At 63.3% G+C, this 57,046-nt stretch carries 53 protein-coding genes and 1 riboswitch (1 of these 54 cut by a window edge); of the genes, 34 read left to right on the top strand and 19 right to left on the bottom strand.

Annotated elements, in window-relative coordinates:
• The 6 genes from ACK59Z_RS17095 to accC form a co-directional block, all read left to right on the top strand.
• Positions 1-963: the 3' portion of a diguanylate cyclase gene (locus ACK59Z_RS17095; RefSeq protein WP_003255323.1), read on the top strand. 393 nt of this gene lie to the left of the window's left edge; only the last 963 of its 1,356 coding nucleotides appear in the window; the start codon falls outside the window, past its left edge; the stop codon is at positions 961-963.
• A gap of 143 nt (positions 964-1,106) precedes the next feature.
• The gene (locus tag ACK59Z_RS17090; protein WP_409293506.1) at positions 1,107-3,068 is read left to right on the top strand and encodes a methyl-accepting chemotaxis protein; all 1,962 of its coding nucleotides are present in this window, start codon (positions 1,107-1,109) and stop codon (positions 3,066-3,068) included.
• Positions 3,069-3,254: 186 nt separating this feature from the next.
• Complete coding sequence (locus ACK59Z_RS17085) at positions 3,255-5,027, top strand: protein-disulfide reductase DsbD (RefSeq protein ID WP_409293505.1); 1,773 nt, start codon at positions 3,255-3,257, stop codon at positions 5,025-5,027.
• Between the two features lie 179 nt (positions 5,028-5,206).
• Positions 5,207-5,662, top strand: a complete 456-nt coding sequence (gene aroQ, locus ACK59Z_RS17080) for a type II 3-dehydroquinate dehydratase (RefSeq protein WP_003255330.1) — start codon at positions 5,207-5,209, stop codon at positions 5,660-5,662.
• A 100-nt stretch (positions 5,663-5,762) separates the two neighbouring features.
• A complete protein-coding gene (gene accB, locus ACK59Z_RS17075; RefSeq protein ID WP_003255332.1) occupies positions 5,763-6,224 on the top strand; it encodes an acetyl-CoA carboxylase biotin carboxyl carrier protein in 462 nt (153 codons plus the stop codon).
• A 17-nt stretch (positions 6,225-6,241) separates the two neighbouring features.
• Positions 6,242-7,597, top strand: a complete 1,356-nt coding sequence (accC, locus tag ACK59Z_RS17070; RefSeq protein WP_003255333.1) for an acetyl-CoA carboxylase biotin carboxylase subunit — start codon at positions 6,242-6,244, stop codon at positions 7,595-7,597.
• A 321-nt stretch (positions 7,598-7,918) separates the two neighbouring features.
• Here the strand turns inward: accC and ACK59Z_RS17065 are convergent, their stop codons facing one another.
• Positions 7,919-9,772: a sigma-54-dependent Fis family transcriptional regulator gene (locus ACK59Z_RS17065; RefSeq protein WP_003255335.1), complete on the bottom strand. Its 1,854-nt coding sequence runs from the start codon at positions 9,770-9,772 to the stop codon at positions 7,919-7,921.
• Between the two features lie 283 nt (positions 9,773-10,055).
• On the opposite strand from ACK59Z_RS17065, the gene ACK59Z_RS17060 reads away from it, so the two are divergent.
• From ACK59Z_RS17060 to ACK59Z_RS17030, 7 genes are all read left to right on the top strand, one after another.
• Positions 10,056-11,111, top strand: coding sequence for an ATP-NAD kinase family protein (locus tag ACK59Z_RS17060; RefSeq protein ID WP_108191695.1), 1,056 nt, complete (start codon positions 10,056-10,058; stop codon positions 11,109-11,111).
• Positions 11,112-11,133: 22 nt separating this feature from the next.
• Positions 11,134-12,111, top strand: coding sequence for a thiamine pyrophosphate-dependent dehydrogenase E1 component subunit alpha (locus tag ACK59Z_RS17055; protein ID WP_003255338.1), 978 nt, complete (start codon positions 11,134-11,136; stop codon positions 12,109-12,111).
• 33 nt (positions 12,112-12,144) lie between these two features.
• Positions 12,145-13,167: an alpha-ketoacid dehydrogenase subunit beta gene (locus ACK59Z_RS17050; RefSeq protein ID WP_003255340.1), complete on the top strand. Its 1,023-nt coding sequence runs from the start codon at positions 12,145-12,147 to the stop codon at positions 13,165-13,167.
• On the top strand, positions 13,164-14,270 hold the full coding sequence (locus ACK59Z_RS17045) for an acetoin dehydrogenase dihydrolipoyllysine-residue acetyltransferase subunit (RefSeq protein ID WP_054889223.1): 1,107 nt from the start codon (positions 13,164-13,166) through the stop codon (positions 14,268-14,270). The genes ACK59Z_RS17050 and ACK59Z_RS17045 overlap by 4 nt, the downstream gene beginning before the upstream one ends.
• A 52-nt stretch (positions 14,271-14,322) precedes the next feature.
• On the top strand, positions 14,323-15,387 hold the full coding sequence (locus ACK59Z_RS17040) for a 2,3-butanediol dehydrogenase (RefSeq protein WP_223279163.1): 1,065 nt from the start codon (positions 14,323-14,325) through the stop codon (positions 15,385-15,387).
• A 213-nt stretch (positions 15,388-15,600) separates the two neighbouring features.
• Positions 15,601-17,334, top strand: coding sequence for a C13 family peptidase (locus tag ACK59Z_RS17035; protein ID WP_409293504.1), 1,734 nt, complete (start codon positions 15,601-15,603; stop codon positions 17,332-17,334).
• Positions 17,335-17,361: 27 nt separating this feature from the next.
• Entirely contained in the window at positions 17,362-18,006 is a 645-nt protein-coding gene (locus ACK59Z_RS17030) for an oxidoreductase (RefSeq protein ID WP_003255346.1), read from the top strand.
• 106 nt (positions 18,007-18,112) lie between these two features.
• Here ACK59Z_RS17030 and ACK59Z_RS17025 read toward each other — a convergent pair whose 3' ends face one another.
• From ACK59Z_RS17025 to ACK59Z_RS17010, 4 genes are all read right to left on the bottom strand, one after another.
• On the bottom strand, positions 18,113-18,400 hold the full coding sequence (locus ACK59Z_RS17025) for a YceK/YidQ family lipoprotein (RefSeq protein WP_003255347.1): 288 nt from the start codon (positions 18,398-18,400) through the stop codon (positions 18,113-18,115).
• Complete coding sequence (ubiX, locus tag ACK59Z_RS17020; protein WP_003255348.1) at positions 18,397-19,026, bottom strand: flavin prenyltransferase UbiX; 630 nt, start codon at positions 19,024-19,026, stop codon at positions 18,397-18,399. The genes ACK59Z_RS17025 and ubiX overlap by 4 nt, the downstream gene beginning before the upstream one ends.
• Positions 19,023-20,372 carry a UDP-N-acetylmuramate:L-alanyl-gamma-D-glutamyl-meso-diaminopimelate ligase gene (mpl, locus tag ACK59Z_RS17015; protein WP_108191693.1) on the bottom strand — a complete coding sequence of 450 codons (1,350 nt, stop codon included), beginning with the start codon at positions 20,370-20,372 and terminating at the stop codon, positions 19,023-19,025. Before mpl ends, ubiX begins: the two co-directional genes overlap by 4 nt.
• 66 nt (positions 20,373-20,438) lie before the next feature.
• Positions 20,439-22,454, bottom strand: coding sequence for a sigma-54-dependent Fis family transcriptional regulator (locus ACK59Z_RS17010; protein WP_108191692.1), 2,016 nt, complete (start codon positions 22,452-22,454; stop codon positions 20,439-20,441).
• Positions 22,455-22,708: 254 nt separating this feature from the next.
• On the opposite strand from ACK59Z_RS17010, the gene ACK59Z_RS17005 reads away from it, so the two are divergent.
• The 10 genes from ACK59Z_RS17005 (at position 22,709) to ACK59Z_RS16960 (ending at position 32,980) form a co-directional block, all read left to right on the top strand.
• Entirely contained in the window at positions 22,709-24,229 is a 1,521-nt protein-coding gene (locus tag ACK59Z_RS17005; protein ID WP_004577014.1) for an aldehyde dehydrogenase family protein, read from the top strand.
• 225 nt (positions 24,230-24,454) lie between these two features.
• On the top strand, positions 24,455-25,903 hold the full coding sequence (eat, locus tag ACK59Z_RS17000; RefSeq protein ID WP_003255355.1) for an ethanolamine permease: 1,449 nt from the start codon (positions 24,455-24,457) through the stop codon (positions 25,901-25,903).
• A 46-nt stretch (positions 25,904-25,949) separates the two neighbouring features.
• Positions 25,950-27,344: an ethanolamine ammonia-lyase subunit EutB gene (locus ACK59Z_RS16995; protein WP_108191691.1), complete on the top strand. Its 1,395-nt coding sequence runs from the start codon at positions 25,950-25,952 to the stop codon at positions 27,342-27,344.
• An 8-nt stretch (positions 27,345-27,352) separates the two neighbouring features.
• Entirely contained in the window at positions 27,353-28,171 is an 819-nt protein-coding gene (gene eutC, locus ACK59Z_RS16990) for an ethanolamine ammonia-lyase subunit EutC (RefSeq protein WP_003255358.1), read from the top strand.
• Between the two features lie 107 nt (positions 28,172-28,278).
• Complete coding sequence (locus ACK59Z_RS16985; protein ID WP_003255360.1) at positions 28,279-28,737, top strand: GNAT family N-acetyltransferase; 459 nt, start codon at positions 28,279-28,281, stop codon at positions 28,735-28,737.
• Between the two features lie 217 nt (positions 28,738-28,954).
• Complete coding sequence (locus ACK59Z_RS16980) at positions 28,955-29,602, top strand: DedA family protein (RefSeq protein ID WP_003255361.1); 648 nt, start codon at positions 28,955-28,957, stop codon at positions 29,600-29,602.
• Between the two features lie 20 nt (positions 29,603-29,622).
• The gene (locus ACK59Z_RS16975) at positions 29,623-30,438 is read left to right on the top strand and encodes a zinc-dependent peptidase (RefSeq protein ID WP_012051074.1); all 816 of its coding nucleotides are present in this window, start codon (positions 29,623-29,625) and stop codon (positions 30,436-30,438) included.
• 92 nt (positions 30,439-30,530) lie between these two features.
• Entirely contained in the window at positions 30,531-31,058 is a 528-nt protein-coding gene (gene ppa / locus ACK59Z_RS16970) for an inorganic diphosphatase (RefSeq protein ID WP_003255365.1), read from the top strand.
• Positions 31,059-31,244: 186 nt separating this feature from the next.
• Entirely contained in the window at positions 31,245-31,946 is a 702-nt protein-coding gene (locus ACK59Z_RS16965; RefSeq protein ID WP_108191690.1) for an XRE family transcriptional regulator, read from the top strand.
• 569 nt (positions 31,947-32,515) lie between these two features.
• The gene (locus ACK59Z_RS16960; protein WP_060539119.1) at positions 32,516-32,980 is read left to right on the top strand and encodes a hemerythrin domain-containing protein; all 465 of its coding nucleotides are present in this window, start codon (positions 32,516-32,518) and stop codon (positions 32,978-32,980) included.
• A 176-nt stretch (positions 32,981-33,156) separates the two neighbouring features.
• Here ACK59Z_RS16960 and ACK59Z_RS16955 read toward each other — a convergent pair whose 3' ends face one another.
• Entirely contained in the window at positions 33,157-35,331 is a 2,175-nt protein-coding gene (locus ACK59Z_RS16955) for a TonB-dependent siderophore receptor (RefSeq protein WP_409293503.1), read from the bottom strand.
• Positions 35,332-35,512: 181 nt separating this feature from the next.
• Here ACK59Z_RS16955 and ACK59Z_RS16950 point away from each other — a divergent pair, with 181 nt between their 5' ends.
• The 3 genes from ACK59Z_RS16950 to ACK59Z_RS16940 all read left to right on the top strand — a co-directional run bounded on the left by ACK59Z_RS16950 (position 35,513) and on the right by ACK59Z_RS16940 (position 38,527).
• On the top strand, positions 35,513-36,205 hold the full coding sequence (locus ACK59Z_RS16950; protein ID WP_108191688.1) for a response regulator transcription factor: 693 nt from the start codon (positions 35,513-35,515) through the stop codon (positions 36,203-36,205).
• Entirely contained in the window at positions 36,205-37,533 is a 1,329-nt protein-coding gene (locus tag ACK59Z_RS16945) for a histidine kinase sensor domain-containing protein (RefSeq protein ID WP_409293502.1), read from the top strand. The genes ACK59Z_RS16950 and ACK59Z_RS16945 overlap by 1 nt, the downstream gene beginning before the upstream one ends.
• A gap of 100 nt (positions 37,534-37,633) precedes the next feature.
• On the top strand, positions 37,634-38,527 hold the full coding sequence (locus tag ACK59Z_RS16940; protein WP_108191686.1) for an alpha/beta hydrolase: 894 nt from the start codon (positions 37,634-37,636) through the stop codon (positions 38,525-38,527).
• Between the two features lie 21 nt (positions 38,528-38,548).
• On the opposite strand, the gene ACK59Z_RS16935 is transcribed toward ACK59Z_RS16940, so the two are convergent.
• A complete protein-coding gene (locus tag ACK59Z_RS16935) occupies positions 38,549-39,529 on the bottom strand; it encodes a zeta toxin family protein (RefSeq protein ID WP_409293501.1) in 981 nt (326 codons plus the stop codon).
• A 149-nt stretch (positions 39,530-39,678) separates the two neighbouring features.
• Positions 39,679-39,820, top strand: a riboswitch (FMN riboswitch).
• Positions 39,821-39,900: 80 nt separating this feature from the next.
• Between ACK59Z_RS16935 and ribB the strand changes: the two genes are divergently transcribed.
• The 5 genes from ribB to ACK59Z_RS16910 all read left to right on the top strand — a co-directional run bounded on the left by ribB (position 39,901) and on the right by ACK59Z_RS16910 (position 46,134).
• The gene (ribB, locus tag ACK59Z_RS16930) at positions 39,901-40,551 is read left to right on the top strand and encodes a 3,4-dihydroxy-2-butanone-4-phosphate synthase (protein WP_003255379.1); all 651 of its coding nucleotides are present in this window, start codon (positions 39,901-39,903) and stop codon (positions 40,549-40,551) included.
• Between the two features lie 165 nt (positions 40,552-40,716).
• Positions 40,717-40,959 carry an exodeoxyribonuclease VII small subunit gene (locus tag ACK59Z_RS16925; RefSeq protein ID WP_003255380.1) on the top strand — a complete coding sequence of 81 codons (243 nt, stop codon included), beginning with the start codon at positions 40,717-40,719 and terminating at the stop codon, positions 40,957-40,959.
• On the top strand, positions 40,956-41,843 hold the full coding sequence (gene ispA / locus ACK59Z_RS16920) for a (2E,6E)-farnesyl diphosphate synthase (RefSeq protein WP_004577210.1): 888 nt from the start codon (positions 40,956-40,958) through the stop codon (positions 41,841-41,843). Before ACK59Z_RS16925 ends, ispA begins: the two co-directional genes overlap by 4 nt.
• A gap of 176 nt (positions 41,844-42,019) precedes the next feature.
• Positions 42,020-43,915: a 1-deoxy-D-xylulose-5-phosphate synthase gene (gene dxs / locus ACK59Z_RS16915; protein ID WP_003255384.1), complete on the top strand. Its 1,896-nt coding sequence runs from the start codon at positions 42,020-42,022 to the stop codon at positions 43,913-43,915.
• Between the two features lie 347 nt (positions 43,916-44,262).
• Positions 44,263-46,134 (top strand): TonB-dependent receptor domain-containing protein, encoded by a 1,872-nt coding sequence (locus ACK59Z_RS16910; protein ID WP_409293500.1) that lies wholly within the window; start codon positions 44,263-44,265, stop codon positions 46,132-46,134.
• Here ACK59Z_RS16910 and ACK59Z_RS16905 read toward each other — a convergent pair.
• The 12 genes from ACK59Z_RS16905 to nrdR form a co-directional block, all read right to left on the bottom strand.
• Positions 46,112-46,924: a cobalamin-binding protein gene (locus ACK59Z_RS16905; protein WP_047605327.1), complete on the bottom strand. Its 813-nt coding sequence runs from the start codon at positions 46,922-46,924 to the stop codon at positions 46,112-46,114. The two genes, ACK59Z_RS16910 and ACK59Z_RS16905, sit on opposite strands and share 23 nt — an antisense overlap.
• Positions 46,924-47,343 (bottom strand): MFS transporter, encoded by a 420-nt coding sequence (locus ACK59Z_RS16900; RefSeq protein WP_108191682.1) that lies wholly within the window; start codon positions 47,341-47,343, stop codon positions 46,924-46,926. Before ACK59Z_RS16900 ends, ACK59Z_RS16905 begins: the two co-directional genes overlap by 1 nt.
• The gene (gene ribA / locus ACK59Z_RS16895) at positions 47,340-47,957 is read right to left on the bottom strand and encodes a GTP cyclohydrolase II (RefSeq protein WP_003255389.1); all 618 of its coding nucleotides are present in this window, start codon (positions 47,955-47,957) and stop codon (positions 47,340-47,342) included. Before ribA ends, ACK59Z_RS16900 begins: the two co-directional genes overlap by 4 nt.
• A 181-nt stretch (positions 47,958-48,138) precedes the next feature.
• Positions 48,139-48,882 (bottom strand): ABC transporter substrate-binding protein, encoded by a 744-nt coding sequence (locus ACK59Z_RS16890; protein ID WP_003255390.1) that lies wholly within the window; start codon positions 48,880-48,882, stop codon positions 48,139-48,141.
• Between the two features lie 16 nt (positions 48,883-48,898).
• The gene (locus ACK59Z_RS16885; RefSeq protein ID WP_003255391.1) at positions 48,899-49,402 is read right to left on the bottom strand and encodes a phosphatidylglycerophosphatase A; all 504 of its coding nucleotides are present in this window, start codon (positions 49,400-49,402) and stop codon (positions 48,899-48,901) included.
• Positions 49,399-50,367, bottom strand: a complete 969-nt coding sequence (thiL, locus tag ACK59Z_RS16880; protein WP_011953348.1) for a thiamine-phosphate kinase — start codon at positions 50,365-50,367, stop codon at positions 49,399-49,401. The genes ACK59Z_RS16885 and thiL overlap by 4 nt, the downstream gene beginning before the upstream one ends.
• 18 nt (positions 50,368-50,385) lie before the next feature.
• Positions 50,386-50,886, bottom strand: coding sequence for a transcription antitermination factor NusB (gene nusB / locus ACK59Z_RS16875; protein ID WP_003255393.1), 501 nt, complete (start codon positions 50,884-50,886; stop codon positions 50,386-50,388).
• On the bottom strand, positions 50,883-51,359 hold the full coding sequence (ribE, locus tag ACK59Z_RS16870; RefSeq protein ID WP_003255395.1) for a 6,7-dimethyl-8-ribityllumazine synthase: 477 nt from the start codon (positions 51,357-51,359) through the stop codon (positions 50,883-50,885). The genes nusB and ribE overlap by 4 nt, the downstream gene beginning before the upstream one ends.
• Before the next feature lie 91 nt (positions 51,360-51,450).
• Entirely contained in the window at positions 51,451-52,542 is a 1,092-nt protein-coding gene (ribBA, locus tag ACK59Z_RS16865; protein WP_003255398.1) for a bifunctional 3,4-dihydroxy-2-butanone-4-phosphate synthase/GTP cyclohydrolase II, read from the bottom strand.
• Between the two features lie 18 nt (positions 52,543-52,560).
• On the bottom strand, positions 52,561-53,226 hold the full coding sequence (locus ACK59Z_RS16860) for a riboflavin synthase (RefSeq protein ID WP_003255399.1): 666 nt from the start codon (positions 53,224-53,226) through the stop codon (positions 52,561-52,563).
• Positions 53,227-53,268: 42 nt separating this feature from the next.
• The gene (gene ribD / locus ACK59Z_RS16855; protein WP_019750311.1) at positions 53,269-54,399 is read right to left on the bottom strand and encodes a bifunctional diaminohydroxyphosphoribosylaminopyrimidine deaminase/5-amino-6-(5-phosphoribosylamino)uracil reductase RibD; all 1,131 of its coding nucleotides are present in this window, start codon (positions 54,397-54,399) and stop codon (positions 53,269-53,271) included.
• 2 nt (positions 54,400-54,401) lie between these two features.
• Positions 54,402-54,866, bottom strand: coding sequence for a transcriptional regulator NrdR (gene nrdR / locus ACK59Z_RS16850; RefSeq protein ID WP_003255402.1), 465 nt, complete (start codon positions 54,864-54,866; stop codon positions 54,402-54,404).
• A gap of 106 nt (positions 54,867-54,972) precedes the next feature.
• On the opposite strand from nrdR, the gene ACK59Z_RS16845 reads away from it, so the two are divergent.
• The 3 genes from ACK59Z_RS16845 to trxA are packed head-to-tail and all read left to right on the top strand — an operon-like array spanning position 54,973 to position 56,983.
• A complete protein-coding gene (locus ACK59Z_RS16845) occupies positions 54,973-55,419 on the top strand; it encodes a YbaY family lipoprotein (protein WP_108191680.1) in 447 nt (148 codons plus the stop codon).
• A 3-nt stretch (positions 55,420-55,422) separates the two neighbouring features.
• Positions 55,423-56,079 carry a class I SAM-dependent methyltransferase gene (locus tag ACK59Z_RS16840; RefSeq protein WP_409293499.1) on the top strand — a complete coding sequence of 219 codons (657 nt, stop codon included), beginning with the start codon at positions 55,423-55,425 and terminating at the stop codon, positions 56,077-56,079.
• A gap of 31 nt (positions 56,080-56,110) precedes the next feature.
• Entirely contained in the window at positions 56,111-56,983 is an 873-nt protein-coding gene (trxA, locus tag ACK59Z_RS16835; RefSeq protein ID WP_004576908.1) for a thioredoxin, read from the top strand.
• Positions 56,984-57,046 lie beyond the last annotated feature (63 nt).

The following is a 57,046-nucleotide window of genomic DNA, read 5'->3' as shown; positions in this document are numbered from 1 at the left end:
GGTGGTCAGGACTTTCTCACCGGCAGCCTGGAAGCTTCCAGCTTGCTGGAAAAGGTCGAACTGCTGACCAACACCGCCCCGCACGACCCGTTGCGCGTGCTGATCATCGACGACTCGCGCACCCAGGCCCTGTACACCGAGCGTGTACTGGCCGGCGCCGGCATGCTCACCCGCAGCCTGACCGACCCGATCCGCACGATGGCAGAGCTTGCCGACTTCCAGCCCGACCTGATCATCCTCGACCTGTACATGCCGGCTTGCACCGGCCCGGAGCTGGCCAAGGTAATCCGCCACAGTGACCGCTATGTGAGCGTGCCGATCATCTACCTGTCTGCCGAGGACGACCTGGACAAGCAACTGGATGCCATGAGCGAAGGCGGTGATGACTTTTTGACCAAGCCGTTTCGCTCACGCCACCTGATCACTACCGTGCGCAACCGCGCCGCCCGCGCCCGCCATTTGAAGGCACGCATGGTCCGCGACAGCCTGACCGGGCTGTACAACCACACCCATATCCTGCAGCTGCTTGAAGACTGCAGCTTCCGCGCCCGCCGTGAGCAGCAGCCGTTGAGCTTTGCCATGCTCGACATCGACCACTTCAAGAAGATCAACGACCGCCACGGCCACCCCATGGGCGACCGAGTGATCAAGAGCCTTGCCCTATTCCTCAAGCAGCGCTTGCGCAAGACCGACTTCATTGGCCGCTACGGTGGCGAAGAGTTTGCCATCGTCATGCCCAATACCGCGCTGGACGCCGCACACAAGGTGCTGGACGAAATTCGCCGGCGCTTTGCCGAAATTCTCTACCCGGCGCAGCCGCGCGATTTGCAGTGCACCTTCAGTGCAGGGGTGGTGCAACTGGACGAGGGGTTGGATGCACTGACCATGGCCAGTGCAGCGGACGAGGCGCTGTACCGGGCCAAGCATGCGGGGCGTAATTGCGTCGTTCGTGTAGAGCCCTGAGATTCGCACTCACTGTGCCAGCCACACCAATAGAGGCACTGTGCCACTTTTTTCTGACACCAAGCCCCTGGCGTCATCACCCCGTCACAAAATCGCAATAACTTCAGGCGCCTACCTCTCACCTGCGCAGGAAATTCGCGGCTATGCGCCTGAAGTGGCTGACCAATTTCAACACCCTGTTGCTGGTGACCGTGTGTATCGCCTTGGGCGCCACCCTGTGGTGGTCGCAGCGCGCCCTCGAGCGCCCCTACCAGCTGATGGAGCGCTATCTGGGCCTGTCTCAGCAGTTCCAGAACCAGACGGCGCGCAATATCCAGGCCTACCTGGGCAGCGGCGATGCCCTGCGTCAGGCCGCCGCCATGGAGGCGACCCAGCAGTTGCAGGCCGCACTGACGGACTGGCCCGTAGAGCTGGCCGAGAAGTTGCGCCCCAGCCTGGATAGCCTGCAGGCCTTCACCGCCAACGAACTGCTGGCCGCCGGTAAGCTGGCCGGTGACCCACAAGCCCTGCTGCTGCAAGCCGAGCGGGAGCTGGGGGCGAACTTCGAGCAAATGGCCAGCTATGCCCGCGACAGTGGCAACGCCGAGGCCAATCGCTACTTGCTGCCCTTGCTCGACGCCACCCTGCACCTGGGGCGGCTGTCATTGGCTCGCGACAAGCTGGTCAGCAGCGGCCGCCCGGAGCTGGCCGATGAGGTGGAGCGCGAGCTGCAACTGATCCGCGCCCAGGCCCAGACGGTCGACGGCCTGCCACTGCTCGGCGTAACCCGCACGGCCGAATCCGGAGCCGACGACTTCGCTGCGATGATGGGCCTGGAATCCCAGAGCAGCGCCCAGCAGGAAGACATTGCCGTGGGCCTTAAGCGTGAATTGCAAAGCCTGCTCAACCGCTACCCGGCCGAACTGCAACGCACCCGCGAACAGATCGAGCGCCGCGTCGCGCTGGCCACCACCACCGGCCAGCACCTGGAAGCCGTACAACAGGCCATCGCCGCGCTGGAACCCGAAGTGCGCGGCCAGCATGCGAAAATCGCTGCCGAGGTGCGCATTATCCAAGGCCTCATGATCGGCCTGATCCTGCTGATCGCCCTACTGATCGACACGCTGCAACGGCGCCTGGCAGGTACCCTGACCGGACTGGCCCCGGCCCTGTCACGCTGGGCCGAGGGCGACTTCGCCCAAGCCATCGCCCTGGGCAAGACCAACCGCGAACTGCACGACATCCAGGAGTCGCTCAACCGCCTGCGTCAGTACCTGGTGGAGCTGGTCGGCACCATCCGCCATAACGCCGAGCAGGTGGCCGGCAGCAGCCACGCCCTGGCCGGCATGAGCGCTGCGCTGCACGGCGGCGCCGAGCGACAGGCCGGCGATACCGGGCAGATCCGCGATGCCTTGGGCGAGCTGGAAGCGACCATTCAACAAGTGGCTGGTGATGCCAGCGCAGCCGCCGAGGCCAGCCGCGATGCCGGGCGTGCGGTGGAACAAGGCCAGGCGGTAATCGGCCAAAGCCTGTCGGGCTTGCGTGAGCTGGTCGATGAAGTGCAAGGCAACGCCCGCATGATCGAACAATTGGCGGAAGAGTCGGCCACCATTGGCGGGGTACTGACGGTGATCCGCGCGATTGCCGAGCAGACCAACCTGCTGGCACTGAATGCCGCGATCGAAGCGGCCCGTGCCGGCGAGATGGGCCGTGGCTTTGCCGTGGTCGCCGATGAGGTACGCTCGCTGGCCCAGCGCACCACGGGGGCTACGGGCGAGATCCAGGCGTTGATCGACCGCTTGCAGCAGGCCGCCAGAAGTTCGGTGGCGGGGATGCGCGCGCAACTGGAACATGCCGAGGCCACGGCCAACCAAGCCCAGGCGGCGGATGGGGCACTGGATGAGATTGTCTGTGCCATTCGTACCATTGCCGATACGGCGGTGCGGATTGCCGATGTCACGGCGCAGCAGAGTGGCGCGGTGAGCGAGATTCGTGACCACAGCGAGCGGATTCACGCGTTGGGTGAAGACAACCTGCAGCGCATTGGCGAGGGGCGTGAACAGGGCGAACAGCTGCTGAGCCTGGGCGGTGAGCTGAACCGGGCCGTGCGAGCGTTCAGGGTCTGAGTCAGCGGGGTGGTCGCCAGGACAGGTGTAGCAGTTGGGTGGTGTTTGACGGGACAAGTGCTGCGCCTGGGAGATTGAGCGCGCGCGCGGCGCTTCGCGGGTAAACCCGCTCCTACGTTTGTTTCGGGCCAATTATTCCTGCGCATCCGTTATCATGCCGAGCACGTTCCACCTCGCGAGTCCGCCATGCGTCGCCTGTTTCTCATGCTGTTCCTGCTGCTGGCCAGCCCTGCCTTCGCCGCAGGCCTGCTCGACAACCGCCCAAGCGCCACCCTTGGCGCCGCTTCGCTGGCCAACAACGCCGACTTTCTGCCGGTACACGAGGCCTTCAAGCTCAACCTGGTCCAGGCCGATGCGCAAACCATCAAGCTGCGCTTCGTCGCCACCGATGGCTACTACCTCTACCGCCACCGCTTCCAGTTCCACACGGAACCGGCCGACATCACCCTGGGCACGCCGAACATCCCCAAGGGTGAGGCCAAGCACGATGAATTCTTCGGCGACGTCGAGGTGTACCACGGCGTGCTCGATATCGAGTTGCCACGCAAAGACCCACGCGCCTTCACCCTGCTGGTGGGCTACCAGGGTTGCGCCGACAAGGGCCTGTGCTACCCGCCGGAAACCGCACGCCTGAGTATCGATGGCGAGGGCGTTGCAAACACGCCAGCCACCCGCGAACACGGCTGGAACTGGAAGTCGCTGCTGCTGTTCTTCCTCGCTGGGGTCGGCCTGACCTTCACCCCCTGCGTCCTGCCAATGTTACCGATCCTTTCCGGTGTGGTGCTGCGCGGCCAGGTTGGTGGCGTGCGCGGCCTGGCGCTGTCGCTGGCCTACGTGCTGCCAATGGCCGCCAGCTTCGCGGTGCTCGGCGCACTGATGGGCCTGTTCGGCGCAAGCCTGAACCTGCAGGCGCGCCTGCAGTCGGCCTGGGTGCTGGTACCTTTCGCGCTGTTTTTCGTGGTGTTCGCCCTGGCCATGTTCGGCCTCTTCGAACTGAGGCTGCCCCAGGCCCTGAGCAACCGCCTGAACAACGTCGCCAACCACACCCGCGGCGGCTCGCTGCTGGGTGCAGCAGTGCTCGGTGTACTCTCCAGCTTGCTGGTTTCTCCATGTGTCTCGGCCCCCCTGGCCGGTGCCTTGCTCTATATCAGCGCCAGCGGCGATGCCCTGGGTGGCGCGCTCAAGCTGTTCACCCTGGGTTTGGGTATGGGTGCGCCACTGCTGCTGGTGGCCACCGGTGGCGCGGCCTGGCTGCCCAAAAGCGGCCCATGGATGAACACGGTGAAAAACGCCATTGGCGTACTGCTGCTGGGGCTGGCCATCGGTTTGCTCAGCCGTGTACTGCCAGGCCCTGTGACCTTGCTGCTGGTCGGTTTCCTCGCCGCGGGTGTGGCACTGTTCCTCGGCGCGCTGGAATTCGTCGTCAAGACGGCGGCCCAGCGCCTGGCGCAACTGCTCGGCCTGGCCTTGCTGGTGTACGCGCTGGCTTGCTGGTACGGCGCACTCACTGGCCAGGGCGACCCACTGCGCCCACTGCCGGGTGCATCACTGACCGCCAGCGGCAGCCTCCCGACAGCAAAAGCCGATGCCTGGCAGACCATCAGCACACCTGATGCTCTGGACGCAGCCCTGGCACAGGCCCAGGCCGCCGGCCAGCCAGTGCTGCTGGACTGGTACGCCGACTGGTGCATCAGCTGCAAGGTGATCGAGCATGAGGTGCTCAATGCACCGCAAGTGCAAACACAGCTGGCCGGCTTCAAACTGCTACGTTTCGACATCACCGACAGTAATGCCGAGCAACGCACGCTGCTCGACCGCTACCAGCTGTTCGGCCCCCCCGCCCTGCTGTTTTTTGCTGCGAACGGCAGCGAAATTACCGCTGATCGGGTGATTGGCGAGATAAATGCCGGTGAATTTGCGCAGATTCTGACGCGCGTGCGCGGCAAAGTCGGTCTATAACTTCCCGCGAGCCGGGAAAAATCCTGAAATGAGTGACCGGATTTAATTATTCGGTCACATACTTCGCGCGAACCTCGGACATCGTGCTGGCTATTGCCGGGAACTGGACACTTGCCGTTGCTTTACGGCACACTCGCCGCGCTGTGTCGAATTGCCCTACAAATCCAAGGAATCCGCAGATGGCAACGCTACTGGTGCTCCACGGCCCCAACCTCAACCTGCTCGGTACTCGCGAGCCAGGCCACTACGGCGCCGTGACCCTGGCTCAGATCAACCAGGACCTGGAGCAACGCGCCCGCGCCGCAGGCCACCATCTGCAGTACCTGCAGAGCAATGCCGAATACGAACTGATCGACCGCATTCACGCCGCACGCAACGAGGGTGTGGACTTCATCCTGATCAATCCGGCTGCTTTCACCCACACAAGCGTCGCATTACGTGACGCATTGCTTGCGGTGAGCATCCCATTCATCGAAGTGCACCTGTCCAACGTGCACAAACGCGAACCGTTCCGTCACCACTCCTACTTTTCCGATGTTGCCGTAGGGGTGATCTGCGGTCTGGGCGCCAGCGGTTATCGCCTGGCCCTGGAGTCCGCGCTGGAACAACTGGCTGCCAACGCACAGCCCAAATGATGAAAACCCTGGCCTAAGTGGGCCGGGGTTCGAGAGAAACGTTTCAGATACGTTTTTTTGTATTTCGCCCCCTGACCGAACCTTTGGGAGTTGATGATTAATGGATATCCGTAAAGTCAAGAAACTGATCGAGCTGCTGGAAGAGTCTGGCATCGACGAACTGGAGATCAAGGAAGGCGAAGAGTCGGTCCGTATCAGCCGTCACAGCAAGACCCCAGCTGCCCAGCAGTTCTACGCACCGGCGCCTATGGCCGCCGCCCCTGCCGCTGCGCCGGTTGCCGCTGCTGCGCCAGCCGCCGAAGCCACTGCTGCCGCCCCGGCCCTGAAAGGCACCGTGATCCGTTCGCCAATGGTAGGTACCTTCTACCGCAAGCCTTCGCCGACCTCGCCTAACTTCGCTGAAGTTGGCCAGTCCGTGAAGAAAGGCGACACTCTGTGCATCGTCGAAGCCATGAAGATGATGAACCACATCGAAGCCGATGTTGGCGGTGTCATCGACGCCATCCTGGTAGAAGACGGCCAGCCGGTTGAGTTCGACCAGCCGCTGTTCACCATCGTTTGAATCGCGGAGAGCCAACGATGTCTGGGAAGCTCGAAAAAGTCCTGATCGCCAACCGCGGGGAAATTGCCCTGCGGATCCTGCGTGCCTGCAAAGAGCTGGGCATCAAGACCGTCGCCGTGCACTCCACTGCCGACCGTGAACTGATGCACCTGGGCCTGGCAGACGAGTCGGTCTGCATCGGCCCTGCATCGTCGAAGGATTCCTACCTGCACATCCCGGCGATCATCGCTGCCGCCGAAGTGACTGGCGCCACCGCGATTCACCCGGGTTACGGCTTCTTGGCTGAAAACGCCGATTTCGCCGAGCAGGTGGAAAAATCCGGTTTCGCCTTCATCGGCCCGAAAGCCGACACCATTCGCCTGATGGGCGACAAGGTTTCGGCCAAGGACGCGATGATCAAGTCGGGCGTGCCGACCGTACCGGGCTCCGATGGCCCACTGCCGGAAGACGAAGAAGTCGCCCTGGCGATTGCCCGTGACGTCGGCTACCCGGTGATCATCAAGGCCGCCGGTGGCGGTGGTGGTCGCGGCATGCGCGTGGTGCACAAGGAAGAGGACCTGATTTCCTCGGCCAAGCTCACCCGTACCGAAGCCGGTGCTGCCTTCGGCAACCCGATGGTTTACCTGGAGAAGTTCCTGACCAACCCACGTCACGTGGAAGTGCAGGTACTGTCCGACGGCCAGGGCAACGCCATTCACCTGGGCGACCGTGACTGCTCGCTGCAGCGCCGTCACCAGAAGGTCCTGGAAGAAGCACCAGCCCCGGGCATCGATGAGAAAGCCCGCCAGGAAGTGTTCAAGCGCTGCGTCGATGCGTGCATCGAGATCGGCTACCGTGGTGCGGGTACTTTCGAGTTCCTGTACGAAAACGGCCGCTTCTACTTCATCGAGATGAACACCCGCGTGCAGGTTGAGCACCCGGTGTCGGAGATGGTCACTGGCATCGACATCGTCAAGGAGATGCTGAGCATCGCCGCTGGCAACAAGCTGTCGTTCCGCCAGGAAGACGTGGTGATCCGTGGCCACTCGCTGGAGTGCCGGATCAACGCCGAAGACCCGAAGAAGTTCATCCCGAGCCCAGGCAAGGTGAAGCACTTCCACGCCCCGGGCGGCAACGGCGTACGCGTCGATTCGCACCTGTACAGCGGTTATTCGGTTCCGCCGAACTACGACTCGCTGATCGGCAAGCTGATCACCTACGGCAAGGACCGCGACGAAGCCATGGCGCGCATGCGCAATGCCCTGGACGAGATCGTCGTCGACGGCATCAAGACCAACATCCCGCTGCACCGCGACCTGGTGCGTGATGAAGGCTTCTGCAAAGGCGGCGTCAACATTCACTACCTCGAGCACAAACTGGCCAACCAGGAGTGATCGTGTAGTGTGATGTACCAGAACCCCGGCCCTGTGCCGGGGTTTTTTATTGCTTGCCTGAAGCTGGGGCCGCGTTGCGGCCCTATCGCGACACAAGGCCGCTCCCACAGGTTGCGCGCATGCCTCAGGACCGACGCCGTCCTTGTGGGCACCCCGGCTCTGTGCCAGGTTGTTTTATTGCCTGCCTGAAGCTGGGGCCGCGTTGCGGCCCTATCGCGACACAAGGCCGCTCCCACAGGTTGCGCGCATGCCTCAGGACTGACGCCGTCCTTGTGGGAGCGGCCTTGCGTCGCGAAAGGGGCGCAGCGCGCCCCAAGGGCTCTACCCCTTCATCCGCGGCATGTCGATGCGATGCTCATGCACTCGCCGATAAAGCGTCGCCCGCGAAATACCCAAAGCCCGCGCCGCATCAGCCGGCTTCCAGCGATGGCGAATCAGCGCATCCAGCAACAACTGCCGTGCCGGGCACGACACCCCGCTTTCAGCCGAGCCAACCGCTTCACCGCGCACCTCCTGCGGTAGATCCTGAAGCCGCACCTGCCCGCCTTCACTCACCGCACAGGCATACCGCAACACCTGCCGTAGCTGACGCAAATTGCCCGGCCAGCGATAAACCAGCAGCGCCTGCAGCGCGTCATCCGCCAACACCACCTCCACCCCGCAGGCCGCAGCCTCTTCGGCCAGCAACTGGTGAATCAGCCCCAGCCGGTCATCACGCTCACGCAAGGGGGGTAGCTCAAAGCGGGCATTGGCCAGGCGGAAGTACAAGTCTTCACGAAATCGCCCGTCCTCCACCATCGCCGCCAGGTCGCGATGGGTGGCACAGATCACCTGAATATCCACCCGCTCCCGCCGCGCCGCACCCAGCGGCGCTACCTCGCCCTCCGCCAGCACCCGCAGCAGGCGGGTTTGCAGGTTCAGCGGCATGTCCCCGATCTCGTCGAGGAACAGCGTGCCGCCATCGGCCTGCTGCAACAGCCCTTGCATGCCTTTGCTGGAAGCCCCGGTGAAGGCCCCGGCCACATAGCCGAACAACTCGCTCTCGATCAGGGTTTCCGGAATGGCCGCGCAGTTCAGGGTAACGAACGGGCCATCACAGCGCTGGCTTTGCTGGTGCAGCTGGCGGGCGAATACCTCCTTGCCGGCTCCGGTCTCACCCAGTACCAGCACCGCCAGGTTGCAGTCCTTGACCCGCGTGGCCAACCGCAGGTGTTGCTCGATACGGGTGTCCTGGGCCTGGCGCAAAGGCTGCGCACGCTGGCGTTGCTGCGGTGCGCTGACCCGGCCATACAAACCGCCCAGACCAGGCAGGCGCTGAGCGGACGACGCGCTCACCCGGCGCAGTTGGTCGATGTCGAACAGTTCGCCAATATGCTCAGGCAAGCGCCCCAGGCGCTCCACCAACCGTTGCCGCGCCAGGCTGTTGATTGCCTGCAAGCGGCCATCGGCATCCCAGGCCAGCAGGTAATCGGGTTGGCTCTCCACATAGCCCGGCGTGCCATGCGCGCGCATCACCCAGTGGCCCTGGGCGCTGTGCATAAAGAAAGCGTTTTCGATTTCGCGGGCGGTCTGCTCGACCAACTGGCGGATCAGGTGCTGGCTGCGCCGATCATCCGGCGACTGCAAGGCCGACACATCGACCACGCCCAACAACTCGCCCAACGGGTCGAACACCGGCGCCGCTGTGCAGGTCAGGCCGATGAAGGCGGCGCGAAAGTGATCGCGCTTGTGCACCGTGACCGGGGCCTTGCTGGTCAGCACCGCCGCCACACCGCATGTGCCCTCCTCGCCCTCCGACCAGCAGGTCCCCAGATACAGCCCGGCCTTGCGACAGTCGTTGCGGATGGCCGACTCGACCCGGTAATCGATGGTGCGCCCCTGGGCATCGGTAAGCAGCACGCAGTAGTCAGCGCCGCGCACCCGTTCGTGCAAGCGCGCCACGGCATCGCTGGCGATGCGCAGGAACAGCTCGGCGCGTTCGCGGCATTCGTTGAGCAGGCTTTGGGAAAGGATACGCGGCCCCTGCTGGGAACCGGGGTCGAGGCGGTACACATCCATGGAGCGACGCCATGAATCGAGGATCAGCGGTGGTACCGGCGCCTGCGGCAGGCGGTCGGCATTCTTCAACACCCTGCTGACGCAGTCCACATGGGCTCGGGAGTTCGCGGCAAGCATTCAGGCCCTCCGGTTCTCATTACTGTTTTTATCGTTGTCCGGCCATTAAGCGCCTCTGGGCATGCCCCGACAAGCACTGTGTGATTACCGGCTGGCTTGAGACGCAGCGTCTCAGCGTCTCGGCAACGCTGGCCCGGCGCTGGCACCCGGCGTCTCGCCGCCACACCCGTGAAGACCTGCCCGAACACGACCAGAGCCCTCTAGCCCGGGCACTTCAGCCATCGCGAAGAAAGCTGGCACCCCGCTTGCTCCTGCCCTTGCAAACAAAAATACGAGGTGCGCCATGCCGCTACCCGCCCCGATTGTCGGGATCATTGCCAACCCTGCCTCTGGCCGCGACCTGCGCCGCCTGACCGCCAATGCCGGGCTCTATTCGAGCACCGACAAGGCCTCGGCTATCCAGCGCCTGCTGGCCGCTTTCGGCGCCACCGGCATTGGCCAGGTGTTGTTGCCCAGCGACATGACCGGCATCGCTGCCGCAGTGCTCAAGGCCAGCCAGGGCCCGGGGGCCCGTGACCAGCACTGGCCGGCCATCGAGATCCTCGACCTGCCACTGAGCCAGACCGTGGCCGATACCCGCCTGGCTACCCGGCGCATGGTCGAGCGCGGCGTGGCGATGATCGCCGTGTTGGGCGGTGATGGCACCCACAAGGCGGTCGCCGCCGAGGCCGGTGACGTGCCGCTGCTGACCCTGTCCACCGGCACCAACAACGCCTTCCCCGAACTTCGTGAAGCCACCAGCGCGGGCCTGGCCGGTGGCCTGCTTGCCAGTGGCCGGGTACCGGCCAGCATCGGCTTGCGCCGCAACAAACGCTTACTGGTGAACGTGCCTGAACAACAGCTGGCCGAATGGGCCTTGGTCGAGGTGGCCGTGTCGCCGCAGCGCTTCATCGGTGCCCGTGCGCTCAGCCGCAGCGAGGACCTCTGCGAAGTCTTCGCCTGCTTCGCCGAACCCCACGCCATCGGCCTGTCGGCCCTGTGCGGTCTGTGGTGCCCGGTGTCACGGCAAGACCCGCACGGCGCCTGGGTACGCCTGGCCCCCGACGCCGAACAGGCGCTGTTGGCGCCGTTGGCGCCCGGCCTGCTGCAAGCCTGCGGCATCACGGCCTGCGGTCCGCTGACACCCGGCGTCGCCCAGCGCCTGAGCCTCGCCAGCGGCACCCTGGCCCTGGACGGCGAACGCGAAATCGAATTTGCCGAGCATGACACCCCCACCATCACCCTCGACCACCAAGGCCCACTCAGTGTGGACGTCGAGGCCGTGCTGGCGCATGCCGCCCGCCACCACCTGCTGGCCGTCCCGCGCGGCCACCGGTTGCACCCTGCAAACCCGTGTTGAGACAACCCCGGAGAACAACAAGATGTCCAATCAACTCAGTACTGATCAACTGCTGCATGCCTATGAAGTCATGCGGACCATCCGCGCCTTCGAAGAACGCCTGCATGTGGAGTTCGCCACCGGCGAAATTCCCGGCTTCGTCCACCTGTATGCCGGCGAAGAAGCCTCTGCAGCCGGGGTCATGGCCCACCTGCGCGACAGCGACTGCATCGCCTCGACCCACCGCGGCCATGGCCACTGCATCGCCAAAGGCGTGGACGTGTACGGCATGATGGCCGAGATCTACGGCAAGAAAACCGGCGTGTGCGGCGGCAAGGGCGGCTCGATGCACATTGCCGACCTGGAAAAAGGCATGCTCGGTGCCAACGGTATCGTCGGCGCCGGCGCACCACTGGTGGCCGGGGCGGCGCTGGCGGCCAAGCTCAAGGGCCGCGATGACGTGTCGGTAGCCTTCTTCGGCGATGGGGCATCCAACGAGGGCGCCGTGTTCGAGGCCATGAACATGGCGTCGATCATGAACCTGCCCTGCATCTTCGTGGCCGAGAACAACGGCTACGCCGAGGCCACTGCCTCCAACTGGTCCGTAGCCTGCGACCACATTGCCGACCGCGCTGCCGGCTTCGGCATGCCAGGCGTCACCATCGACGGCTTTGACTTCTTTGCCGTCTACGAGGCCGCCGGCGCTGCCATCGAGCGCGCCCGCTCCGGGCAAGGGCCGTCGCTGATCGAGGTCAAACTCAGCCGTTACTACGGCCATTTCGAAGGCGATGCGCAAACCTACCGCGCCCCTGATGAAGTGAAGAACCTGCGCGAATCCCGCGACTGCCTCATGCAATTTCGCAACAAGACCACCCGCGCCGGCCTGCTCACGGCCGAGCAACTGGACGCCATCGACGCCCGCGTCGAGGACCTGATCGAAGACGCCGTACGCCGCGCCAAATCCGATCCCAAGCCACAGCCCGCCGACCTGCTCACCGACGTCTACGTCGCCTACCCCTGAGCCGCGGATTACAAGAACAACAGGAGAACCACCATGGCAAGAAAGATCAGCTACCAGCAGGCCATCAACGAAGCCCTGGCCCAGGAAATGCGTCGCGACAGCACAGTGTTCATCATTGGCGAAGACGTCGCCGGCGGTGCCGGTGCGCCCGGCGAGGATGACGCCTGGGGTGGCGTGTTGGGCGTGACCAAAGGCCTGTATCACCAATTCCCCGGCCGCGTGCTTGACGCGCCGCTGTCGGAAATCGGCTACGTCGGCGCGGCCGTCGGTGCCGCCACCCAGGGCCTGCGCCCGGTGTGCGAACTGATGTTCGTCGACTTCGCTGGCTGCTGCCTGGACCAGATCCTCAACCAGGCCGCCAAGTTCCGCTACATGTTCGGCGGCAAGGCCGTGACCCCGCTGGTGATGCGCACCATGTATGGCGCCGGCCTGCGTGCGGCAGCCCAGCACTCGCAAATGCTCACTTCGCTATGGACGCACATCCCCGGCCTGAAGGTGGTGTGCCCATCCTCGCCTTACGATGCCAAGGGCCTGTTGATCCAGGCGATCCGCGACAACGACCCGGTGATCTTCTGCGAACACAAACTGCTGTACAGCATGCAGGGCGAGGTGCCGGAAGAGGTGTACACCGTACCGTTCGGCGAAGCCAACTTCTTGCGCGATGGCGACGACGTGACCCTCGTTACCTACGGGCGCATGGTGCATGTGGCGCTGGAGGCGGCCAACAACCTGGCCCGCCAGGGCATCGACTGCGAGGTACTGGACTTGCGCACTACCAGCCCGCTGGACGAGGACAGCATTCTGGAAAGTGTGGAGAAGACTGGTCGCCTGGTGGTGATCGATGAAGCCAACCCGCGCTGCTCGATGGCTACCGACATCAGCGCGCTGGTGGCACAGAAGGCTTTTGCCGCACTCAAGGGGCCGATCGAAATGGTCACCGCGCCACATACCCCGGTGCCGTTCTCCGACGCCCTGGAAGACCTGTACATCCCTGACGCGGCGAAGATCGAAGCCGCCGTGCGCAAGGTAATCGAAGCCGCAAGGAGTGCCGCATGAGCCAGATCCATACCCTGACCATGCCCAAGTGGGGCCTGTCGATGACCGAGGGCCGGGTGGACACCTGGCTCAAGCAGGAAGGTGACGAAATCAGCAAGGGCGACGAAGTGCTGGACGTCGAGACCGACAAGATCAGCAGCAGCGTCGAAGCGCCGTTCAGCGGCGTGCTGCGCCGCCAGGTGGCCAAGCCGGATGAAACCCTGCCCGTCGGCGCGCTGCTGGCGGTGGTCGTCGAAGGCGAAGCAGAAGAGGCCGAGATCGATGCCGTGGTACAGCGCTTCCAGGCCGAGTTCGTCGCCGAAGGCGGCGCCGACCAGAGCCAGGGGCCGGCCCCTCAGAAGGCGGAAGTAGGCGGGCGCCTGCTGCGCTGGTTCGAGCTGGGTGAAGGCGGCACACCGCTGGTGCTGGTGCACGGGTTTGGCGGTGACCTCAACAACTGGCTGTTCAACCACCCGGCACTGGCTGCCGAGCGGCGGGTCATCGCCCTCGACCTGCCGGGCCACGGCGAGTCGGCCAAGGCCCTGCAGCGGGGCGACCTGGATGAGTTGAGCGAAACCGTGCTCGCCCTGCTCGACCACCTGGACATCGCCAAGGCCCACCTGGCCGGCCATTCCATGGGCGGTGCCGTCAGCCTCAACGTGGCACGCCTGGCCCCGCAGCGGGTGGCCAGCCTGAGCCTGGTGGCCAGCGCCGGTCTGGGCGAAGCGATCAACGGGCAGTACTTGCAAGGTTTCGTCACCGCGGCCAACCGCAATGCACTCAAACCGCAGATGGTGCAATTGTTTGCCGACCCGGCGCTGGTCACCCGGCAAATGCTGGAGGACATGCTCAAGTTCAAGCGCCTGGAAGGTGTGGACCAGGCCCTGCAGCAGCTGGCAAGGGCGCTCGCCGACGGCGACCGGCAGCGCCACGACTTGCGCGGGGTACTGGGCAATCACCCGGCACTGGTGGTGTGGGGTGGCAAGGATGCGATCATCCCGGCCAGCCATGCCGAGGGCCTGGAAGCCGAAGTACTGGTGCTGCCAGAGGCCGGCCACATGGTGCAGATGGAGGCGGCCGAACAGGTCAACCAGCAACTGCTCGCATTCCTGCGCAAGCACTAAGCCCTTTTCGTGAGCCTGGAGAACAACAATGAATGACCTGAGCCACACCCACATGCGCGCGGCCGTCTGGCATGGCCGCAACGATATTCGTGTCGAACAGGTACCTTTGCCGGCCGACCCAGCGCCGGGCTGGGTGCAGATCAAGGTGGATTGGTGCGGCATCTGCGGCTCCGACCTGCACGAGTATGTTGCCGGCCCGGTGTTCATCCCGGTAGAGGCCCCGCACCCGCTGACCGGCATTCAGGGCCAGTGCATCCTCGGCCACGAATTCTGCGGCCACATCGCCAAGCTTGGCGAAGGCGTGGAAGGCTATGCGGTAGGCGACCCGGTGGCGGCAGACGCGTGCCAGCATTGCGGCACCTGCTATTACTGCACCCATGGCCTGTACAACATCTGCGAACGCCTGGCGTTCACCGGCCTGATGAACAACGGTGCCTTCGCCGAGCTGGTCAACGTGCCCGCCAACCTGCTCTACCGGCTGCCGCAGGGCTTCCCTGCCGAAGCCGGGGCACTGATCGAACCGCTGGCGGTGGGTATGCACGCGGTGAAAAAGGCCGGCAGCCTGCTTGGGCAAACCGTTGTAGTGGTGGGGGCCGGCACCATCGGCCTTTGCACCATCATGTGTGCCAAAGCCGCGGGCGCAGCGCAGGTTATCGCCCTGGAAATGTCCTCAGCACGCAAAGCCAAGGCTAAAGAGGTAGGCGCCAACGTGGTGCTGGACCCCAGCCAGTGCGATGCCCTGGCAGAAATCCGCGCACTGACTGCAGGGCTGGGCGCCGATGTGAGTTTTGAGTGCATCGGCAACAAACATACGGCCAAGCTGGCCATCGACACCATCCGCAAGGCGGGCAAATGCGTGCTGGTAGGTATTTTCGAAGAGCCCAGCGAGTTCAACTTCTTCGAACTGGTGTCCACCGAGAAGCAGGTGCTGGGGGCGTTGGCGTACAACGGCGAGTTTGCTGACGTGATTGCCTTCATTGCTGATGGTCGGCTGGATATTCGCCCGCTGGTAACCGGCCGGATCGGATTGGAGCAGATTGTCGAGCTGGGCTTCGAGGAACTGGTGAACAACAAAGAGGAGAACGTGAAGATCATCGTTTCACCTGGTGTGCGCTGATTGCACCTTGAAGGTAACGTGGCACCTGTGGGAGCGGGCGGGCCCGCGAACTATTCAACACGGTGGAGGGCACCGGCTTCGCCGGTGTTCGCGGCTGAAGCCGCTCCTACAGGGTTCGCGCCGGATACAAGGCCTGTGCGCCGACACAGGGGCTCGCTGTCTCAGGATCCCATTCTGCGTCATACTCGGCAGACCTATTGCCCGGTCATCGCCATGCGTCCATTGCTCCCCATTACCCTGGTCCTGCTGCTCGCCGCCTGTGGCGATGGCGAATCGCTGCTCCCGCCGGACGCACGGCTGCCTGACGGTGGGCGTTACCGGGGGCAGGTGGTCGATGGCCTGCTGCAGGGTGAGGGCCGGATCGACTACCCCAATGGCAGCTGGTACGCCGGCAGCTTCAAGGACGGCCAGTGGCACGGCCAGGGCGAATGGCATGGCCAGAATGGCGAGGTCTACCGCGGCCAGTTCGCCGAGGGGCTGTTTCAGGGCCTGGGCGAGCTGACCACCCCGGGCAGCCACTATAGCGGCACCTTCCGCCACGGCCGCCGCGACGGCGAGGGCACCCTCAAGCAAGCCGACCAGACCTACCGCGGCCAGTTCAAGGACGACCTGTACGACGGCGCAGGCCAACTGGAGCTGGCCGACGGCAGTCGCTACCAAGGCCTGTTCGCCAAGGGCAAGCCCAACGGCGCCGGGGTGCGCAGCGATGCCAGCGGCAACCAGTTCAGCGGCCACTTCGTCAACGGCCAGCTACAAGGCGCCGGCACCTACGACAGCGTTGATGGCGAGCAGTACATCGGCGAGTTCAAGGACAACCGCCTGGAGGGCCGAGGCCGCTACGAAAATGCCGATGGCGACGTGTGGATCGGTGAATTCAAGGACGGCTCGCTGATCGGCGAAGGGGAGTTGCTGGGCAGCGATGGCAGCCACTACAAGGGCGAGTTCGCCGACTGGCGTCTGTCGGGCCAGGGCAGCCTGCAACTGGCCGACGGCAGCAAGTACATCGGCGGTTTCCTCAACGATGCCTACCATGGCCATGGGCGGCTGATTCTGCCCAGTGGCAAGGTCGAAAGCGGAACATGGGCCAACGGCGTGCGCGTGCGCGACCAGAACGGCAAGCTGCTGCCAGACCCACTGGACCTGGCGTTGCTCAACCAGGGCCGGCTGCTGGACGAGGCGCTGGCTCGGGTACCTCGCTCGGCGCCACCGATCCAGCTGTATAGCCTGGTAGTGGCCGGCGATGGCCAGCAAAGCGTATTCCTGCGCGAAGCCGACTACGTCAGCAACCTGCTAAAGGTGCGCTTTGGCGCCCGTGGCCAAGTGACCCTGGTCAACCACCGCGACCACATGGCCACACGCCCCATGGCCACCCGCGAAAACCTCTCCCGCGCTGCCGCCACCCTGGCAGAGCGCAGCGGTTCCGAAGACCTGGTGTTCATCTACCTCACCAGCCACGGCAGCCAGGACCACCAGCTGGTGCTCGACCAGCCCCGTCTGCAACTGGCCGACCTGGCCGCTGACGAGCTGGCCACTGCCTTGGCGCCGCTGAAGGATCGCGACAAGGTCATCGTCATCTCCGCCTGCTATTCAGGGGGCTATATCGCTCCGCTCAAAGACGAGCGCACGCTCATCATGACCGCTGCCCGGGCCGACCGCGTCTCCTTCGGTTGCTCGGAGGAAGCCGACTTCACCTACTTTGGCGATGCCCTGTTCGCTGAAGCGCTGAACCAGACCGACGACCTGAAACAGGCGTTTGAACTGGCACGTGCCAGCGTTGCCGAAAGAGAACAAAGGGAAGGCTTCGAGGCCTCCGAGCCGCAGCTGTGGGCACCGCCGGCCGTGCTTGAGCACTGGCATCACCTGCGCCAGCAACAAGCCGAAGAAGCATTGCGTAACGCCGCACAAGCCAACGTGAGGGAACAGGCAAAAATGCCCGGCACTCACTAGACTTGTGTGTAACAAGGGAGAGACATCATGTACTTGACGCCTCAGCATGTCCTGCTTGCCGGAGCCACCGGCCTGACCGGTGAACACCTGCTAGACCGCCTGCTCAACGAGCCCACCATCACCCGTGTCCTGGCGCCTACACGCCGGCCATTGGCCGAGCACCCGCACCTGGAAAACCCGGTGGGCGACCCGGCGGTATTCCTTCCGCAACTGGCCGGGCGGGTCGACATCGCGTACTGCTGCCTGGGCACCACACTGAAGCAGGCGGGTTCCGAATCGGCTTTCCGCGCAGTGGATCTGGACATGGTGGTCGCCTTCAGCAAGCGTGCCCGAGAAATGGGCGCACGGCATCTGCTGGTGGTCAGTGCAGTGGGCGCCGACCCTAAGTCGTCAATTTTCTATAACCGGGTCAAGGGCGAGATGGAAGAAGCGCTCAAGGCTCAGGACTGGCCACAGTTGACCATCGTGCGGCCCTCGTTCCTGCTGGGCGAGCGCCTGGAGCCACGGCTCACTGAACAGCTTGTTGCGCCATTTTCCAGGTTGATACCCGGGAAGTATCGGGGAATCGAGGCTTGTACCCTGGCGCGAGCACTGTGGCGGCTGGCGCTGGAGGAAGAAGACGGCGTGCGGGTTGTGGAGTCGGATGAGTTGCGCAGGTTGGGCAAGATCTAGGCTTCGCTTGTGCTGGCCTCTTCCCGGGCACGCCCGCTCCCACTGGTGAGTAGTCACCGGAAGATTACGGAGATCCTGTGGGAGAGGGCGTGCGCGCGAAGGGCCATCACAGGCCGCCGCTAGCCTGGAAGCCTATGCCGGCCGCTGTCAGCAAAGACAACGGCAGCAGCAGGGTATCGAGCAGCATGCTGCCGGGCAGATCCAGGCGCGGATACGCCGGAGCGTCCGCCCCGTAATGATCCCGTGGGCAACACCCGCCATTGATCACATACAAATCCAGCCGGGTACCGGCATACACCACCGGTGCGCCGGGCTTGTTGGCATCCAGCGTGCGCACCGTGGCGCAGCCACCCAGCATCACCAGCGCCAGCAACCCCGCCAGTGCTCGCTTCAATCATCCACCCCGAAGTGGTGCTCGCCCCAACGCGGCAACATGTCCTGGGGGATGTTCAGCAGGTTGAGGATACGCGCCACGACAAAGTCGACCAGGTCGTCGATGGTCTGCGGCTGGTGATAGAACCCCGGTGCCGCCGGCAGGATCACCGCGCCCATTTGCGACAGCTTGAGCATGTTTTCCAGGTGGATGGTGGAGAACGGCGCTTCGCGTGGCACCAGGATCAGCTGGCGACGCTCCTTGAGGGTAACGTCGGCAGCCCGCTCGATCAGGTTGTTGCAGGCGCCAGTGGCGATGGCCGACAAAGTGCCAGTGGAACAGGGGACCACCACCATTGCCGCCGGGGCGCCAGAACCCGAGGCTACCGGCGACATCCAGTCTTCCTTGCCATACACACGGATCTGCCCATCGGCCGCGCCGGTGTATTCCGTCAGGAAGGCCTGCATCGCCTGGGGCTTGGCCGGCAACACAACATCCGTCTCGGTAGCCATCACCAACTGTGCGGCCTTGGAGATCAGGAAGTGCACCTCGCGGTCTTCGCGTACCAGGCAATCGAGCAGGCGAAGACCATACTGGGCACCCGAGGCGCCCGTCATGGCCAGGGTGATGCGTTCCGGCCCGTTCACTTCAGCGCCTCGGCCAGCTTGCCGTGCAGGCCGCCGAAGCCGCCGTTGCTCATGATCACCACATGGGTGCCTGGGCGAGCCTGGCCTTTGATCCGCTCGATGATCGCTTCGAGGCTGTCGGCCACCACGCTGGGTACCTTGCACTGCGCAGCGGTGGCGGCCAGGTCCCAGCCGAGGTTGGCCGGCGCATACCAGATCACCTGGTCGGCGTCGTTGACGCTTTCTGGCAGGCCGTCACGATGGGCACCGAGTTTCATCGAGTTGGAGCGTGGCTCGATCACCGCGATCACAGGTGCCTCCCCCACCCGCTTGCGCAGGCCGTCGAGCGTGGTGGCAATGGCCGTCGGATGGTGGGCGAAGTCATCGTAGATGGTCACACCTTGTACTTCGGCAACCTTCTCCATGCGCCGCTTGACGCTCTTGAACGCACTCAGGCCGTCGATACCCATGGCCGGCACCACGCCTACATGACGCGCTGCTGCCAGGGTGGCCAAGCCATTGGCGACGTTGTGCTGGCCGGTCAGCGCCCAGTCCACCACACCCTGCACTTCGCCCTCGAACAGGACTTCAAAGCGCGAGCCATCTGGGCTGAGCAGGCGGGCTTGCCACTGGCCGCCCTCCCCGGTGGTTTGCACAGGGGTCCAGCAGCCCATGCCGATCACACGCTCCAGCGCTTGCTCGGTGGTCGGGAGGATGACCAGGCCTTCGCTGGGGATAGTCCGCACCAGGTGGTGGAACTGCCGCTCGATCGAGGCCAGATCCGGGAAGATGTCAGCGTGATCGAACTCAAGGTTGTTGAGGATCGCGGTACGCGGGTGATAGTGGACGAACTTCGAGCGCTTGTCGAAGAAGGCGCTGTCGTACTCGTCGGCTTCCACCACAAAGAACGGCGTGTCGCCCAAGCGGGCCGACACCGAGAAGTTCTGCGGCACGCCACCAATCAGGAAGCCCGGGCTCATGCCGGCGTGCTCCAGCACCCAGGCCAGCATGCTGCTGGTGGTGGTCTTGCCGTGAGTACCGGCAACGGCCAGCACCCAGCGGCCTTGCAGCACGTGGTCGGCCAGCCACTGCGGGCCGGAGACGTAGGGCAGGCCCTTGTTCAGCACGTATTCAACCGCTGGGTTGCCGCGCGACATGGCGTTGCCGATGACCACCAGGTCTGGCGCCGGGTCCAGCTGGGCCGGGTCATAGCCTTGGGTCAGTTCGATACCCTGGGCTTCGAGCTGGGTGCTCATCGGGGGATACACGTTGGCGTCGGAGCCAGTGACGCGGTGGCCAAGTTCCTTGGCCAGCACCGCCAGCGAACCCATGAAAGTGCCGCAAATACCGAGAATGTGAATATGCATGGTCGACCTCGCAAAACATCGAGGCAGGGTAGCCCAGGGCGCGACAAATCGCACCCGCTGTTTCGCTCAGTCGCCCCTGGTAATGCCGTGTTTGCGCAGTTTTCGATACAAGGTATTGCGGCTGATGCCCAAGTGCTCGGCGACACGGGTGAGATGCCAGTGTTTTGCCTCCAGTACCTCCTTCAGCGCTTGCCGCTCCGCGTCGAGCAGAACCTCGGCCCCTCCAGATTCACCCACAATCTCAGCGGCACCGCCGGACCTGTGGGAGCGGGCTTGCCCGCGAACGAGGGCAACGCCCTCGCCCTCTATTGCCTGGTCGGACATCTTCGCGGGCTCGCCCGCCCCCGCGGGAGGTGGGCTGGCGCGGATGACTGCGGGGAGGTCCGTAAAGGTGATGCGGGCATCTTCGCAAAGCGCCACCAGGGTACGCAGCACATTGCGCATCTGCCGCACGTTCCCCGGCCAGTTAAATGCGAGCAGCGCCTGCCGCGCCCTGGGCTCGATGTCTATCCGTTGCCCCTGCGTCTCCTGGCGTAGCAGAAAGTCCAGCAACTGCGCCTTGTCACTGCGTTCGCGCACCGCCGGCAGCGCTACCTCCAGGCCATTGAGGCGGTAATACAGGTCCTCGCGGAAACTGCCCTGTTCAACCCGTTCCAGCAGGTCACGGTGCGTAGCGCTGACGATGCGCACGTCCACCGCCTGTGGCTCTCCCCCGATCGGCACCACCTGGCGCTCCTCCAGTACCCGCAGCAGTCGGGTTTGCAGGGCAAGCGGCATATCGCCGATCTCGTCCAGCAGCAAGGTGCCGCCGTCGGCCTGCAACAGCTTGCCGCGCATGCCCTCCTTGCGCGCGCCGGTAAAACTGCCGCCGCGGTACCCGAACAGCTCACTCTCGATCAGGCTTTCCGGGATAGACGCGCAGTTGATGGCGACAAACGGCTTGCCGCGCCGCTCACTGGCCTGATGCACAGCCTGGGCGAAGGCCTCCTTGCCACAGCCGGTCTCGCCGCGCAGCAGCAATGGCACATCGCGCTCGAACACCCGCACGCTGCGGCGGAAATCATTTTGCAACGCAGGGTCCAGCAGACAGACCAGCGGCTCCACTTCACCTGCGGGCCGCGGCTGGGCGGCCGGCACCGACCACACCGGCGCCCGGGCCTGCCCCCGCAGGCTGGCGAACACCTGGCGACCGTCCAGGGTGCGCAGCGGCCAGGCAGTACTGCCGCCGGGCGTGGCACGGCTGAACATTTCGTCATGGCTGCACGCGAAAAAGCACGTCAACGGTTTGCCCAGCACGCCGCCTCGTACCGTGCCCAGCAGGTTCAGTGCGCTTTGGTTGGCAGCGCAAATGCGCCCATCACCGTCGAACGCCAGCAAGCCTTCGCTGAACAGGCCGACCGACTCGGCTTGCAGGTGAAAACGCAATAACCATTGCTGCTCGAAATGGCGCAGGAAATAGCAGCTTTCGATCATCTTTGCCGACAGGTTGACCAACGCCATGGTGTGGAACTGGCTTTGCCGCGATACGTCGGGGCGCGCAGAGGACACGTCGAGTACCGCCAGCAGGTCGCCATGCGGGTCGAACACCGGGCTGGCCGAGCAGGTCAGCCCGGTGTGACGGCCACGGAAGTGCTCGTTCTGATGGATGGTCAGCGCCTGGCGCTCGACCAGGCAGGTGCCGATGCCATTGGTGCCCTCGCGCGCCTCGCTCCAGTCAGCGCCCAACCACAGCCCCGCACGCTCGAAGCTGCGCCGCTCGGTGGGGGCACTGACGCAATTGAGGATCACCCCACGGGCGTCGGTCAGCAGCACCGCGTGGCCTGCGCCGGAAAGCTGCTGGTGCAGGCTGTTCATCTCATGGTCGGCAATTTGCAGCACCTGATGCAGGCGCTCGCGGCTTTCCAGCAGGCGCCCATGCTCAAGCACCACCGGCGCTTCGACCACCGCCGGGTCGAGGTGGTAATCCTCCAGGCAGCGCAGCCAGGAGCGGGCGATGGACGGGTCACTGCCGCCCTCCCCGGCCCCACCATGGGCAACGCTATGCACCTGCCGGGCATGGCGCGTGAAGTGATTGCTCTGCATTGTTGTAATTCTCCGCAGATAGAGCGTCAGCCCAGCATCCTCCACCCGGGTAGGCTTTGCAATGCACACGCCTGTGATGTGTCGCAAACGGCACAAAATGTCACCCCAGGCGTACCGACACCGGTACAGCGGCCCTTGATCAGCCCCGTAAAAATGACTCAAGTCATTGATTTTCCTGGCGTGGCCAACACTGGCCCAACCCTTGCTCTATGCTTTCCAACTCCCTAAAAAGCACAATACCAAGGAGACACACCATGCGTTATGCACATCCCGGTACCGAAGGCGCGAAGGTTTCCTTCAAGAGCCGCTACGGCAACTACATCGGTGGTGAGTTCGTTACTCCGGTAAAGGGGCAGTACTTCGAAAATACCTCCCCGGTGAATGGCAAGCTGATCGCTGAATTCCCCCGCTCTACTGCCGAAGACATCGAGAAGGCCCTGGATGCCGCCCATGCTGCGGCCGACGCCTGGGGCCGCACTTCAGTGCAGGATCGTTCCAACGTGCTGCTGAAGATCGCCGACCGTATCGAGCAGAACCTCGAATTGCTGGCCATTACCGAAACCTGGGACAACGGCAAGCCGATCCGCGAAACCCTCAACGCCGACATTCCGCTGGCGGTCGACCACTTCCGCTATTTCGCTGGCTGCATCCGCGCCCAGGAAGGCGGCGCTGCCGAAATCAATGAAGGCACCGTGGCCTACCACATCCACGAGCCACTGGGCGTGGTCGGGCAGATCATCCCCTGGAACTTCCCGATCCTGATGGCTGCCTGGAAGCTTGCCCCGGCACTGGCCGCTGGTAACTGCGTGGTGCTCAAGCCTGCCGAACAGACGCCGCTGGGCATCACCGTGCTGCTCGAAGTCATTGGCGACCTGCTGCCACCTGGCGTGCTCAACGTAGTGCAAGGCTATGGCCGCGAAGCCGGTGAAGCCCTGGCCACCAGCAAACGCATCGCCAAGATCGCCTTCACCGGCTCTACCCCGGTCGGCTCGCACATCATGAAATGCGCCGCCGAGAACATCATCCCGTCCACCGTCGAACTGGGTGGCAAGTCGCCGAACGTGTACTTCGAAGACATCATGCAGGCCGAGCCAAGCTTCATCGAGAAGGCGGCAGAAGGCATGGTGCTGGCGTTCTTCAACCAGGGCGAAGTGTGCACCTGCCCGTCGCGTGCCCTGGTGCAAGAGTCGATCTACCCGCAGTTCATGGAAGTGGTGATGAAGAAGGTGCTGCAGATCAAGCGCGGCGACCCGCTGGACACCGACACCATGGTCGGCGCCCAGGCCTCGCAGCAGCAGTTCGAAAAGATCCTCTCGTACCTGCAGATCGCCCAGGACGAAGGCGCCGAGTTGCTCACCGGCGGCAAGGTCGAGAAGCTGGAAGGTTCGCTGGCTACCGGTTACTACATCCAGCCGACCCTGCTCAAGGGCAACAACAAGATGCGCGTGTTCCAGGAAGAAATCTTCGGCCCGGTGGTCAGCGTCACCACCTTCAAGGACGAAGCCGAAGCACTGGCGATTGCCAACGACACCGAGTTCGGCCTGGGCGCCGGCGTGTGGACCCGCGACATCAACCGTGCCTACCGCATGGGCCGCGGCATCAAGGCTGGCCGTGTGTGGACCAACTGCTACCACCTGTACCCGGCGCATGCCGCGTTCGGCGGTTACAAGAAGTCGGGGGTTGGGCGTGAGACGCACAAGATGATGCTGGATCACTATCAGCAGACCAAGAACCTGCTGGTGAGCTACGACATCAATCCGTTGGGCTTCTTCTAGACCGCGTCGCCTTCTTCGCGGGTAAACCCGCTCCTACAGGTCCTGCGCTGGTGTTGAATTTGCGCAATCCCTGTAGAAGCGGGTTCACCCGCGAAGCGGCCAGGCCGGCATACCTTAAACCCAGGGCGGTAACCGTGCACCAACCGCTCTGGCTCGCTTCCTGCAGCACCCATCACCATCGGCCCGGAACCCTTCCGGCCACCAAGAAAAAAAACAGGTGAATCTATGCCAAGCGAACATTCCGCCGGATCGCCGGCAGGCTCTTCCGTCGACTTCGAGAAAGTCGGCTCTGACTATTTCCAGCAACGTGAACTGAAAAAAGGCGCCGCCGGTTGGGTACTGCTGGTCGGCCTGGGCGTGGCGTACGTCATTTCCGGCGATTACGCCGGCTGGAACTTCGGCCTGGCGCAGGGCGGCTGGGGCGGCATGTTCCTGGCCACCTTGCTGATGGCAACCATGTACCTGTGCATGTGCTTCTCGCTGGCCGAGCTGTCGTCGATGATCCCCACCGCTGGCGGTGGCTATGGCTTTGCCCGCAGTGCCTTCGGCCCATGGGGCGGCTTTTTGACCGGCACGGCGATCCTGATCGAATACGCCATCGCCCCTGCCGCCATCGCGGTGTTCATCGGCGCCTACTGTCAATCGCTGTTCGGTATCGGCGGCTGGATGATCTACCTGGCGTTCTACATCGTGTTCATCAGCATCCACATTTTCGGCGTGGGTGAGGCACTGAAGCTGATGTTCATCATCACCGCCATCGCCGCCATTGCCCTGGCCGTATTCCTGATAGGCATGGTGCCCCATTTTGATGCAGCCAACCTGTTCGACATCGCCAAAACGGACGCCGTCGGCGCCAGCAGCTTCCTGCCGTTTGGCTATGTCGGCGTGTGGGCAGCCATCCCCTACGCCATCTGGTTCTTCCTTGCCGTCGAAGGCGTGCCGCTGGCCGCAGAAGAAACCAAGAACCCCAAGCGTGACCTGCCACGCGGCCTGATCGGCGCCATGCTGGTACTGCTGGCCTTCGCCTTGCTGATCCTGGTGGTCGGCCCAGGCGGCGCAGGCTCCGAGGCGCTGAAGGCCTCCGGTAACCCGCTGGTCGAAGCCCTGTCGAAGGCCTACGGCGGCTCCACCTGGATGGGCGGCTTCGTCAACCTGGTCGGTCTGGCCGGGCTGATCGCCAGCTTCTTCTCGATCATCTATGCCTATTCCCGACAGATCTTCGCCCTGTCCCGCGCCGGTTACCTGCCGCGCAAACTGTCGGAAACCAACAAGAGCAAGGCCCCGGTACTGGCCTTGGTCATCCCCGGCATCATCGGTTTTGCCCTGTCGCTGACGGGCCAGGGTGACTTGCTGATCCTGGTGGCAGTGTTTGGCGCTACCCTGTCTTACGTGCTGATGATGGCTGCGCACATCACCCTGCGCATCCGCCGGCCAAAGATGGAGCGCCCCTACCGCACCCCGGGTGGCATCTTCACATCCGGCCTGGCGCTGGTGCTGGCGTGCATCGCCGTGGTCGCCGGATTCCTGGTTGACCCGCGGGTAGTCATTGGCGCTGCAGTGATCTATGCGGTATTAATTGCCTACTTTGCTTTCTACAGCCGCCACCACCTGGTTGCGGGCACACCGGAAGAGGAATTCGCCGCGATCCAGAAGGCCGAAGAGGCCCTGCACTGATCGCCGCCACCCGCCGCGGGGCAACCCGCGGCTCTGGAGATTCTGTATGGCAAGTTTCGTACACACGGTCGGCCACCTGGTCTACCGCTTCGACAGCCTCAAGGACGTGATGGCCAAGGCCAGCCCGGCACGCTCCGGGGACTGCCTGGCAGGTGTCGCGGCCAGCAACGACGGTGAGCGCGTCGCCGCGCAGATGGCGTTGGCCAATATTCCCCTGACGCACTTTCTCAATGAAGCACTGATCCCTTACGAAGCAGATGAAGTGACCCGCCTGATCATCGACACCCACGATGCCCAGGCCTTCGCCCCGGTCAGCCACCTGACCGTGGGTGGCCTGCGCGACTGGCTGCTGAGCGAGGAAGCCAACGAAGACAGCCTGCACGCCCTGGCGCCCGGGTTGACCCCGGAAATGGCCGCTGCCGTGTCGAAGATCATGCGCGTGCAGGACCTGGTGCTGGTGGCGCAGAAAATCCGCGTGGTCACCCGGTTCCGCGGCACCATGGGCCTGCGCGGGCGCCTGTCGACCCGGCTGCAACCCAACCACCCGACGGACGAACCGGCCGGTATTGCCGCAAGCATTCTCGACGGCTTGCTGTACGGCAACGGCGACGCCATGATCGGCATCAACCCGGCCACCGACAGCATCGCTTCGATCTGCGCCCTGCTGGAAATGCTCGACGCCATCATCCAGCGCTACGACATCCCCACCCAGTCCTGCGTGCTGACCCACGTCACCACCTCGATCGAAGCGATCAACCGCGGCGTGCCACTGGACCTGGTGTTCCAGTCCATCGCCGGAACCGAGGCGGCCAACGCCGGCTTCGGCATCAACCTGAACGTGTTGCAGGAAGGCTACGAAGCAGGTCTGTCATTGAAACGTGGCACCCTCGGGCAGAACCTGATGTATTTCGAAACCGGCCAGGGCAGCGCGCTCTCGGCCAACGCCCACCACGGCGTCGACCAGCAGACCTGCGAAACCCGCGCCTATGCCGTGGCTCGCCACTTCAAGCCGTTCCTGGTCAACACCGTGGTCGGTTTCATTGGCCCGGAATACCTCTACAACGGCAAGCAGATCATCCGCGCCGGCCTCGAAGACCATTTCTGCGGCAAACTGCTGGGCGTGCCGATGGGTTGCGATATCTGCTACACCAACCATGCCGAAGCCGATCAGGACGACATGGACACCTTGCTGACGCTGTTGGGTGTGGCCGGCATCAACTTCATCATGGGCATCCCCGGCTCCGACGACATCATGCTCAACTACCAGACCACCTCGTTCCACGACGCGTTGTACGCGCGCCAGACCCTGGGCCTGAAGCCCGGCCCGGAATTCGAGGCATGGCTGGCCCGCACCGGCATCTTCACCCAGGCCGATGGCCGGGTGCGCTTCGGTGACAACCTGCCGCCGGCTTTCCGCCAGGCCTTGGCACAGCTTGCATAGGGACGACCATGGACCATCGCACGCCTACCCCCGACAACCCTTGGCTGGCCCTGCGCAACCTGACCCCGGCGCGCATCGCCCTGGGCCGCACCGGCACCAGCCTGCCGACCGGGGCGCAGCTGGACTTCCAGTTCGCCCATGCCCAGGCACGAGATGCCGTGCACCTGGCCTTCGACCACGCCGGCCTGGCCAGCCAGCTGAGTGACCGCGGGCGCGAAAGCCTGGTGTTGCACAGCGCTGCCAGCGACCGCCACCAGTACCTGCAGCGCCCGGACCTTGGACGGCGGCTGAACGAAGACTCGATTACGACGCTTCGCCAGCACGCCCAGGCCAACCCCGGCGGCGTCGATCTGGCCATCGTGGTGGCTGACGGCCTCTCGGCACTGGCCGTGCATCGCCACACGCTACCGTTCCTGACCCGCTTCGACGAACAGGCTGCCGCCGACGGCTGGACCAGCGCCCCGGTGGTACTGGTGCAGCAGGGCCGCGTGGCAGTGGCCGACGAGGTCGGCGAGCTGCTGGGCGCCCGGATGACGGTGATGCTGATCGGCGAGCGCCCGGGGCTGAGCTCGCCCGACAGCCTTGGCCTGTATTTCACTTACGCACCCAAGGTCGGCCTGACCGATGCCTACCGCAACTGCATTTCCAATATCCGCCTGGAGGGGCTGAGCTATGGCATGGCGGCGCACCGCCTGTTGTACTTGATGCGCGAAGCCTGCCGGCGCCAGCTTTCCGGGGTGAATCTGAAGGACGAAGCCGAGGTCCATAGCCTGGAGAATGAAGATAGCGCCAGCCAGAAAGGTAACTTCCTGCTCGGCAAAGAGTAAAAAACCTGTCACGGAAGGCGGATTGCACTTGTGCCGTGCATTGGGCAGCATGCCCTTGAACGCTGCTGGCATTCCGCTGTTTCCCAAATGGACTCTGAGGGCCGCACATGCGCATCATCAAAGCAACCCTGGAACACCTCGACCTGCTCACCCCGTTGTTCGTCAAATACCGTGAGTTCTACGGGCAGCTGCCCTATCCCGACAGCTCGCGCAGCTTTTTGGAAAAGCGCCTGAAGCGGGACGAATCGGTGATTTACCTGGCACTTCCGGATGATGACGACGGCAAACTGCTGGGCTTTTGCCAGCTGTACCCGAGCTACTCGTCGCTGTCGTTGAAGCGGGTATGGATTCTCAACGATATCTATGTAGCCGAGGACTCCCGGCGCATGCTGGTCGCCGACCACCTGATTCGCGAAGCGAAGAAAATGGCCAAGGAGACCAATGCCGTGCGCATGCGCGTGTCAACCAGCGCGAACAATGAAGTGGCGCACAAGACTTACGAATCCATCGGGTTTCGTGAGGATACCGAGTTCAAGAGCTACATCCTGCCAATCAGCCAGGATTGACCGGCACCGCCCGCTTCCACGAGCAAGGTAGTGATCCTTGTGGGAGCGGGCGTGCCCGCGAAGCGGTTGGCAAAGGAATACCCCTCTACCGTAACCCCCCGCTACAAACTCTCCGGGCATGTTCCTGACTTAGCCGTATAATGGCTCACCTGTCATGTGTGAAAATTTACCCTCCCCCCGGTAACCAAGACTACGCCCAAGAACACAGGTGCTGTACATGGATTTCAACCCGCTGGACCTTATCCTGCATCTCGATGCCTACCTCGATCTGCTGGTCACCAATTACGGTCCCTGGATCTACGCCATCCTGTTCACCGTGATCTTCTGCGAAACCGGCCTGGTAGTGATGCCATTCCTGCCAGGCGACTCGCTGCTGTTCATCGCCGGCGCCGTGGCGGCGGGTGGCGGCATGGACCCGGTGCTGCTGGCCGGCCTGCTTATGGCCGCTGCAATCCTGGGCGACAGCACCAATTACGTGATCGGCCGAACAGCCGGCGAGCGTTTGTTCAACAACCCTAACTCCAAGATCTTCCGCCGCGACTACCTGCAGCGTACCCACGATTTCTATGAACGCCATGGCGGCAAGACCGTGACCATGGCGCGCTTCCTGCCCATCTTGCGCACCTTCGCACCGTTCGTCGCGGGCATCGCTCACATGCACTATCCACGCTTCCTCGGCTTCAGCGTTGCCGGTTCGCTGCTTTGGGTCGGCGGCCTGGTCACCTTGGGCTACTTCTTCGGCAACGTGCCGTTCATCAAGCAGCACCTGTCGCTGATGGTGGTGGGCATCATCATCCTGTCGCTGGTGCCGATGATTCTCGGCTTGCTGCGTGGGCGCCTGGGCCGTACGGCCAAGGCTCACTGAACAGGTAAAGAACAAACGGCATGTGGTCATTCAGCGCCTGGCGGCGCAAGCGTACTCTGGCGCGTTACCCGATCACGCCACAGCAATGGCAGGCCGTACGCGAGCGGCTGCCGATGCTGGACGGCATCAGCGACGCTGAAGACCGCTGGCTGCGCGAAGCCTGCATCCTGTTCCTGCTCGACAAGCACCTCACCTGCCTGCCCGGTGTCGAGCTGGACGACGAGCAGCGCCTGATGCTGGCCGCCCAGGCACAGTTACCGCTGCTTCACCTGGGTGAGCTGAACTGGTACCAGGGTTTCCACGAAATCATCCTCTACCCAGACGACTTCAAGAGCCCGCAACGCCATCGCGATGCCAGCGGCGTTGAGCATGTGTGGGACGGCGAACACAGCGGCGAGGCGTGGCAGCAGGGGCCGATCATCCTGGCCTGGAACGGCGTGCAGGCCAGTGGTGGCTGGGAGGCTTACAACCTGGTCATCCATGAGTTGGCGCACAAGCTCGACATGCTCAATGGCGATGCCAACGGCCTGCCACCGCTGCACAGCAGCATGCCAGTTGATGAGTGGGCAACAGCCATGCAGCAGGCCTACGACGACCTCAACCAGCAACTGGACGCCAACCCCGACGCCGAAACCGCCATCGACCCCTACGCTGCGGAAAACCCGGCAGAGTTCTTTGCCGTTACCAGCGAGTACTTCTTTAGTGCCCCTGACCTGCTTCATCAGGCTTATCCACAGGTCTACCACCAGTTGTCGCTGTTCTACCGGCAAGACCCGCTGGCGCGCCTGTGCCGGCTGCAGGCGGAACACCCCGAGTACCGCGAAAGCCACGCCTGACGGGCCCGCACATCAGGCCAAGCGTGGCGTGCCCCGGCAGAATGTGCCTATAATCGCCGCCACTTTTTGGTCAAACACGGGGGCACTGCCCAATGAGCTACAGCAAGATTCCGGCGGGCAAAGACCTGCCGAACGACATCTACGTCGCCATCGAGATCCCGGCCAACCACGCGCCGATCAAATACGAAATCGACAAGGACAGCGACACGCTGTTCGTCGACCGTTTCATGGCTACCCCAATGTTCTACCCAGCCAACTATGGCTTCATCCCGAACACCCTGGCTGACGACGGTGACCCACTGGACGTGCTGGTGGTTACCCCTTACCCAGTGGCCCCAGGCTCGGTTATCCGCGCCCGTCCGGTTGGCGTGCTGAACATGACCGACGACGGTGGCGGCGACGCCAAGGTCATCGCTGTTCCTCACGACAAGCTGTCGCAGCTGTACGTTGACGTCAAGGAATACACCGACCTGCCAGCCCTGCTGATCCAGCAGATCGAGCACTTCTTTGCCAACTACAAAGATCTCGAGAAGGGCAAGTGGGTCAAGATCGAAGGCTGGGAAGGCGCCGACGCCGCCCGTGCCGCGATCACCAAATCGGTCGCTGCCTACAAGGGCTGATTCCGATTGCAGGAGAAACCCCGCTTAGGCGGGGTTTTTTTATGCTGGAATGGGCAATGCGCACATTACTGGTAATAAATCCTACGCCGTCCTACACCAGAGCCTTACAAACAACCACTTTTCATACAAACCCCGTCAACATCCGGTTCATATCCTGTCTGGCAATTCGCCGCTACACTCGCCGCCATGAACACTTCCGGCGACCGCCTCAGGGCCCTGCTCCAAGAATGTGGCCTGACCCCTTCCGATTTCGCCGCCCAGCGCAGCGTCACAGCACAGCACGTCAACAACTGGTTCAAACGCGGTGTACCTTTGGCCCGGCTGGACGAACTGGCCGATCTGTTCTGTGTGCACCGACGTTGGCTGCGCACCGGTGAAGGCCCCAAACACCCCAATCCACTCCTGCGCAACGGCCTTCCACGGCCAGTGCCCGCCAACCCGCTTACCCCGCTGTCGGGCCATCGTGGCCGGTTATTGAAGGTGCCCTACTACGAAGTGAGCAACGGCTTGCTGTCGCCAGTGAGCAGCAAGCACCTGCGCTTGCCGGCAAAAGCCCTGAAGGGCTTAGGCGTGCAAGCCGGCAACGCAATCTGCCTGGCAATGCCGGCCAGCAACATGCTCCCGCTGATTCCCCTGGAAGCTACCCTGGCCATTGATCTGGGCATGACCCAGGTGATCGAGGGCGAAACCTATGCCCTGCTGCAAAACGGCATGCTCAGGGTGAACAACCTCAGTCTTGGCCCGCACGACACCCTGTACCTGCACAGCCATGACCGGCGCAACTACACGGTCGAACGCTACACCGCCGCCCAGCGTCAGGCGCAGGGCCTGGAAATTCTTGGCTGGGTGTTCCACTGGTCACATTTCCGCCAGCAGCGGCCCAGTTGAAGCGCCCTGGGCGATTTTTTGCTGGGCATCCGCCGCCCGCCCTTGTATGCTACGCCGCACATTAAGCCCCGACCGGCGCGAGCCGCGTTCCAGAGGGCTCGGCGATATCCCACACGGGCATCTGCCATCTCTTTCAGGCCCTTGATGGCCACACAGTTAAGGCGATTGCGGCTTACCATAAATTAGTCGGAAGCGTCCCCGAGAAGCCGGCCACAAGCCGGCTTTTTAATTTAACAAACCTTCAAAAACAGCATTCACAACCCGCGGGTTTCCAACCCCTACCTCCGTGCATAGAACGCAGCCCTTTGCGCCTCCCGTTCTGCTCAGCCCCCCGCTGCTGAAGGGCAGCCCGCCACCGATCCTGGTGTGTCTGTTTTTTCTTGTAGCGCATATAAACATCAAATTGATATTTCGAAATCTTCCAATGGGGCGATTTTTTCGAAGGTGGGTGTTTCGCTCTAGACTATAATTAAACAATTAGATGTGTGCCACACGTGCAGCTATCCTTAGAGATTGCTTAATAATAATATTTAATCTGTAACGGCTTGGTGTAGTGATGAGGACTTAGCATGAACGCCATGTTGAAAGAGCTGCACGCCTATCATCATGAGGTGGCTACCAAAATTACTCAGATCAAAGAGTTACTGGAGAGGATAAGGCACGGATCCGCGGGTGCCGATGACTGCAAGCTGTTGTTTAAGCAGCTGGAAGCCTTGCATGGTGATGCAGAGCGACACCACCATGAAAATGAAGAGCTTATTCGGCTGGCCTTGCTGGCAACCGACGCACCGATTCACCAACGGGTCATGGCTATCGAGCAAGATCATAAAGCCTTCAAGCGAATTGCCGGACAGCTCAAGATGTTGGAGCAGTCAACGCAAGAAGCGAGAGTAATCGCCGACACGATCGAAGACTTCATCAAGAAATATTATGACCATATGGATGCCGAGGAGAATATTTTCTTTCCGGTGGCAGACAAGTGGTTGTCAGACACCCAATGGCAGGAAATAAAGCATCAATGGCACGCCTCGTAGATTTAATTTTCTTGAATTAAAAGCACGCTACTTATTAACACGCGGCCTCACAACTTTATGGCCCTGATACCCGAGGGTGCAGATACGCTCCCACGTTTCTCATCATTCAGCCTCAAGGCCGCGCCCTTTGCGGGCGCGGCCTTGTTTTACGGCGCACCTAGCAGCCACAGACTTCGTCAGAAGTCATACCGCGCCCCAACCATCATGCTGCGCGACGGCCCGTAGAAGTTGAACGTCGAGGTAGACCCCACCCGCGACAGGTAGTCCCGGTCGAACAGGTTGTTGACGTTGAGGGTGGCCGTCAGCTTCGAAGTCACCGGGTAAGACAGCATCGCATCCACCGTGGCATAGCCCGGTGCATCGATACGCACGCCGCCACTCTCGGAATGGAAGTTGCTCATCGCCGATATACCGCCACCCACGGCCAAGCCAGTCAGCGGCCCTTGGCTGATGGTGTACTTGCTCCAAAGCGAAGCCTGGTTGCGCGGCATGATGAAGAACGTGGTTTCGGCGTCCCCCTTGACGGTTTCGGTCTCCATCCACGTGTAGCCAGCCAGCAGTTCCCAGTTTGGCGTCAGCTTGCCGCTCACTTCCACTTCCGCGCCCTTCACGCGGGTCTTGCCGGATGCAACGGAGTCGGTGGTGGCCACACCATCAGCATCGTACACGGTGGTAGCGCGGTTCTTGTCGGTCAGGCGGAATACCGAGAAGCGCGTATTCAAGTCGCCGCCAAAGTAGCTGCTCTTGAGGCCGAACTCGTACTGCTCGCCTTCACGCGGTTTCAGCACCCGACCATTGCTGTCAGTGTCGGACTGCGGCTTGAACACCTGCGAATAGCTGGCGTACAGCGCGTGGTTGTCGGTCAGGTCATAGACCAGGCCACCATAAGGGGTGAAGTGGCCGTTGACGCGTTTGCTGTCATTGGTGGTGGCGCCGCTGCTAAGGGTGGTGGTGTAGAAGTCACCGCGATACCAGCTGAAGCGGCCACCGGCAATCAGCGCCAGGCGTTCCACCGGGCGGAAGGTCACTTTGGAGTACAGGCCGTACTCCTCTTCCTGCATGCCGGTCTCGGTGCTGTAGTTGGGCGACGGCTTGGCGAACTGCTTCGGCGAGTAAGTATTCACGTTGATCGCGCCGAGATTGGTGGTGCCGTTGAGGTACTCGGTGTCGTAGTTCTTGTAGTCACTCCCGACCACAAACTCGCTTACCTGCCCGAAGGTCTCGAACGGCTGGCTGTAGCTGGCGTCCAGCGAATAAGTGTCTTGCGTGAAATCACGGGCGCTGGCGCGCTCGGAGTTGGCGCCTGTGGTGGCATTGGTTGCAGTGAAGGCGTACAGATAGTTGGTGTCGCGGTGCGAGCCACGGGCCGCGACACGGCCGTAACCGCCATTGTCGAAGCGGTGTGTCAGCTCGGCGACCAAGTCGGTGGTCTTGCCGTCGAAGTAGTTCCAGTCGGCGCCCAGGAAACGCGAATGGCTGAAGTCGGGCACCTCGCCGGACAACGTGGCCGGGTAGCCGTTGTGCGGGGTGATGTTCTTCACTTCATGCATCAGGCCGAACGACAGGGTGGTGGCGTCGTCCAGGTCGATGTCCAGCGCACCGTAGTAGGTGTTGCTGGTGTTGGCGTTGTAGTCCACTTCACCATTGGTGTCGTCACGGGATGCGATGAAGCGCCCGCGCACGCGACCGGCCTCGTCCAGCGGCCCGCTCAGGTCGATTTCCTCATGATTGGTGTCCCAAGTGCCGTAGCTGCCTTCGATATGCCCCTGAAACTCGGCGGTCGGGCGCTTGCGCACCATGTTGACGATGCCACCCAGCTCGCTGGTACTGCTGAACAGCCCGGCCGGCCCGCGCATGATTTCGACGCGGTCGAACGCCGCCAACGACGGGACAGTACCGAAGATGCTGGCCATGGGCGCCGGCAGGCCGTCGATATTGAACTCGCTGTACTCGTAGCCACGGGCGTAGATCGACGAACGGCCGCTGTCATTGGTCAGGGCGCGCAGGCCAGCGGTGTACTTGGCCAGGTCATCCAGGTGCACGAACTGGCGATCCTTGACGTAGTCCTGGGTGTACACGGTGATCGACTGCGGGATGTCCTTGAGCGCTGCCGGCGTCTTGGTGCCCACGGTAGCGGCATCGACGCTGTAACCGCCGGTTTCTTCCGAAGGCAGCATGTCGTACAGGCGGTTGCCTTCGATGGTCAATGCAGGCAGATCAAGCGAGTTGTCTTCGGCCGCCTGGGCCGCTACCGTTTCGGCCACTGCCGATAAAGAAAACGGTGCCAGCAACCCCAGCGCCAGCCATCCCCGAACCCGTTGTAAGCTGCCCACACTTTTGAAACCGGTCATGACACACCCTTCGCCCAAATGATATTGAATCGCAAACGAAACAAGTTGCTTTTTGCGAACGATACCGGAGCGAAAACCAGGGTGCAGCTGGATTAACCTTCTTAACACATCAAGGCGTTGCCCTTTCCCTGCAGCCAGTGGGATGATTCGCAACTGATAAAAGTTCTCATCAAGGCTCGCCGTGCCCACCTCACTTCTCCTTGCCGAAGACGACCCACGCCTGCTTCAGGACCTGGACCGCCATTTCCGCAACCGCGGTTTCCAGGTGCACGCCTGCGCCAGCGGCACCCAGGCCCTGAATGCCATAAAGCAATCGCAGTTCGAACTGGTGCTGCTGGACATCATGCTGCCAGGCATCGACGGCCTCAGCCTGCTCGACGCCCTGCGCCGCCAGCAGGCAGTGCCGGTCATGCTGATGTCGGCACTAGGGGCCGAGCAGGATCGCATCAGCGGCTTCACCCGTGGTGCAGACGACTACCTGCCCAAGCCCTTCAGCCTGGCGGAGCTGGACGCACGGGTAGATGCCTTGCTGCGTCGCGTGGCATTCGATCGTGGTACGGCGCTGCGTGCCGACGTGGGGGAGGTGATGCTGGACCACGACCGCCAGGACGTTATCCACAACGGCAACGCCGCTGGCCTTACCGCTTCCGAATTCCGTTTGCTGGTCACGCTGCTGGCACACCCCGACGAAGCGTTGAGCAAGCCCTTCCTGTACCAGACCGTGCTGCACAGGGCCTATACCCGACTGGACCGAGGCCTGGATGTGCATGTGTGCAACCTGCGCCGCAAACTGGCCGACATCAACGCCCAGCACCTGCAGATCCAGGCCGTACGTGGCCAAGGGTACATCCTGGTCGACACGGAGCAGGCCTGATGCGTCGCCACCCGTTGCTGTGGAAACTGGCCTTGCTGCAAGTCAGCTTCTGCCTGTTGCTGATCTGGCTCATCTGGACCTGGGGCCTTTCGGTGGAACGCAGTACCTATTTTCTGTCCCAGGCCGACCAGGACTACCTGGCGCGTTATGCTCAACAGGCCGAACAGGCGTGGGAGCAGGACGGCGCAGCCGGCACCGAAGCCTGGCGCAAGCAGGTGGCACTGGCCGAGGACACCTGGGTGGCCGTGATAGGGCCACACCTTCAGAGCCTTGGCACCACCCCGCTGAGCGCCGAGGAAGCCAGCCACCTGACATTCATGCGCAAGCTCGACTGGCCGATGAGCCGGCGCCTCCAGGATGAATTGCCATACGTCAGCATCGAATTTCCGCAACACCCCGAGCATGGCCGCCTGGTGCTGCAACTGCCCGAACGGCTGCTACCCACAGGCCTGACACCCTGGACCCATGTGGTGACTCATGGCGTTGCCCCCGCGCTGCTGGCCCTGCTGCTGGGCCTTGCGCTTTACCGGCACCTTGTCGTGCCGTTGAACCGCCTGCGCGACCGCGCCGACGCCCTGCGGGCCGATGATCTGGACAGCCCCGCCCTGCCCCTGCAGCAACGCCGTGATGAGCTGGGTGAACTGGCTCAGGCCTTCGAGCACATGGCCGGGCGCCTGCGCCAGAGCCTTGAGCAACAGCGCCTGCTGTTGCGCACGCTGTCTCACGAACTGCGCACGCCGCTGGCGCGGCTGCGCATCGCCCATGACAGCGACTTGCCACCGCCGCAGTTGCGTGAGCGCCTGGACCGTGAGGTGGCCGACATGCAGAAGTTGCTGGAAAACACCCTCGACCTGGCGTGGATGGACACCGAACAACCCAGCCTGTCGACCGAGCCGGTATTGGTGCTTTCCGTGTGGGAAGCCTTGTGTGAGGACGTCTGTTTCGAAAGCGGCTGGGACCGTGCGCGCCTGCCGTGCTCACTTGGCACCGACTGCCTGGTGCAGGCCCATCTGGACAGTCTGGCCCAAGCCCTGGAAAACCTGTTGCGCAATGCCATTCGCCACTCGCCGACCGAAGGCCGGGTCAGCCTTGATGGCTGGCGTGAGGGCGCATGCTTGCACCTGCGCCTGAGCGACCAAGGGCCAGGCGTACCGGATGCAGACCTTGAGCGCATTTTCAAGCCCTACCAGCGCCTGGCCGAGAGTGGCGCAGGCTTCGGCCTGGGCCTGGCTATCGCCCGCCGCGCCATCGAACTGCAAGGCGGGCGGTTGTGGGCCAGCAATGGGCACCCGGGCCTGTGCCTGCACATGACCTTGCCTGCGGCCTGAGACTGTTTAGAAAGTTAATGCGCTTTACGCTCGATCGGGACTGGTTATCATCTGGGCGCTCAAGCCTTGCGCTCCTTGCAAAGCCCTGACGAGACGCCCGATGAGCAAGAAGACCCTGATGCTGGCCTTGGCACTTGCCCTGGCGGCCCCTCTTGTCCTGGCCCAGCCCGAGCATGACCAGAAGATGGACACGTCGGTGTTACAGCGCCAGGACCTGGCCTATCACTTCAGCCAGCTTGATCTGGACTCGGCCGATGGCCTGCGTCACTACCGCCTGTGGGTTGGCAAGCCGAATCGTCCAGCGCCAGCATCGGGGTACCCGGTGCTGTGGATGCTCGATGGCAATGCTGCGCTGGGGACGCTGGATCAGCAGCAACTGGACAGGCTCGCCGCGGGCCAGGCCCCCCTGCTGGTGGCGGTGGGTTACCGGACCGAACTGCGCATCGACAGGGCCGGCCGCACGCTGGACTACACCCCGGCGCTGCCGGAGCAGGTGCAGCAGCGTGATCCGCTGACCGGCCAGCCCAGCGGCGGGGTCGATGCGTTCCTGAAGCTTCTGACCGGGCGCATGCGCACGATGGTGTCGGCTGTGGCGCCGATCGATCCGCAACGACAGACGCTGTGGGGGCACTCCTATGGTGGCCTGGCTGTGCTTCACGCACTGTTTACCTGCCCCGGCGAATTCCGCCTTTACGCTGCTGCCAGCCCGTCACTGTGGTGGCGCGATGGTGTGATTGTCCGGGAGGCGCAAGGGCTTCCCTCACGCCTTGGCGAGGCGCGCCCGCACCTGTTGCTGATGCGCGGCGGGCAGGAGCCCGCCAGCCCGCATGGTTCGCCGCACGAGAACGACGAGTTGCCTGCGCGCCGACTGGCGGCAGATCTGGCCGCGATCAAAGGCCTTGACGTGCGCTATGAGCGCTTCGAGGGTCTGGGGCATGGGCCCATGCTGGCCGCCTCCCTGCGCAGGGTGATCGAAGGCATGTCTGGCCAGTGACCAGCCCTGTGCCTGCCCGGCTCAAGGTTGCGCGTACTTGAGCACGTACAGGCACAGCTCGCGGTAGACATCCACAGGCAGCTGCGACATCAGCTTCTGAGCCTGGCCGAGGGTTTTGCAATTGAGTTCGGCCATCGCCCGACGGTGTTCCGAACCCAGCAGGCCGGCATGCACCACCTGCGCATACTGAATATAGGAACAGGGGAAGTCGGCCTGGGGACTGCGCTGGACCTTGAAGTTGATCTTCAGGTCTGCCCCGCGGAAGAATGCCCTGCCCTGGTAGGTCTGCTGGGGCACGAGGAGCCCTTTTTCAGGACAGGTGCTGTGACAGACCGGCAGGCTATTCCTGTCCGTCTCCAGGCCACGTCGATAGATCACGATTTCGGAGCCCGGCACCTCGATACAAGCGTTCTCGAAAGCATCGATGATGGCCCTGCCATTGATTTGCGCCTCTTCGATCTGCGTCAGGCTGACCACACGCTCGATCTCCTGATTGCCAACGCTGTTGACCACACGGTCCAGGGTCGACCAGTGGCTAAATTCTTTCTGACACGCAATCAGATGGACCTCGCTCTGATAGCCCTTCCGGGCGGCATCAGGTGGAAAATCAGCGAAATGAGGGCTGTCGAGCGCGGTCTCCATGATGATGTTGTATTTGTTTTCCATCGCATACGTGCAAATCATTGCCCCCAGCCGCCAGATGAACGACTCGGTATGCTCATAGACATGCAGCACGCCTTTGTCTTCCATCGCCCGATAATGAGGGTGCAGTTCACGAAAATGGGTTTCGTAAAGGCGAACATAATTGTCGTAGCGCCCGCTCTTCAGCAGCGTGTTTTCCAGCAAGTACGTCTTACCCGAGCCTTGTGTACCGGCAATGATGAGCATTTTGGGCCTGAGCACGCCGTCGACGTAGTCGCGCTTCTTGTCGAACAATGTGTCGACGACCTTTCTGAATGCGAGATGGAGATCGGTATCGGTAAAAGGATAGAGAGAGGGCATGACGGTTCGTTTCCTAGGTTTGCCAATGTGACCGTCACGAAGGTAAGCGCTGCGGCAAGTGCAAAGGGGTAGATGGTTACTGCTGCAAGTCTCGTCGAAGGTAGTAGAACCGCGGGTTGCCACTGGGGTGGCCCTGTGCTGTATGCTGGGTCGGTCTTCAGGGCGGGGTGTAAGTCCCCACCGGCGGTAAATCGAAAGATGAGCCCGCGAGCGCCCCGACCATGTCGGGGGTCAGCAGATCTGGTGCAACTCCAGAGCCGACGGTCATAGTCCGGATGAAAGAAGGCGTCATGCAGGGGCCATCCGGGCGCCCTTGCGCGCGCATTTTGTTCGCCCCGAGACGTTCATCGATCATTCACGAGGAGCGTTTCATGTTCACCCAGCACCACACGCAATTTCCCACTGTTTCCGCCGCCATCGCCGCCTTCCAGGCCGGGCGCCCTGTACTGTTGCTCGACGATGACGACCGCGAGGACGAAGCGGACATCATTGCCGCCGCCGAGAACATTACGCTGCAGACCATGGCCATGATGATTCGCGATTGCAGCGGCATTGTCTGCCTGTGCCTGGACGAAGCCACCGTCGACGAACTGCAACTGGCACCCATGGTGCAGAACAACCAGGCCCGCCACGGCACCGGTTTCACCGTCACCATCGAGGCGGCCGAAGGTATCACCACCGGGGTTAGCGCCCAAGACCGCATCACCACCATTGACGCAGCACTGCGTTCCAGCGCCGAACAGCGCCATATCGTCAGCCCGGGGCATGTTTTTCCGCTGCGCGCCCGCAATGGCGGTGTGCTGACCCGCCGTGGGCACACCGAAGGTTCGGTAGACCTGGCGCGCCTGGCCGGCCTGCGCCCGGCGGCGGTGCTGTGCGAGTTGATGAACCCCGATGGCAGCATGGCCCGTGGCGAGCAGGTGGCGGTATATGCACGGCAGTACAATTTGCCGGTGCTGACCATCGAGGAGCTGGCGCGGTACCGTGAGGCGATGCTGGAACGGGAAGCAGAGCCGGCCTGATCCACCGAACCGGGACGCTTTGCGGTCCTTGTGTGAGCGGCCCTTTCGCGACACAGGGCCGCTCCTCCATCGGTCTGCATCAGCCGATGCAGTTGCCGGAAGTTTGCTCCCCCCGCCCCGCTCTGCTAGTGTCGCGCCGTTCTGAATGCCACCGAGACAGTCGCCATGGCCCGCAAAAAAGCCTCCCTCGATTTCGAGCAATCCCTCGCAGACCTGCAAGCACTGGTCGAGCGCCTGGAGAACGGCGAGTTGTCGCTGGAAGAGTCGCTGGCCGCCTTTGAACAAGGCATCGCCCTGACCCGTGACTGCCAGGGCGCCCTGGCCCAGGCCGAACAGAAGGTGCAAATTCTGCTGGAGCGCGACGGTGAACTGGCTGCCCAGCCCTTCGACGCGGAGCCGGAAGCATGATTGGCACCTACCAGGCCAGTTGCCAGGCCCGAGTCGACGCAGCCCTCGAACCGCTGTTCATCGCCCCGAGCAAAGAGCTGGAACGCCTCTACGCCGCCATGCGCTACAGCGTGATGAACGGCGGCAAACGCGTGCGCCCGCTGTTGGCCTATGCGGCCTGCGAAGCCTTGGGCGCCCCGGCCGAACAAGCCAACGGCGCAGCCTGCGCGGTAGAGCTGATCCATGCTTACTCGCTGGTGCATGACGACCTCCCGGCCATGGACGACGACGACCTGCGTCGCGGCCAGCCGACCACCCACAAGGCGTTTGACGAAGCGTGCGCAATCCTCGCGGGCGACGGTTTGCAGAGCCTGGCTTTCAGTGCCCTGCTCGACCCATGCCTGAGCCCTCAGATCGACAGCATTCGCCTGGCCATGGTTCAGGTACTGGCCAAAGCTGCCGGCCCGGCCGGCATGGTTGGCGGCCAGGCGATCGATCTCGGTTCGGTGGGCCAGAAGCTGGACCAGCAGGCGCTGGAGTTCATGCACCGGCACAAGACCGGCGCGCTGATCGAAGCCAGCGTACGCCTCGGCGCCCTGGCCAGTGCCCGTGCCGAACCGGCGCAGCTGGATGCCCTGCAGACTTATGCACAGGCCATTGGCCTTGCATTCCAGGTGCAGGACGACATCCTCGACGTGGAAAGCGACACTGCTACCTTGGGCAAACGCCAAGGTGCAGACATAGCGCGTGACAAACCGACCTACCCGGCCCTGCTGGGCCTGGAAGCCGCCAAAGCCTATGCAATCGAACTGCGCGACCAGGCGCTGGCTGCACTGCAAGGGTTCGGCGAAACGGCCGAACCGCTGCGGGCCTTGGCGCGTTACATCGTCGAACGCCGTAACTAAACAGCTTCACCGATCCCTGTAGGAGCGGGTTACCCGCGAATGCGATCTTGAATTTGCCGACGCATTCGCGGGTAAACCCGCCCCCACAGGGGACCGCGTAACCTGTGGTCGAATGGGCACTTTTCCCACAATGGGGTAAACTGCCGCGTCTTCACACACCTATAACGACTCGCCTGATGCCCACGACGTTTCAAGAGATCCCCCGCGAACGCCCGGTCACGCCGTTGCTCGACCGCGCTGACACGCCTGCCGGCCTGCGCCGGTTGGCCGAAGCCGACCTGGAGACGCTGGCCGACGAACTGCGCCAGGAACTGCTCTACACCGTCGGGCAGACCGGTGGGCACTTTGGTGCCGGTCTGGGCGTGATCGAGCTGACCATCGCCCTGCACTACGTGTTCGACACCCCGGACGACCGGCTGGTGTGGGACGTAGGGCACCAGGCCTACCCGCACAAGATCCTCACCGGGCGTCGTAACCGCATGCTCAGCCTGCGCCAGAAGGACGGCATCGCGGCCTTCCCGCGCCGCAGCGAAAGCGAGTACGACACCTTTGGCGTTGGCCACTCCAGCACCTCGATCAGCGCCGCGCTGGGCATGGCCATTGCTGCCCGTCTGCAGAACAGCGCACGCAAGTCGATTGCGGTGATCGGTGATGGCGCGCTGACCGCCGGCATGGCGTTCGAGGCGTTGAACCACGCCCAGGAAGTCAATGCCGACATGCTGGTGATCCTCAACGACAACGACATGTCGATTTCGCGCAACGTCGGCGGCCTGTCCAACTACCTGGCCAAGATCCTCTCCAGCCGCACCTACGCGAGCATGCGCGAAGGCAGCAAGAAAGTGCTGTCGCGACTGCCAGGCGCCTGGGAAATTGCCCGTCGCACCGAGGAATACGCCAAGGGCATGCTGGTGCCAGGCACACTGTTCGAAGAACTGGGCTGGAACTATATCGGCCCGATCGACGGCCACGACCTGCCCACCATGATCGCCACCCTGCGCAACATGCGTGACCTGAAAGGCCCGCAGTTCCTGCATGTGGTGACCAAGAAGGGCAAAGGCTTCGCCCCTGCCGAGATTGACCCGATCGGCTATCACGCCATTACCAAGCTGGAGCCGGCCGACAAGCCAGCTGCGCCGAAGAAAGCCAGCGGTCCGAAATACTCCGCAGTGTTCGGCCAGTGGCTGTGCGACATGGCCGCCGCCGACAACCGCCTGGTGGGCATTACCCCGGCAATGAAGGAAGGCTCGGACCTGGTCGACTTCAGCGAGCGCTACCCTGAGCGCTACTTCGACGTTGCGATCGCAGAGCAGCATGCCGTGACCCTGGCGGCCGGCATGGCCTGCGAGGGCAGCAAGCCGGTGGTGGCGATCTACTCCACCTTCCTGCAGCGCGCCTACGACCAGCTGATCCACGACGTGGCGGTGCAGAACCTCGACGTGCTGTTCGCCATCGACCGCGCCGGCCTGGTCGGCGAGGACGGCCCGACCCACGCCGGCAGCTACGACCTGTCGTACCTGCGCTGCATCCCGGGCATGCTGGTGATGACCCCCAGCGACGAGAACGAACTGCGCAAGATGCTCAGCACCGGCCACCTGTACAACGGTCCGGCCGCTGTACGGTACCCGCGTGGTACCGGCCCGAATGCGCCGATCAGCGGTGACCTGCAACCCCTGGAGATCGGCAAGGGTGTGGTCCGCCGCCAGGGCGAGAAAGTGGCCTTGCTGGTGTTCGGCGTACAACTGGCTGAGGCCATGCAAGTGGCCGAACAGATCAACGCCACGGTGGTCGACATGCGCTTCGTCAAGCCGCTGGACGAGGCGCTGGTGCTGGAGCTGGCAGGCAGCCATGAACTGCTGGTAACCATTGAAGAAAACGCCATCATGGGTGGCGCGGGCGCTGCGGTGGGTGAGTTCCTTGCCAGCCAGGCAGTGCTCAAGCCGCTTCTGCACCTGGGGCTGCCGGATATCTATGTCGAGCATGCCAAGCCTGCGCAAATGCTGGCTGAGTGCGGGCTGGATGCGGCCGGGATCGAGGCTTCGGTGAAGGCCCGCATGGTCAAGCTCGGGCTCTAGGGTGCTTTCGCGGGTGAACCCGCTCCTACGACGGCCTGCGCCCGATCACCGATGTGTGCTCACTGTAGGAGCGGGTTTACCCGCGAATACGGTAGCGGCAACAACGGTGAACGGCGGGTGAAAATTGGCCTGCAGGCCCGGCCCTTTCGCGGGTGAACCCGCTCCTACGACGGCCTGCGCCCGATCACCGATATGTGCTCACTGTAGGAGCGGGTTTACCCGCGAATACGGTAGCGCCGGCAACGGTGAACGGCGGGTGGAAATTGGCCCGCAGGCCCGGCCCTTTCGCGGGTAAACCCGCTCCTACGGGGACAGCACAGTGCTGTGGAAATCCTTTGGAACTGCCCATGAAAAAATTAGCCTGTACCACGATTCTCTGTGCCCCGACATTCCTTCTGGCCGCTGAGCGCGACGACGCCCTCAAACTCCCCGACGTGCTGATCAGCGCCAGCCGCCAGGTCGAATCGCGTACCGCCACCAGCGCTGCCAACACGGTCTTCACCCGCACCGACATCGACCGCCTGCAACCCACCAGCGTCACCGACTTGCTCTCCCGCGTGCCGGGCGTGCAAGTGGCACCTACCGGTGGCCGTGGTAGCCTGCCGGGCATCTTTATCCGTGGCACCAAGGCCGCGCAAAGCCTGGTGCTGGTCGATGGCGTGCGCATCGCCAACGCCACCTCGGGCGACAGCGGCCTGCAGTTTCTGGACATCGACCAGATCGAGCGCATCGAAGTACTGCGCGGCTCGCGCTCAGCGGTGTACGGCAGCGATGCCATTGGCGGGGTGATCCAGATCTTCACCCGACGCAGCAGTGGCCCCGGTCTGCAGCCACGCCTGCGCATGGCCGCCGGCAGCAACCAGACATTCCAACGCAGCCTGGGGCTTTCTGGCGGCAACGACTCGACCCGCTTGAACCTTGGCGCCAGCCTGGATGAAACTGCCGGTATCGACTCGACCGGGCCATCCTTCGCCAGCGATGGTGACCACGACGCCTACCGCAACAAGGCGTTGAACCTGAGCCTGAGCCACACCTTCGGTGAGCGCTTCGAGGCCGGCTTGAACCTGCTCGACAGCCGTGGTCGCAGCGAGTACGACAACCCGTTCGGCGGCTTCGACCCCGTTACCTTCGAGAGCTTCGGTCAACAACCCTACACCGACTTCAGCGTCAGCAGCCTGGGCAGCTACGTTGACGTTCAGGTCACCGAAACCTGGCATTCACGCCTTGAACTGGCACATAGCGAGAACCGGGACGACAAACGCGACAAGCTCAGCGCTGAGCGCTTCGTGTTCAACACCTACCGCGATCAGGCTACCTGGCAGAACGACCTGGCCCTCGGCGAACGGAACACCGTACTGATCGGTGGCGACTGGTACGAAGACCGCGTACACGGCACTACCGATTTCACTGAGGACAGCCGCTGGAACCGTGCCGTGTTCGCCCAGCACCGCTACCGGGGCGAGCAGTTTTCCACTGAGTTGGGGGTGCGCCATGACCGCAACCAGCAGTTTGGTGGCCAGACCACCTGGAGCGGCAGCCTGACCGTACCGCTGAACGCGAACAACGATGTGCTGCTGTCCTACAGCGAAGGCTTCCGCGCGCCAACGTTCAACGACCTGTATTACCCACAGTTCAGCAACCCGAACCTGGACCCAGAGCACTCCAGAAGCTACGAGCTGCAATGGCGCAGCCAGCTGACTGCAGAGAGCCGGCTGGAGACTTCGCTGTACCGTACCGACCTGCGCGACGCGATCATCTTTGGCCAGGACTCGATACCCCGTAACGTCGCCTCGGCACGAATCAATGGTGTGGAAATGGCGCTGGCGCAGCAATGGGGCGCCTGGCACAGCCAGCTTGGCCTGGCGCTGATCGACCCACGCGACCGCGACACTGGCCACACCCTCGCCCGCCGCGCCCGCCGCACCTTGAGCCTGGACCTGGACCGTGAGTTCGGGCGTTTCAGCGTGGGTGCCAGTTGGCAGGCGGTCAGCAGCAGTTATGACGATGAGGCCAACCGCAACCGCATCGGTGGCTATGGTCTGCTGGGTTTGCGCGGCAGTTGGGCGGCTAGCGACGAACTCAAACTCGAAGCCAAGCTGGATAACCTGCTGGACCGCAGCTACAGCCGCGCCCTTTACAGCTACGAGGGTGCGTATCACCCTTACCGCGAAGAGGGCCGCACTGTGCTCTTCAGTGTTACCTGGACACCGGCGCTTTAGCGTCCAGCAACGCACACAAGCGGGCGGTGGCTTCGATCATCTGCCCGCTGGGGCGCTCCAGCCCTTTGTCCGGCACCACCAGCAGGCGCCCATCAGCCACCGCTCGAATCTGCGGCCAAGCCTTCCAGCTGGCCAGTTGCGCCTCATCAGCTGCCAGGATGACCTGCGGATTACGCAGCAGCACGGACTCCACATTCACCTGTGGCGCCGGCTGGCCAAGGTCGGCGAACACATTGCGCGCCCCGCACACGGCCAGGGCGTCGGTCACGACCTGTCGGCCACCGAGCGTGTACAACGGCCGATCCCAGACTTGATAAAACACCTGCAAGGGTTCGTCACGCCGATACTGCTGGCGCAGCTGCTGCAGCCGCTCACGCAGGGCTCGCGCGTATGAATGACCCTGCTCGGCACGCCCGATACGCTCGGCAATGGCCTCGATCTGCTCGATCAGCTGGCTGATATCGTGGGGTTCGGCGCTGAAGGTGGCCATACCCAGGCGCTTGAGTTGGTCGCGCTGGGCCGGTGGCACACTGCCTGGCCACAGTAGCAACAGGTCGGGGCGCAGGCTGAGCAGGCGCTCCATGTCCAGTTGCCCTTGGCGCCCGACCGAAGGCAAATGGCGCAGCGCAGCCGGCCGTTCGCCACCGTCGAGCACGCCCACCAGCAGGTCGTCTGCCTGCAGCTCAAGCATGATCTCGCTCATCGAGGGGGCCAGACTGACGACACGCAGCGGTTCTGCAGCCAGTACAGTGCAGGCGAACAACGCCAGCAGGCCAGGTAGCAGTCGCATCAGCCCAGCTGGCGCGGAATGCGATAGAGGTACAGCACTACTACGGTAGACAATGCGAGGAGGATCTGCGGCACTGCCTCCAGACCGACCAGCACCGACAGTGCGGCGACCCAAGCCGGGAAGCAGGCATACAGCATGGCCATGCGCCGCACCCGCGCCAGTTCGATCCAGGCAGCGGCTTCTTCGCCCGTGCCGAGCACCTTTGAGGTGGCAATAAGTGCGCGCTTGTAGGCACCGAAGCGCGGCAGGCTGAGGAACATGGTGGCCGCACCGGCGATGAACAGTGGCATGGCCAACACCGGGATCATTGCATCACCGCCCCCAAAGGCCCAAGCCATGACTGGCAGCGGCACCAGGCCCACCGCCAGGTACTGCCACCAGGCCAGCGCCAGACGTCGCTTGACCTCGGCGCGAGTCACGCCTGGGGCACCTCGCCCTGGTGTTCGTTGCCCAGCATGTGGCCCAACTTGCCGGCCTTCGTCGCCAGGTAGTAGCGGTTGTGCGGGTTATGCCCGGTGTGCAGCGGCACACGCTCGGCAACCACGATGTTCATGTCGGTCAGGGCTTTGACCTTGCGCGGATTGTTGGTCATCAGGCGCAGCGACTTCACGCCCAGGTGCTCGAGCATCGGCAGGCATATGGCGTAGTCACGCTGGTCGGCAGCGAAGCCCAGGCGTTCGTTGGCTTCGACGGTGTCGGCGCCACCATCCTGCAGCTCGTAGGCGCGGATCTTGTTCAGCAGGCCGATGCCACGGCCTTCCTGACGCAGGTACAACAGCACCCCACGGCCTTCGCGGGCGATGGCCTGCAGCGCGGCTTCCAGCTGCGAGCCGCAGTCGCAGCGCTGGCTGAACAGTGCATCGCCGGTCAGACACTCGGAATGCAGGCGCCCCAGTACCGGCTGGCCGTCCGCGATATCACCCAGGCTGAGCACCACATGCTCACGGCCTGTGGCTTCGTCGAGAAAGCCATGCATGGTGAAGGTCGCGAAGGGCGTCGGGAGTTTAGAGGCGGCAACAAAGACGACGGGCACGTTGTGCTCCTGGAATAAGTAGGAAATTTCTCGTGGGCCGATTGTATCAGCAGGTTGGGGGATATGGGCTGGCTGTATACGGTGGCTTAAGATCGAAAAGTTCGATACTTATTAAAAAGCCATCGCTCAATCACAAGCCCGCTGCCACAGGGGGCCGCGATGTACCTTGGTGTATTCAGCCTCAGTGCGGGTGACTACCCGCGTTGAACGGATAGGGCTGTTTCCAGTGCTCGAAAATCGGTTTCAGTTCGCCGCTACGCACCAGCTCCTTCATGCGCTTGTCGAACAGGTCGCACAGGGCCTTGGCCTGGTCGTTACGGGCAAAAGCCAGGTACAACGGCAACTCGGCCACGTGGGTACGGCGGAAGCGCTCAGGCTGGGAGGCTTGCCCTAGCACGTAGTCGACCTCGGTCAGTGCGTCGATGTAGTAGTCCACCCGGTCGTGCTCGAGCATCGGCAAAATGCCCTCGCGACGCTGGATTTCGCGGAATTCGTGCACATTGGGCAAGTAGCTGCCGTAATCATAACCACGCACCCAAGCCAACCGGTACTTGCCGATGGTATCCAGGGTAGGCGCAGGTTTGCTGGCCAGCCCCAGGGCATAGATGTGGTCCATGTCGAAGTGCCAGCGCGGGTACAGGTTGTCGTCGTTCTCTTCCTTGTACGAGCCAACCCAGGCATCAGCCTCGCCGCGCTTGACCAGGCCAACCGCCCGGCTGTAGGGCGCGCTCTGGGTAACCACCTCGACGCCGGCCGGCTCGAACACTTTGCGCAGCACATCCCAGGCCACCCCGGTACCGTCGGCATTGGTGTAGTCGAGCCACTCCTCGCTAACCAGATGGATCTGTTTCGGGATGCCCTCGGCAGCTGTTACCCACGGGGCAATACTCAGCAGCATTGCCAGCAGTACAGTCCTTACGGCCATTCACGCACTCCCTGTTTCAGGCAACCGCCCACACCAGAACCTGCATGCCCAGCCAGGCAAACACGCCGGCCAGGATATCGTCGAGCATGATGCCGACGCCCCCGTGCACATGACGATCGATCCAGCGGATCGGCCACGGCTTGAGGATGTCGAAGAAGCGGAACATCAGGAACCCTGCCAACAGCCACTGCCAGCCCTCCGGCACCAGCCAGAGGGTGATCCACATGCCGACAATCTCGTCCCAGACAATGCCTTCATGGTCGTGTACACGCAAGTCATTGGCAACTTTGCCGCACAACCAGAAGCCAAACAGCATGCTCACGCCGAGCAACAGCCAGTATCCCCAGTCGGGCAACATCTGCCAAAGCGGGATAAACGGTATGGCCACCAGCGAGCCCCAGGTACCTGGCGCCTTGGGCAAGGTGCCAGAACCGAAGCCAAAAGCGATGAAGTGCCACGGGTTGCGCCAGACCGAAGGCGGAACGAACTCCGCAGGCACCTGGTTGGGGTGATCGGTCACGGTCTCTCCCTAAAGTGTTGATAGCCCCGCTGGACGGGGGTTATGTCCTGGCCCTGCGCGTCGCGCAAGGTCACGCCTTGCCCTTCGAGCACACGACCGACGGTATGCACTTCGATAAAATCGAAGGCTGCCAAGGGCGCCAGCGCCTCGGGTGGCAAGGTGAAGGCCAGTACGTAATCGTCGCCACCGGTAAGCGCCGCCTGCACGGCTGCTTCACGGCCGAGGAAGGCCTCCAGAGCAGGAGACACTGGCACTTGCGCCAGGTTCACCTCCAACGCGACACCGGATGCCTTGGCAATATGCCCACAGTCGGCGAGCAGCCCGTCGGAGATGTCCAGCGCCGCCGTGGCCCGGCCACGCAGCAGGGCACCGAGGGTGAGCTGCGGCATCGGTGACCAGTAATGGGCCAGCAGCGGCTCGGCCTGCGCGGCAGGCGCCTCGCGCTCGCCCAGCACCAAGGGCAATGCACCGGCGGCCTTGCCCAGCGAACCGCCGACACACAACAGGTCACCCGGCCTTGCACCGCTGCGGCGCAAGGCCTGGCCAGCCGGCACGCGGCCGAACACGGTGACGGTGATACTCAAGGGGCCGCGCGTCGTGTCACCACCGATCAGACTCATGCGGCAACGGTGGGCCATGCGACCAAGGCCGTCGGCATAGGCCGCCAGCCAGTCAGGGCCAACGTCAGGGAGGGTCAGTGCGAGGGTAAAGCCGATTGCAGTCGCGCCCATGGCTGCCAGGTCACTGGCCGCCACAGCCAACGATCGCTGGCCAAGCAGCAACGGATCGCAAACAGCAGGAAAGTGCACCCCGGCGACCAGGGTGTCGGTCGACACCGCCAGTTGCTCACCGGGGGGAAGGTCCAGCAGGGCACAGTCGTCGCCGATACCCAGCGCCACGCCCTCGCCACCCTGCGCACAGGGCGCAGCGGCGAAGTAATGGTTGATCAGCTCGAACTCACCCATGACCAGGCAGCGCCAGGATCAGCGCTTGTTCGCCTTGACTTCTGCTTCACGCAGCGCCGGGGCTAGCTTGTCGAGCACGCCGTTGACGAACTTGTGGCCGTCAGTGGCACCGAAGACCTTGGCCAGCTCCACGCCTTCGTTGATCACGACGCGGTACGGCACGTCGACGCGTTTGATCAGTTCCCAGGTGGACAGACGCAGCACGGCCAGCTCGACCGGGTCGAGCTCTTCCAGTGCGATGGTCATGCAAGGCACCAGCGCTTTGTCGATTTCGCCCTTGATTGCCGGGACCCCATGCAGGATCTCGCGGAAATAGGCACCGTCGACATCGGTGAAATCGTTATCCACCCGGAACTGCGCTTCGATCTCGTTCAGCGAATGCTGGGCCATGTGCCACTGGTAGAGGGCCTGGGTCGCGAGCTTGCGGGCTTCGCGGCGCTTGGCGCTCTTCGAGGGCTTGCCGGCATCCGCAGGTTTTGGATCGCGCGGGTTGAAACGATCGCTTTCGTCGCTAATCACTTGGCCTCCAACTGCGCCAGCAGGCTGACCATTTCCAGTGCGGACAGGGCAGCTTCAGCACCTTTGTTGCCGGCTTTGGTGCCAGAACGCTCGATGGCTTGCTCGATGGAGTCGACGGTCAGTACGCCGAAGGCCACCGGAACACCGAACTCCATGGACACCTGGGCCAGGCCCTTGGTGCACTCGCCCGCCACGTATTCGAAGTGCGGGGTACCGCCACGGATCACGGCGCCCAGGGCGATGATCGCGTCGTAGGCGCCTTGCTGGGCGACCTTCTGTGCCACCAGCGGGATCTCGAATGCACCCGGGGCACGGATGATGGTGATGTCGCTTTCGCTGACACCGTGGCGTACCAGGGCATCAACGGCACCGCTTACCAGGCTTTCGACAACGAAGCTGTTGAAGCGGCCAACCACCAAAGCATAGCGACCTTTGGGGGCGATGAAGGTACCTTCGATGGTCTTCAGGGTCATTCCGATATTCTCATCTTCAAGAGCGAGGCCGCATACAAGCGGCCTCGACAGGGGTCTGGACTCGAGCAGAGGGCGTCAATGCCGCCTCAAGTCACTCGGAGGGCACGTATTCTACAACTTCCAGATCGAATCCGGATATCGCGTTGAACTTCATCGGCGAACTCATCAGGCGCATCTTGCGCACACCGAGGTCGCGCAGGATCTGCGAACCGGCCCCCACGGTGCTGTAGGTAGTCGGTGCCTTGGCCGGTGCATCGCCCGCGCTTTCGCGGATGTGCGCCAGCAGCACGTCGCCGTCCAGCGGGTGCCCCAGCAGCAGCACCACGCCACTGCCGGCTTCGGCCACTGCGGCCATGGCCGCGCGCAGGCTCCAGCGGCCTGGCTGCTTGACCAGCAGCAGGTCACGCAGTGGGTCCATATTGTGTACCCGTACCAAGGTCGGCTCTTCGGCGCAGATCTTGCCCAGGGTCAAGGCCATGTGCACGTCGCCTTCGACCGCGTCACGGTAGGTGACCAGGTTGAACTCACCCAGCTCGCTCTCCACCGATTGCTCGGAAACACGCTGCACGGTGCGCTCGTGGATCATGCGGTAGTGGATCAGGTCGGCAATGGTGCCGATCTTCAGGCCGTGCTCGGCGGCGAACACTTCCAGTTCGGCGCGGCGCGACATGGTGCCGTCGTCGTTCATCACTTCGCAGATCACGCCGCTTGGCTCGAAACCGGCCATGCGCGCCAGGTCACAGGCGGCTTCGGTGTGGCCGGCACGCGCCAGCGTACCGCCTGGCTGGGCCATCAGCGGGAAGATGTGACCAGGGCTGACAATGTCTTCGGCCTTGGCGTCCTTGGCAGCAGCAGCCTGCACAGTGCGGGCGCGGTCGGCGGCGGAAATACCGGTGGTGACGCCCTCGGCGGCCTCGATCGACACGGTGAACTTGGTGCCGAAGCCCGAGCCGTTGCGCGGCGCCATCAACGGCAGCTTCAGCGTTTCGCAACGCTCGCGGGTCATCGGCATGCAGATCAGGCCACGGGCATGCTTGGCCATGAAGTTGATGTGCTCCGGCTGGCAGCATTCGGCCGCCATGATGATGTCGCCTTCGTTCTCGCGGTCTTCGTCATCCATCAGGATGACCATTTTGCCCTGGCGGATGTCTTCGACCAGTTCTTCGATGCTGTTGAGCGCCACGCGGCACCCCCTTCTCAATCAGGATTTCAAGAAGCCATTGGCGGCCAGGAAGCTTTCGGTAATGCCACTGCCCTTGCTCGGTTCGGCGGCCTTGTCACCCAGCAGCAAGCGCTCCAGGTAACGGGCCAGCAGGTCGACCTCAAGGTTTACCCGACGCCCTGCACGGTAATCGGCCATGATGGTTTCGGACAGAGTGTGCGGGACAATGGTCAGCTCGAACTCGGCGCCATTGACCTCATTGACCGTCAGGCTGGTGCCGTCGACGGTGATCGAACCCTTGTGGGCGATGTACTTGGCCAGTTCCTTCGGTGCACGCACGCGGAACTGGATGGCGCGAGCGTTATCGCTGCGCGAAATGATTTCGCCAACCCCGTCGACGTGGCCGCTGACCAGGTGCCCGCCCAGGCGGGTGGTGGGGGTCAGGGCTTTTTCCAGGTTGACCTTGCTGCCGCTCTTGAGGTCGATGAAGGCGGTGCGCTTGAGGGTTTCGACGCTGACATCGGCCCAAAAGCCGTCGCCCGGCAGTTCTACGGCCGTGAGGCATACACCGTTGACGGCGATGCTGTCGCCGAGCTTGACGTCCCCCAGGTCGAGCTTGCCGGTTTCTACGTAGACGCGCACGTCACCACCCTTGGGGGTCAGGCTGCGGATGGTGCCGATGGATTCGATGATGCCGGTGAACATGGGGTCTTCCTCAAAAACGGTTTGCGCGGGGCAAGCCCGGCATTATACGCCGGGCGCTGGCAGGGGGATGGCCGTGACCCGCCAGTCATCGCCCACTGCGCGCATTTCGGTAATTTTCAGCCGTGGTGCTTCGCTCATCTTGTCCATCGGCCAGTCCAGCAGTGGCCGGGCCTGAGAGCCGAGGAAGGTGCCAGCGACGAACAGCTGGTACTCGTCGACCAGGCCTTGCCGTGCGAAGGCACCGACCAGGCCGGCACCGGCTTCCAGCAGGATTTCGTTGACGCCGCGGGCAGCCAGGGCGCGAAGCAGCGCCGCCAGGTCGACCTGGCCATTGTCGCCCGGCAAGCTGAGCAATTCGTGGCCGGCAGCGGCATAGCGCGGGTCATCTGCGACAGCAGTCACCACCAGCGCTGGGCCCGCCTGGAAGAACGGCGCCGCCAGTGGCAGGCGCAGGCGGCCATCAACCAGCACCCGCAAGGGTGTGCGGCTGAGTGCCAGGGCGGTTGTTTCGGCATCCAGGCCCAGCTCGGCGCCACGCACGGTCATGCGTGCGTTGTCTGCCAGCACGCTGGCGGCGCTGGTCAGCACCACGCTGGAGCGGGCGCGCAAGCGCTGCACGGCTGAGCGCGCGGCCGGCCCGGTGATCCACTGGCTTTCACCACTGGCCATGGCAGTGCGGCCATCCAGGCTCATGGCCAGCTTGGCGCGAACGAACGGCAGGCCGTGCTCCATGCGCTTGAGGAAGCCTGGGTTGAGGGCGCGGGCCTCGGCTTCGAGCACTCCGCTGGCCACTTCGATTCCAGCTTCGGCCAGGCGCCGCAGGCCCTGCCCCGCCACTTGAGGGTTAGGGTCCTGCATGGCGGCTACGACACGCGCCACGCCGGCCTTGACCAGTGCTTCGGCACACGGTGGCGTACGGCCATGATGGCTGCATGGTTCCAGGGTGACGTAGGCACAAGCACCGCGGGCAAGTTCACCGGCCTGGCGCAGAGCATGCACTTCGGCATGGGGCTCGCCGGCGCGCACGTGCCAGCCTTCACCGACCACTTCGCCATCGCGCACGATCACGCAGCCTACGCGCGGGTTCGGGTGGGTGGTGTACAGGCCTTTACGCGCCAGCTCCAGCGCGCGGGCCATGTAGTGAGCGTCGAGAATGGCAGCTTGGCTGGGCATGTTCACTCTTTAGCTGGCTCACGGGCCAGGCGGTCGATTTCTTCGCGGAACTCGTCGAGGTCCTGGAAGCGCCGGTACACCGAAGCAAAGCGGATATAGGCCACTTCATCGAGTTTGCGCAACTCGGCCATGACCATTTCACCGACCACCAACGATTTGACTTCGCGCTCGCCTGTGGCACGCAGCCGGCTCTTGATGTGCGCCAGCGCAGCTTCCAGGCGCTCGACGCTGACCGGACGCTTTTCCAGGGCCCGTTGCATACCAGCGCGCAGCTTTTCTTCGTCGAAGGGCTGACGCGTGCCGTCCTGCTTGATCAGCCGGGGCAGCACCAGCTCGGCGGTTTCGAAGGTGGTGAAGCGCTCGCCGCAGGCCACGCATTCACGGCGGCGGCGCACCTGCTCGCCCTCGGCGACGAGGCGAGAGTCGATGACCTTGGTGTCGTTGGCACCGCAAAAGGGACAGTGCATGGTGGCAGGCAACAAAAAAAGGGAGGGCCATGGTAGCGCATTGCACTGGCAAGACAAGCCAAAGGGGTTAACATCCATGGGAAATATGCCCGTGAAGGACTCCCCCATGCACTACCGAGCGCTCGTCGTGCTGTGCTGCGCCGCTCTGCTTGCCGCCTGCGGCAGCGACAGGCCAAAGACCGACAACCCAGTGCCCGCGCCAGCCCCTTCGGCCAAGTCCGAAGTACTGGGCCCGCTGCCGGCCTACCAGCGCGAGCTGAGCGGCACCTTGCTGGAAATTCCGGCGGGTGCCGAGGTGGAACTGGCCTTGCTGGTGATCGACGAGCGCGACCGCCCGCAGCGCCTACTGGCCAGCAGCAACCTGACCGGTACCGGCCAGGCGCTGCCCTACCACCTGCGTTTCAACCCCGAAGCCTTCCCGCCCGGTGCCCGGGTCGAACTGCGTGGCCGCGCCAGCAACTCCGGCCAGCTGATCATGCACCTGCCCCCGGTGCGCATTACCCAGGCACAAACCCAGGCCACCGGCCCGCTGCGTTTCGAGAAGGCGCCTTAAGTGATGCCGCTGGCTCTGCAACAGGCCCTCAGCGGCCTGATCGGCGAAGCACGCCTGATCGTCAGCGAACTGCCCGACTGTGACCTGAAGCTATGGCTGATCGACGACCAGAACATGGATCGCGCCTTCAGCAGCGAAGAAACCCGGCGCATTCTTGAAGAACCTCCCTATTGGAGCTTCTGCTGGGCCAGCGGGCTGGCAATGGCCCGCTACCTGGCCGAACACCCGGAATGGGTGGCGGGCAAGCGCGTGCTGGACTTTGGCGCCGGCTCTGGTATCGCCGGCATTGCTGCTGCACGCGCCGGTGCACGGGAAGTGGTGGCCTGCGACTTCGACCCGCTGGCCCTCGATGCCTGCCGTGCGAATGCAGCACTGAACGGAGTGACATTACGCTACAGCAGCGATTTTTTTGCCGAGGAAGACCGCTTCGACCTGATCCTGGTTGCCGATGTGCTGTACGACCGCGCCAACCTGCCGCTGCTGGATGCCTTCCTGAGCCGCGGTCGACAGGCCTTGGTGGCCGACTCGCGGGTACGTGACTTTCACCACCCGTTGTACCAGCAATTGGGCGTGCTCGACGCACTGACCCTGCCGGACCTGGCCGAGCCACACGAATTCCGCCGGGTCAGCCTGTACCACGCCAGCCGCGACACCTTATAGTGGTGCCATACACGAGTTTGCGAGAGTCGCGATGACCCAAGACACGCCTTACATTTTCGACGCCACCGATACTAACTTCCAGCAACTGGTGATCGAGAACTCCTTCCACAAGCCAGTGCTGGTGGACTTCTGGGCCGAGTGGTGCGCGCCGTGCAAGGCGCTGATGCCATTGCTGGCAAAGATTGCCGAGGGTTACCAGGGCGAACTGCTGCTGGCCAAGATCAACTGCGACGTGGAGCAACAGGTGGTTGCCCAGTTCGGCATCCGTAGCCTGCCGACAGTGGTGCTGTTCAAGGACGGTCAGCCGGTGGACGGTTTTGCCGGGGCGCAACCGGAGTCGGCGATCCGCGCCATGCTCGAGCCGCATGTACAAATGCCAGCCGCGCCCACCGCCTCGCCACTGGAGCAGGCAAAGGCGCTATTTGCCGAAAGCCGTTTTGCCGAAACCGAAGCGCTGTTGCAGGCGCTGCTGGGTGAGGACAACAGCAATGTCGAGGCGCTGATCCTGTATGCCCGCTGCCTGGCCGAGCGTGGCGAGCTGGGCGAAGCGCAAGTGGTGCTGGATGCGGTCAAGACTGACGAACACAAAGCTGCACTGGCCGGTGCCAAGGCCCAGCTGACCTTCCTGCGCCAGGCTGCCAGCCTGCCGGAAGTGGCAGACCTTAAAAGCCGTCTGGCGCAGAACCCGCAAGACGACGAGGCAGCTTATCAGCTGAGCATTCAGCAACTGGCGCGCCAGCAGTATGAGGCGGCGCTGGACGGGCTGCTGAAGCTGTTCCAGCGTAACCGTGGCTACGAGAACGGGCTGCCGCAGAAGGCGCTGTTGCAGGTGTTCGAATTGCTGGGTGGCGATCACCCGCTGGTTGGTGTTTATCGTCGCAAGCTGTCGGCGGCGATGTTCTGAGTGACCTTGAAGCCTGCGCTGGACCTGTGGGCGGGCATGCCCGCGAAGAACCAGCGCAGTGGA

The sequence above is a fragment of the Pseudomonas sp. KCJK9058 genome, assembly GCF_046230975.1.
Taxonomy (GTDB): domain Bacteria; phylum Pseudomonadota; class Gammaproteobacteria; order Pseudomonadales; family Pseudomonadaceae; genus Aquipseudomonas; species Aquipseudomonas alloputida.
The sequence above is the reverse complement of the archived record's forward strand: the minus strand, read 5'-3'. Positions and strand labels throughout refer to the sequence as shown.

Excerpts from the sequence above, each read along its gene's own strand:
- ACK59Z_RS17090 (WP_409293506.1), top strand. The coding sequence starts at position 1,107 with ATGCGCCTGAAGTGGCTGACCAATTTCAACACCCTGTTGCTGGTGACC.
- ACK59Z_RS17085 (WP_409293505.1), top strand. The coding sequence starts at position 3,255 with ATGCGTCGCCTGTTTCTCATGCTGTTCCTGCTGCTGGCCAGCCCTGCC.
- aroQ (WP_003255330.1), top strand. The coding sequence starts at position 5,207 with ATGGCAACGCTACTGGTGCTCCACGGCCCCAACCTCAACCTGCTCGGT.
- accB (WP_003255332.1), top strand. The coding sequence starts at position 5,763 with ATGGATATCCGTAAAGTCAAGAAACTGATCGAGCTGCTGGAAGAGTCT.
- accC (WP_003255333.1), top strand. The coding sequence starts at position 6,242 with ATGTCTGGGAAGCTCGAAAAAGTCCTGATCGCCAACCGCGGGGAAATT.
- ACK59Z_RS17065 (WP_003255335.1), bottom strand. The coding sequence starts at position 9,772 with ATGCTTGCCGCGAACTCCCGAGCCCATGTGGACTGCGTCAGCAGGGTG.
- ACK59Z_RS17060 (WP_108191695.1), top strand. The coding sequence starts at position 10,056 with ATGCCGCTACCCGCCCCGATTGTCGGGATCATTGCCAACCCTGCCTCT.
- ACK59Z_RS17055 (WP_003255338.1), top strand. The coding sequence starts at position 11,134 with ATGTCCAATCAACTCAGTACTGATCAACTGCTGCATGCCTATGAAGTC.
- ACK59Z_RS17050 (WP_003255340.1), top strand. The coding sequence starts at position 12,145 with ATGGCAAGAAAGATCAGCTACCAGCAGGCCATCAACGAAGCCCTGGCC.
- ACK59Z_RS17045 (WP_054889223.1), top strand. The coding sequence starts at position 13,164 with ATGAGCCAGATCCATACCCTGACCATGCCCAAGTGGGGCCTGTCGATG.
- ACK59Z_RS17040 (WP_223279163.1), top strand. The coding sequence starts at position 14,323 with ATGCGCGCGGCCGTCTGGCATGGCCGCAACGATATTCGTGTCGAACAG.
- ACK59Z_RS17035 (WP_409293504.1), top strand. The coding sequence starts at position 15,601 with ATGCGTCCATTGCTCCCCATTACCCTGGTCCTGCTGCTCGCCGCCTGT.
- ACK59Z_RS17030 (WP_003255346.1), top strand. The coding sequence starts at position 17,362 with ATGTACTTGACGCCTCAGCATGTCCTGCTTGCCGGAGCCACCGGCCTG.
- mpl (WP_108191693.1), bottom strand. The coding sequence starts at position 20,372 with ATGCATATTCACATTCTCGGTATTTGCGGCACTTTCATGGGTTCGCTG.
- ACK59Z_RS17010 (WP_108191692.1), bottom strand. The coding sequence starts at position 22,454 with ATGCAGAGCAATCACTTCACGCGCCATGCCCGGCAGGTGCATAGCGTT.
- ACK59Z_RS17005 (WP_004577014.1), top strand. The coding sequence starts at position 22,709 with ATGCGTTATGCACATCCCGGTACCGAAGGCGCGAAGGTTTCCTTCAAG.
- eat (WP_003255355.1), top strand. The coding sequence starts at position 24,455 with ATGCCAAGCGAACATTCCGCCGGATCGCCGGCAGGCTCTTCCGTCGAC.
- ACK59Z_RS16995 (WP_108191691.1), top strand. The coding sequence starts at position 25,950 with ATGGCAAGTTTCGTACACACGGTCGGCCACCTGGTCTACCGCTTCGAC.
- eutC (WP_003255358.1), top strand. The coding sequence starts at position 27,353 with ATGGACCATCGCACGCCTACCCCCGACAACCCTTGGCTGGCCCTGCGC.
- ACK59Z_RS16985 (WP_003255360.1), top strand. The coding sequence starts at position 28,279 with ATGCGCATCATCAAAGCAACCCTGGAACACCTCGACCTGCTCACCCCG.
- ACK59Z_RS16980 (WP_003255361.1), top strand. The coding sequence starts at position 28,955 with ATGGATTTCAACCCGCTGGACCTTATCCTGCATCTCGATGCCTACCTC.
- ACK59Z_RS16975 (WP_012051074.1), top strand. The coding sequence starts at position 29,623 with ATGTGGTCATTCAGCGCCTGGCGGCGCAAGCGTACTCTGGCGCGTTAC.
- ppa (WP_003255365.1), top strand. The coding sequence starts at position 30,531 with ATGAGCTACAGCAAGATTCCGGCGGGCAAAGACCTGCCGAACGACATC.
- ACK59Z_RS16965 (WP_108191690.1), top strand. The coding sequence starts at position 31,245 with ATGAACACTTCCGGCGACCGCCTCAGGGCCCTGCTCCAAGAATGTGGC.
- ACK59Z_RS16960 (WP_060539119.1), top strand. The coding sequence starts at position 32,516 with ATGAACGCCATGTTGAAAGAGCTGCACGCCTATCATCATGAGGTGGCT.
- ACK59Z_RS16955 (WP_409293503.1), bottom strand. The coding sequence starts at position 35,331 with ATGACCGGTTTCAAAAGTGTGGGCAGCTTACAACGGGTTCGGGGATGG.
- ACK59Z_RS16945 (WP_409293502.1), top strand. The coding sequence starts at position 36,205 with ATGCGTCGCCACCCGTTGCTGTGGAAACTGGCCTTGCTGCAAGTCAGC.
- ACK59Z_RS16940 (WP_108191686.1), top strand. The coding sequence starts at position 37,634 with ATGAGCAAGAAGACCCTGATGCTGGCCTTGGCACTTGCCCTGGCGGCC.
- ACK59Z_RS16935 (WP_409293501.1), bottom strand. The coding sequence starts at position 39,529 with ATGCCCTCTCTCTATCCTTTTACCGATACCGATCTCCATCTCGCATTC.
- ribB (WP_003255379.1), top strand. The coding sequence starts at position 39,901 with ATGTTCACCCAGCACCACACGCAATTTCCCACTGTTTCCGCCGCCATC.
- ACK59Z_RS16925 (WP_003255380.1), top strand. The coding sequence starts at position 40,717 with ATGGCCCGCAAAAAAGCCTCCCTCGATTTCGAGCAATCCCTCGCAGAC.
- ispA (WP_004577210.1), top strand. The coding sequence starts at position 40,956 with ATGATTGGCACCTACCAGGCCAGTTGCCAGGCCCGAGTCGACGCAGCC.
- dxs (WP_003255384.1), top strand. The coding sequence starts at position 42,020 with ATGCCCACGACGTTTCAAGAGATCCCCCGCGAACGCCCGGTCACGCCG.
- ACK59Z_RS16910 (WP_409293500.1), top strand. The coding sequence starts at position 44,263 with ATGAAAAAATTAGCCTGTACCACGATTCTCTGTGCCCCGACATTCCTT.
- ACK59Z_RS16905 (WP_047605327.1), bottom strand. The coding sequence starts at position 46,924 with ATGCGACTGCTACCTGGCCTGCTGGCGTTGTTCGCCTGCACTGTACTG.
- ACK59Z_RS16890 (WP_003255390.1), bottom strand. The coding sequence starts at position 48,882 with ATGGCCGTAAGGACTGTACTGCTGGCAATGCTGCTGAGTATTGCCCCG.
- thiL (WP_011953348.1), bottom strand. The coding sequence starts at position 50,367 with ATGGGTGAGTTCGAGCTGATCAACCATTACTTCGCCGCTGCGCCCTGT.
- ribE (WP_003255395.1), bottom strand. The coding sequence starts at position 51,359 with ATGACCCTGAAGACCATCGAAGGTACCTTCATCGCCCCCAAAGGTCGC.
- ACK59Z_RS16860 (WP_003255399.1), bottom strand. The coding sequence starts at position 53,226 with ATGTTCACCGGCATCATCGAATCCATCGGCACCATCCGCAGCCTGACC.
- ribD (WP_019750311.1), bottom strand. The coding sequence starts at position 54,399 with ATGCCCAGCCAAGCTGCCATTCTCGACGCTCACTACATGGCCCGCGCG.
- nrdR (WP_003255402.1), bottom strand. The coding sequence starts at position 54,866 with ATGCACTGTCCCTTTTGCGGTGCCAACGACACCAAGGTCATCGACTCT.
- ACK59Z_RS16845 (WP_108191680.1), top strand. The coding sequence starts at position 54,973 with ATGCACTACCGAGCGCTCGTCGTGCTGTGCTGCGCCGCTCTGCTTGCC.
- ACK59Z_RS16840 (WP_409293499.1), top strand. The coding sequence starts at position 55,423 with ATGCCGCTGGCTCTGCAACAGGCCCTCAGCGGCCTGATCGGCGAAGCA.
- trxA (WP_004576908.1), top strand. The coding sequence starts at position 56,111 with ATGACCCAAGACACGCCTTACATTTTCGACGCCACCGATACTAACTTC.